This is a genomic window from Agreia sp. Leaf244, from assembly GCF_001422695.1.
Taxonomy (GTDB): domain Bacteria; phylum Actinomycetota; class Actinomycetes; order Actinomycetales; family Microbacteriaceae; genus Agreia.
Genome location: NZ_LMLX01000006.1, coordinates 55,113 through 111,628 on the forward strand (window position 1 = coordinate 55,113; position 56,516 = coordinate 111,628).

Annotated in this window: 56 protein-coding genes (2 of these 56 cut by a window edge); 38 read left to right on the forward strand and 18 right to left on the reverse strand. The window is 68.0% G+C overall.

Annotated elements, in window-relative coordinates; genetic code table 11:
• Positions 1 to 197 carry the 3' portion of a hypothetical protein gene (locus tag ASF06_RS17130; protein ID WP_055949918.1) on the forward strand. The gene continues 505 nt to the left of window position 1, outside the view, so only the last 197 of its 702 coding nucleotides appear in the window; the start codon falls outside the window, past its left edge; the stop codon is at positions 195 to 197.
• On the opposite strand, the gene ASF06_RS17135 is transcribed toward ASF06_RS17130, so the two are convergent.
• The 3 genes from ASF06_RS17135 to ASF06_RS19600 all read right to left on the reverse strand — a co-directional run bounded on the left by ASF06_RS17135 (position 194) and on the right by ASF06_RS19600 (position 1,708).
• Positions 194 to 1,192: an LLM class flavin-dependent oxidoreductase gene (locus tag ASF06_RS17135; RefSeq protein WP_055928318.1), complete on the reverse strand. Its 999-nt coding sequence runs from the start codon at positions 1,190 to 1,192 to the stop codon at positions 194 to 196. The genes ASF06_RS17130 and ASF06_RS17135 overlap by 4 nt on opposite strands.
• A gap of 70 nt (positions 1,193 to 1,262) precedes the next feature.
• Positions 1,263 to 1,517, reverse strand: coding sequence for a DUF4190 domain-containing protein (locus tag ASF06_RS17140; RefSeq protein WP_055949921.1), 255 nt, complete (start codon positions 1,515 to 1,517; stop codon positions 1,263 to 1,265).
• Positions 1,518 to 1,522: 5 nt separating this feature from the next.
• Positions 1,523 to 1,708, reverse strand: a complete 186-nt coding sequence (locus ASF06_RS19600) for a hypothetical protein (RefSeq protein WP_157439249.1) — start codon at positions 1,706 to 1,708, stop codon at positions 1,523 to 1,525.
• A 163-nt stretch (positions 1,709 to 1,871) separates the two neighbouring features.
• Here ASF06_RS19600 and ASF06_RS17145 point away from each other — a divergent pair, with 163 nt between their 5' ends.
• The 5 genes from ASF06_RS17145 to ASF06_RS17165 all read left to right on the forward strand — a co-directional run bounded on the left by ASF06_RS17145 (position 1,872) and on the right by ASF06_RS17165 (position 7,946).
• On the forward strand, positions 1,872 to 3,161 hold the full coding sequence (locus tag ASF06_RS17145) for a quaternary amine ABC transporter ATP-binding protein (RefSeq protein ID WP_055950100.1): 1,290 nt from the start codon (positions 1,872 to 1,874) through the stop codon (positions 3,159 to 3,161).
• On the forward strand, positions 3,158 to 4,102 hold the full coding sequence (locus tag ASF06_RS17150) for an ABC transporter permease (protein WP_082501041.1): 945 nt from the start codon (positions 3,158 to 3,160) through the stop codon (positions 4,100 to 4,102). The genes ASF06_RS17145 and ASF06_RS17150 overlap by 4 nt, the downstream gene beginning before the upstream one ends.
• Positions 4,103 to 4,171: 69 nt before the next feature.
• Positions 4,172 to 5,074 (forward strand): glycine betaine ABC transporter substrate-binding protein, encoded by a 903-nt coding sequence (locus ASF06_RS17155; protein ID WP_055949923.1) that lies wholly within the window; start codon positions 4,172 to 4,174, stop codon positions 5,072 to 5,074.
• 69 nt (positions 5,075 to 5,143) lie between these two features.
• On the forward strand, positions 5,144 to 6,166 hold the full coding sequence (gene ligD, locus ASF06_RS17160; protein ID WP_055949927.1) for a non-homologous end-joining DNA ligase: 1,023 nt from the start codon (positions 5,144 to 5,146) through the stop codon (positions 6,164 to 6,166).
• Positions 6,167 to 6,308: 142 nt separating this feature from the next.
• Positions 6,309 to 7,946, forward strand: coding sequence for a M20/M25/M40 family metallo-hydrolase (locus ASF06_RS17165; RefSeq protein WP_082501042.1), 1,638 nt, complete (start codon positions 6,309 to 6,311; stop codon positions 7,944 to 7,946).
• On the opposite strand, the gene ASF06_RS17170 is transcribed toward ASF06_RS17165, so the two are convergent.
• Positions 7,919 to 8,971, reverse strand: a complete 1,053-nt coding sequence (locus ASF06_RS17170; protein ID WP_055949933.1) for an ATP-dependent DNA ligase — start codon at positions 8,969 to 8,971, stop codon at positions 7,919 to 7,921. The genes ASF06_RS17165 and ASF06_RS17170 overlap by 28 nt on opposite strands.
• A gap of 98 nt (positions 8,972 to 9,069) precedes the next feature.
• Between ASF06_RS17170 and ASF06_RS17175 the strand changes: the two genes are divergently transcribed.
• The gene (locus ASF06_RS17175; protein ID WP_055949936.1) at positions 9,070 to 9,513 is read left to right on the forward strand and encodes a hypothetical protein; all 444 of its coding nucleotides are present in this window, start codon (positions 9,070 to 9,072) and stop codon (positions 9,511 to 9,513) included.
• Between the two features lies 1 nt (position 9,514).
• On the opposite strand, the gene ASF06_RS19605 is transcribed toward ASF06_RS17175, so the two are convergent.
• The gene (locus tag ASF06_RS19605) at positions 9,515 to 9,691 is read right to left on the reverse strand and encodes a hypothetical protein (protein ID WP_157439250.1); all 177 of its coding nucleotides are present in this window, start codon (positions 9,689 to 9,691) and stop codon (positions 9,515 to 9,517) included.
• 326 nt (positions 9,692 to 10,017) lie between these two features.
• Between ASF06_RS19605 and ASF06_RS17180 the strand changes: the two genes are divergently transcribed.
• The 5 genes from ASF06_RS17180 (at position 10,018) to ASF06_RS20145 (ending at position 16,104) form a co-directional block, all read left to right on the forward strand.
• Entirely contained in the window at positions 10,018 to 10,875 is an 858-nt protein-coding gene (locus ASF06_RS17180; protein ID WP_082501054.1) for a hypothetical protein, read from the forward strand.
• Between the two features lie 73 nt (positions 10,876 to 10,948).
• The gene (locus ASF06_RS17185) at positions 10,949 to 11,254 is read left to right on the forward strand and encodes a metalloregulator ArsR/SmtB family transcription factor (protein WP_055949941.1); all 306 of its coding nucleotides are present in this window, start codon (positions 10,949 to 10,951) and stop codon (positions 11,252 to 11,254) included.
• Complete coding sequence (locus ASF06_RS17190) at positions 11,251 to 12,864, forward strand: cellulase family glycosylhydrolase (protein WP_235501058.1); 1,614 nt, start codon at positions 11,251 to 11,253, stop codon at positions 12,862 to 12,864. The genes ASF06_RS17185 and ASF06_RS17190 overlap by 4 nt, the downstream gene beginning before the upstream one ends.
• A 100-nt stretch (positions 12,865 to 12,964) precedes the next feature.
• The gene (locus tag ASF06_RS19610; protein WP_055928355.1) at positions 12,965 to 13,171 is read left to right on the forward strand and encodes a hypothetical protein; all 207 of its coding nucleotides are present in this window, start codon (positions 12,965 to 12,967) and stop codon (positions 13,169 to 13,171) included.
• 53 nt (positions 13,172 to 13,224) lie between these two features.
• The gene (locus ASF06_RS20145) at positions 13,225 to 16,104 is read left to right on the forward strand and encodes a helix-turn-helix transcriptional regulator (protein ID WP_055949943.1); all 2,880 of its coding nucleotides are present in this window, start codon (positions 13,225 to 13,227) and stop codon (positions 16,102 to 16,104) included.
• 15 nt (positions 16,105 to 16,119) lie between these two features.
• Here ASF06_RS20145 and ASF06_RS17205 read toward each other — a convergent pair whose 3' ends face one another.
• The 4 genes from ASF06_RS17205 to pnuC form a co-directional block, all read right to left on the reverse strand.
• Positions 16,120 to 16,824 carry a DUF305 domain-containing protein gene (locus ASF06_RS17205; RefSeq protein ID WP_055949946.1) on the reverse strand — a complete coding sequence of 235 codons (705 nt, stop codon included), beginning with the start codon at positions 16,822 to 16,824 and terminating at the stop codon, positions 16,120 to 16,122.
• Positions 16,821 to 17,507 (reverse strand): DUF3105 domain-containing protein, encoded by a 687-nt coding sequence (locus ASF06_RS17210; RefSeq protein WP_055949948.1) that lies wholly within the window; start codon positions 17,505 to 17,507, stop codon positions 16,821 to 16,823. The genes ASF06_RS17205 and ASF06_RS17210 overlap by 4 nt, the downstream gene beginning before the upstream one ends.
• Before the next feature lie 78 nt (positions 17,508 to 17,585).
• Positions 17,586 to 18,725, reverse strand: a complete 1,140-nt coding sequence (locus ASF06_RS17215; protein WP_055949951.1) for an AAA family ATPase — start codon at positions 18,723 to 18,725, stop codon at positions 17,586 to 17,588.
• Entirely contained in the window at positions 18,722 to 19,396 is a 675-nt protein-coding gene (gene pnuC / locus ASF06_RS17220; RefSeq protein ID WP_082501045.1) for a nicotinamide riboside transporter PnuC, read from the reverse strand. Before pnuC ends, ASF06_RS17215 begins: the two co-directional genes overlap by 4 nt.
• Positions 19,397 to 19,562: 166 nt before the next feature.
• Here pnuC and ASF06_RS17225 point away from each other — a divergent pair, with 166 nt between their 5' ends.
• The gene (locus ASF06_RS17225) at positions 19,563 to 20,744 is read left to right on the forward strand and encodes a mechanosensitive ion channel family protein (RefSeq protein WP_055949954.1); all 1,182 of its coding nucleotides are present in this window, start codon (positions 19,563 to 19,565) and stop codon (positions 20,742 to 20,744) included.
• Positions 20,745 to 20,747: 3 nt separating this feature from the next.
• On the opposite strand, the gene ASF06_RS17230 is transcribed toward ASF06_RS17225, so the two are convergent.
• On the reverse strand, positions 20,748 to 21,359 hold the full coding sequence (locus ASF06_RS17230; RefSeq protein WP_055949957.1) for an HdeD family acid-resistance protein: 612 nt from the start codon (positions 21,357 to 21,359) through the stop codon (positions 20,748 to 20,750).
• 49 nt (positions 21,360 to 21,408) lie between these two features.
• Positions 21,409 to 22,584 carry an alcohol dehydrogenase catalytic domain-containing protein gene (locus ASF06_RS17235; protein ID WP_055949959.1) on the reverse strand — a complete coding sequence of 392 codons (1,176 nt, stop codon included), beginning with the start codon at positions 22,582 to 22,584 and terminating at the stop codon, positions 21,409 to 21,411.
• Positions 22,585 to 22,748: 164 nt separating this feature from the next.
• On the opposite strand from ASF06_RS17235, the gene ASF06_RS17240 reads away from it, so the two are divergent.
• Positions 22,749 to 23,690 carry a J domain-containing protein gene (locus tag ASF06_RS17240; RefSeq protein WP_055949962.1) on the forward strand — a complete coding sequence of 314 codons (942 nt, stop codon included), beginning with the start codon at positions 22,749 to 22,751 and terminating at the stop codon, positions 23,688 to 23,690.
• A gap of 41 nt (positions 23,691 to 23,731) precedes the next feature.
• On the opposite strand, the gene ASF06_RS17245 is transcribed toward ASF06_RS17240, so the two are convergent.
• Positions 23,732 to 24,103, reverse strand: coding sequence for an RNA-binding S4 domain-containing protein (locus ASF06_RS17245; RefSeq protein ID WP_055949964.1), 372 nt, complete (start codon positions 24,101 to 24,103; stop codon positions 23,732 to 23,734).
• A 74-nt stretch (positions 24,104 to 24,177) separates the two neighbouring features.
• On the opposite strand from ASF06_RS17245, the gene ASF06_RS17250 reads away from it, so the two are divergent.
• The gene (locus tag ASF06_RS17250; protein WP_055950104.1) at positions 24,178 to 24,801 is read left to right on the forward strand and encodes an alpha-ketoglutarate-dependent dioxygenase AlkB; all 624 of its coding nucleotides are present in this window, start codon (positions 24,178 to 24,180) and stop codon (positions 24,799 to 24,801) included.
• A gap of 7 nt (positions 24,802 to 24,808) precedes the next feature.
• Here the strand turns inward: ASF06_RS17250 and ASF06_RS17255 are convergent, their stop codons facing one another.
• A complete protein-coding gene (locus ASF06_RS17255) occupies positions 24,809 to 25,432 on the reverse strand; it encodes an FMN reductase (RefSeq protein WP_055950106.1) in 624 nt (207 codons plus the stop codon).
• A 122-nt stretch (positions 25,433 to 25,554) separates the two neighbouring features.
• Here ASF06_RS17255 and ASF06_RS17260 point away from each other — a divergent pair, with 122 nt between their 5' ends.
• The 5 genes from ASF06_RS17260 to ASF06_RS17280 all read left to right on the forward strand — a co-directional run bounded on the left by ASF06_RS17260 (position 25,555) and on the right by ASF06_RS17280 (position 28,755).
• Complete coding sequence (locus tag ASF06_RS17260; RefSeq protein ID WP_200920408.1) at positions 25,555 to 25,758, forward strand: DUF1653 domain-containing protein; 204 nt, start codon at positions 25,555 to 25,557, stop codon at positions 25,756 to 25,758.
• 56 nt (positions 25,759 to 25,814) lie between these two features.
• A complete protein-coding gene (locus ASF06_RS17265; protein ID WP_235501059.1) occupies positions 25,815 to 26,705 on the forward strand; it encodes an NUDIX domain-containing protein in 891 nt (296 codons plus the stop codon).
• A gap of 106 nt (positions 26,706 to 26,811) precedes the next feature.
• Complete coding sequence (locus ASF06_RS17270; protein ID WP_055949973.1) at positions 26,812 to 27,288, forward strand: FHA domain-containing protein; 477 nt, start codon at positions 26,812 to 26,814, stop codon at positions 27,286 to 27,288.
• Positions 27,289 to 27,990, forward strand: a complete 702-nt coding sequence (gene ftsR, locus ASF06_RS17275; protein WP_055949977.1) for a transcriptional regulator FtsR — start codon at positions 27,289 to 27,291, stop codon at positions 27,988 to 27,990.
• A gap of 279 nt (positions 27,991 to 28,269) precedes the next feature.
• Entirely contained in the window at positions 28,270 to 28,755 is a 486-nt protein-coding gene (locus tag ASF06_RS17280; RefSeq protein WP_055930645.1) for a MerR family transcriptional regulator, read from the forward strand.
• Between the two features lie 101 nt (positions 28,756 to 28,856).
• Here ASF06_RS17280 and ASF06_RS17285 read toward each other — a convergent pair whose 3' ends face one another.
• A complete protein-coding gene (locus tag ASF06_RS17285; protein WP_055930647.1) occupies positions 28,857 to 29,675 on the reverse strand; it encodes a ParA family protein in 819 nt (272 codons plus the stop codon).
• A gap of 76 nt (positions 29,676 to 29,751) precedes the next feature.
• On the opposite strand from ASF06_RS17285, the gene ASF06_RS17290 reads away from it, so the two are divergent.
• On the forward strand, positions 29,752 to 33,159 hold the full coding sequence (locus tag ASF06_RS17290; protein ID WP_055949981.1) for a pyruvate carboxylase: 3,408 nt from the start codon (positions 29,752 to 29,754) through the stop codon (positions 33,157 to 33,159).
• Entirely contained in the window at positions 33,156 to 33,647 is a 492-nt protein-coding gene (locus ASF06_RS17295; RefSeq protein ID WP_055949983.1) for a peptide deformylase, read from the forward strand. The genes ASF06_RS17290 and ASF06_RS17295 overlap by 4 nt, the downstream gene beginning before the upstream one ends.
• Positions 33,648 to 33,657: 10 nt before the next feature.
• On the opposite strand, the gene ASF06_RS17300 is transcribed toward ASF06_RS17295, so the two are convergent.
• Positions 33,658 to 35,484 (reverse strand): AMP-dependent synthetase/ligase, encoded by a 1,827-nt coding sequence (locus ASF06_RS17300; RefSeq protein ID WP_055949986.1) that lies wholly within the window; start codon positions 35,482 to 35,484, stop codon positions 33,658 to 33,660.
• Positions 35,485 to 35,667: 183 nt separating this feature from the next.
• Here ASF06_RS17300 and ASF06_RS17305 point away from each other — a divergent pair, with 183 nt between their 5' ends.
• The 3 genes from ASF06_RS17305 (at position 35,668) to ASF06_RS17315 (ending at position 38,778) form a co-directional block, all read left to right on the forward strand.
• Positions 35,668 to 36,615, forward strand: a complete 948-nt coding sequence (locus ASF06_RS17305) for an ROK family glucokinase (protein WP_055949988.1) — start codon at positions 35,668 to 35,670, stop codon at positions 36,613 to 36,615.
• Between the two features lie 26 nt (positions 36,616 to 36,641).
• Positions 36,642 to 37,331, forward strand: coding sequence for a lysophospholipid acyltransferase family protein (locus ASF06_RS17310; RefSeq protein ID WP_055928412.1), 690 nt, complete (start codon positions 36,642 to 36,644; stop codon positions 37,329 to 37,331).
• A 67-nt stretch (positions 37,332 to 37,398) separates the two neighbouring features.
• Positions 37,399 to 38,778: a class II 3-deoxy-7-phosphoheptulonate synthase gene (locus ASF06_RS17315; protein ID WP_055949993.1), complete on the forward strand. Its 1,380-nt coding sequence runs from the start codon at positions 37,399 to 37,401 to the stop codon at positions 38,776 to 38,778.
• 149 nt (positions 38,779 to 38,927) lie between these two features.
• Here the strand turns inward: ASF06_RS17315 and pknB are convergent, their stop codons facing one another.
• Both pknB and ASF06_RS20150 read right to left on the reverse strand, forming a co-directional pair.
• A complete protein-coding gene (gene pknB / locus ASF06_RS17320; protein WP_055949995.1) occupies positions 38,928 to 40,913 on the reverse strand; it encodes a Stk1 family PASTA domain-containing Ser/Thr kinase in 1,986 nt (661 codons plus the stop codon).
• Between the two features lie 80 nt (positions 40,914 to 40,993).
• Entirely contained in the window at positions 40,994 to 41,383 is a 390-nt protein-coding gene (locus ASF06_RS20150) for a LysM peptidoglycan-binding domain-containing protein (protein ID WP_157439251.1), read from the reverse strand.
• 164 nt (positions 41,384 to 41,547) lie between these two features.
• Between ASF06_RS20150 and ASF06_RS17330 the strand changes: the two genes are divergently transcribed.
• Entirely contained in the window at positions 41,548 to 41,889 is a 342-nt protein-coding gene (locus ASF06_RS17330) for an Rv2175c family DNA-binding protein (protein ID WP_055950000.1), read from the forward strand.
• Between the two features lie 21 nt (positions 41,890 to 41,910).
• On the opposite strand, the gene ASF06_RS17335 is transcribed toward ASF06_RS17330, so the two are convergent.
• Positions 41,911 to 43,002 carry a polyprenyl synthetase family protein gene (locus ASF06_RS17335; RefSeq protein WP_055950003.1) on the reverse strand — a complete coding sequence of 364 codons (1,092 nt, stop codon included), beginning with the start codon at positions 43,000 to 43,002 and terminating at the stop codon, positions 41,911 to 41,913.
• Between the two features lie 78 nt (positions 43,003 to 43,080).
• Here ASF06_RS17335 and ASF06_RS17340 point away from each other — a divergent pair, with 78 nt between their 5' ends.
• The 12 genes from ASF06_RS17340 to murC all read left to right on the forward strand — a co-directional run.
• Positions 43,081 to 43,464: a DUF3040 domain-containing protein gene (locus tag ASF06_RS17340; RefSeq protein ID WP_055950006.1), complete on the forward strand. Its 384-nt coding sequence runs from the start codon at positions 43,081 to 43,083 to the stop codon at positions 43,462 to 43,464.
• Positions 43,465 to 43,727: 263 nt separating this feature from the next.
• On the forward strand, positions 43,728 to 44,159 hold the full coding sequence (gene mraZ, locus ASF06_RS17345) for a division/cell wall cluster transcriptional repressor MraZ (RefSeq protein ID WP_055928434.1): 432 nt from the start codon (positions 43,728 to 43,730) through the stop codon (positions 44,157 to 44,159).
• 100 nt (positions 44,160 to 44,259) lie between these two features.
• On the forward strand, positions 44,260 to 45,216 hold the full coding sequence (gene rsmH / locus ASF06_RS17350) for a 16S rRNA (cytosine(1402)-N(4))-methyltransferase RsmH (protein WP_055950009.1): 957 nt from the start codon (positions 44,260 to 44,262) through the stop codon (positions 45,214 to 45,216).
• Entirely contained in the window at positions 45,213 to 45,791 is a 579-nt protein-coding gene (locus ASF06_RS17355; protein WP_055950011.1) for a hypothetical protein, read from the forward strand. Before rsmH ends, ASF06_RS17355 begins: the two co-directional genes overlap by 4 nt.
• Positions 45,792 to 45,832: 41 nt before the next feature.
• Complete coding sequence (locus tag ASF06_RS17360; RefSeq protein ID WP_082501046.1) at positions 45,833 to 47,620, forward strand: peptidoglycan D,D-transpeptidase FtsI family protein; 1,788 nt, start codon at positions 45,833 to 45,835, stop codon at positions 47,618 to 47,620.
• Positions 47,621 to 47,635: 15 nt separating this feature from the next.
• Entirely contained in the window at positions 47,636 to 49,180 is a 1,545-nt protein-coding gene (locus ASF06_RS17365) for a Mur ligase family protein (RefSeq protein WP_235501060.1), read from the forward strand.
• Between the two features lie 3 nt (positions 49,181 to 49,183).
• Positions 49,184 to 50,608, forward strand: coding sequence for a UDP-N-acetylmuramoyl-tripeptide--D-alanyl-D-alanine ligase (locus ASF06_RS17370; RefSeq protein WP_055950017.1), 1,425 nt, complete (start codon positions 49,184 to 49,186; stop codon positions 50,606 to 50,608).
• Positions 50,605 to 51,702, forward strand: a complete 1,098-nt coding sequence (mraY, locus tag ASF06_RS17375; RefSeq protein WP_055928448.1) for a phospho-N-acetylmuramoyl-pentapeptide-transferase — start codon at positions 50,605 to 50,607, stop codon at positions 51,700 to 51,702. The genes ASF06_RS17370 and mraY overlap by 4 nt, the downstream gene beginning before the upstream one ends.
• Positions 51,699 to 53,333 carry a UDP-N-acetylmuramoyl-L-alanine--D-glutamate ligase gene (murD, locus tag ASF06_RS17380; protein WP_082501047.1) on the forward strand — a complete coding sequence of 545 codons (1,635 nt, stop codon included), beginning with the start codon at positions 51,699 to 51,701 and terminating at the stop codon, positions 53,331 to 53,333. Before mraY ends, murD begins: the two co-directional genes overlap by 4 nt.
• A gap of 34 nt (positions 53,334 to 53,367) precedes the next feature.
• On the forward strand, positions 53,368 to 54,513 hold the full coding sequence (ftsW, locus tag ASF06_RS17385) for a putative lipid II flippase FtsW (RefSeq protein WP_235501061.1): 1,146 nt from the start codon (positions 53,368 to 53,370) through the stop codon (positions 54,511 to 54,513).
• Entirely contained in the window at positions 54,510 to 55,586 is a 1,077-nt protein-coding gene (locus ASF06_RS17390; RefSeq protein WP_055950019.1) for a UDP-N-acetylglucosamine--N-acetylmuramyl-(pentapeptide) pyrophosphoryl-undecaprenol N-acetylglucosamine transferase, read from the forward strand. The genes ftsW and ASF06_RS17390 overlap by 4 nt, the downstream gene beginning before the upstream one ends.
• A 64-nt stretch (positions 55,587 to 55,650) precedes the next feature.
• A protein-coding gene (gene murC, locus ASF06_RS17395; RefSeq protein ID WP_055950113.1) for a UDP-N-acetylmuramate--L-alanine ligase crosses the window boundary here: on the forward strand, positions 55,651 to 56,516 show its 5' portion. It continues 547 nt past the right edge of the window; 866 of the gene's 1,413 nt are visible here — the first part of the coding sequence; it begins with the start codon at positions 55,651 to 55,653; its stop codon lies off the right edge, out of view.

The following is a 56,516-nucleotide window of genomic DNA, read 5'->3' on the forward strand; positions in this document are numbered from 1 at the left end:
ACGCGGCAGAGGCCCTGCACTCGAACCCGGGCTATGCGAGCATCGTCGCCGGATTCTCGTCGTCGGCGCCGACCGCCCAGATCGAGCAGGCCATCTGGGCGTCGCCGTGGGCGACGAGCCACTACGCCAACGGCGCCCACTGGTCGTACGCGCCGGTGCCGATCATCGAGTCGCCGCCGGGAACCTGGACGGGCTAGACCGAGACCGATTCCATGGCCTCGGCGGTGAGCTCGACCGAACGGAGTCGCTCGGGCAGCTCGGGGGACTGGTGGGCCAGAATCAGCTCGTCGGCCTGCGCGTGGCGGGCGAAGTCCTCGAGGTAGTCGCGCACCTCCGTCGGGGTGCCGACCGCGGAATAGGTCATCATCGACGCGATCTGCCGTCCGTTGGGGGTGGTGAGGAACTCGTCGATCTGCGCATCGCTGTAGTCGGGAGTGGCCGGACCGCGCGAGATCATTCCGCGAACGCGGGCTCGCCGGGTCGTGGCGGCCTGCTCCACCGCATCGTCGTGGTCGTCGGATGCGACCACGTTCACGCCCGCGATGACATGGGGCTCCGCCAGCTGCGCCGAGGGCCGGAACCCGCCGCGGTATGCCGCCACGGCCTCGTGCAGCGCATCCGGTGCGAAATGCGACGCGAACGCGTAGGGCAGGCCGAGCTGCGCGGCGAGCTGGGCTCCGAACAGAGACGAGCCGAGGATGTAGAGGGGCACGATGCCGCCGGCCCGGGGCACGGCCTGCACGCCGGGAATGCGCGAGTCTCCGCTGAGGAAGCCCTGGAGCTCGACGACGTCCTGCGGGAAGGAGTCGGCCGACATCGGGTCGCGCCGAAGTGCTCGCATCGTGTTCTGGTCGCTTCCGGGAGCGCGGCCGAGGCCCAGGTCGATGCGACCCGGGAACAGGGTCTCGAGGGTGCCGAACTGCTCGGCGATGGTGAGCGGCGAGTGGTTGGGAAGCATCACGCCACCGGAGCCGAGGCGGATCGACGAGGTGTGCGCGGCCACGTAGCCGATCAGGACGCTCGTCGCCGACGAGGCGATGGTGGGCATGTTGTGATGCTCGGCGTACCAGACCCGTCGGTAACCGGATCTCTCGGCCGCCTGCGCGAGCGCGACGCTGCCTTCGAAGCTCTCGCGGGCCGTCTGGCCCGGGGCGATGGGAGCGAGGTCGAGGATGGACAGCGGAATCGACATGGAGTGACAGCTTTCGTATCGGAGTGCGGACGGCGGATGCGAAGAGCGCCGTTCACCCTCTCAACGACTCTCAGCTCCCGGACATTCCTCGACTGACGAACACGGCGACCGCGATGCCGATGACGATGAGGTAGCCGAGCAGGGTGAGGTATCCGAGTACGAGGCCGATGATCGCCATGACCCGACCCTGCTCGCCGGTTCTCCTGATCTGCGCGAGCGAGATATGGCCCAGAATGATCGGCACCACGGCCAGGCCGAGGATGCTCGTGACCAGGCTCACGATCGACAGAACGTTGGTGCGGGGGTTCTCCGTATAGGCATCCATGCGCGTCACGTTACCGCGATTGGTAACGAATCGGCATCGCCGCCGATCGCCTCCAGCGCGCCGATCGCGCCGGCCTTGGCTGACCGCGCCCCCCGTTCGAGGGACGTTTTCGGATCGACATGCGTCGGATAGCTGTTACCGTTGACCCCGGTCCATTGACCCATCACCCCAAGACGCGCGTCCGCAGGCATTGCCGCGGGTTCGTACGGTGAAGCCGTGACGAAGCGCTCTCATGATGGCTTCTGCCCGCGCTGTATTCCAGCGTCGAGAGCGGTCACGGCAACCCGTCTGCGAGCACAGAACACCTCTGGCGACCGCATTTAAGAGCCGCCGGATGTGACGGAGATTCTTCACGTGACATCGACTTTCCCGGCATTGAAGGCCGAAAACCTCTACAAGGCGTTCGGCCGCCGACCATCTGACATCGTCGACAGGCTTCGCGCCGGCAGCTCGAGGGCGGAGGTGTCCGCGCTCGGCACGGCCGCGGTGATCGACGCATCGTTCGACGTGCAGCCCGGCGAGATCTTCGTGGTCATGGGCCTCTCCGGCTCGGGCAAGTCGACGCTCATCCGCATGCTGAACGGGCTGCTCGACGCGACCAGCGGCAGCGTGACGATCGGCGGGTCCTCGATCACGGGCGTGCCGAAGGCCAGACTTCGCGAGATCCGCCGCCAGCGGGTCTCCATGGTCTTCCAGCACTTCGCGCTGCTTCCGCACCGCTCCGTGGTCGACAACATCGCCTACGGCCTCGAGATCCAGGGTGTCGGCAAAGCCGAACGGATGCGACGGGCCCGCGACATGGTCGCCACGGTCGGGCTCGACGGCTGGGCCGATTCGCTTCCCGGCGAGCTGTCGGGCGGAATGCAGCAGCGCGTCGGCCTCGCCCGCGCCCTCGCCGCCGACACCGATGTCCTGCTGATGGACGAGGCGTTCTCGGCCCTCGACCCGCTCATCCGCCGCGAGATGCAGGAGCAGCTCATCGAGCTGCAGCAGAAGCTCGGAAAGACGATCGTCTTCATCACCCACGATCTCAACGAGGCCATGTTCCTCGGAGACAGGATCGCCGTCATGCGCGACGGACGCATCGTGCAGATCGGAACCCCCGAGGAGATCCTCACCGACCCGGCGAACGACTACGTCGCCCAGTTCGTGCAGGATGTCGACCGCGCCCGCGTGCTCACCGCCGCCAGCGTCATGGAGCAGGCCCGTGCCGTGCTTCCGCTGTCGGCCGGCCCCCGGGCCGCGCTGCGCATCATGCGAGACCTGCAGACCTCCGCAGTCTTCGTGACCCGACGCGACCGCACCCTGGCCGGCGTCGTTCGCGACCGCGACGTGCTCCGTCAGGTGAAATCGAACCAGAACGACCTCGAGGGCATCCTCCGGCACGAGGCCACCATCGTTCCCTCCGACGCGCACCTCGTCGACCTCGTCGAGCCGTCGGTCGGCAGCGACCTGCCGATCGCGGTGGTCGGCGACGACGGTCGACTTCTCGGCGTCATACCCCGGGTCACGCTGCTCGCAGCGCTCGGCAACGTGTCGACGAACACGGCGGATGTCCCGGTCCAACTTCCGCCCACGACGCTCACGCTCGAGGTCATCGCAGAGACCCTCCGCGAGTCCACGACGGAAGGAGCCGTACGATGACCGACTTCCGTCTCGACCTCGGAACCTGGGTAGCCGGTTTCATCTCCTTCGTCACCGATACCTTCGGCGGCGTCTTCGACGTCATTCGAGCCGTCTTCCTGGCCGCCTATGACGTGGTCGACCTGCTGCTCGCGTCGCCGCCCTTCTGGGTGGTGATCGTCATCGCCGCGATTCTCGGCTATCTCGCCCGAGGATGGAAGTTCGCGCTCGGCACGGCAGTGGGCCTCCTTCTGATCGTGAGCGTCGACCAGTGGGAGAACGCCATGGACACCCTGGCGCTCGTGCTCGTCGCGAGCGTGCTGGCGGTCCTCGTGAGCATCCCGCTCGGGATCTGGGCGGCGACGTCGTCTGTCGCGTCGAAGATCATCCGCCCCGTGCTCGACTTCATGCAGACGATGCCCGCCTTCGTGTACCTCATTCCGGCGCTCATCCTCTTCCGCGTCGGCGTCGTTCCCGGAATCGTCGCCACGGTCATCTTCGCCCTGGCTCCCGGGGTCAGGCTGACCGAGCTCGGCATCCGGGGCGTCGACAAGGAGATCGTCGAGGCGGGACAGGCCTTCGGCGCGTCGCGCTGGCGGATCCTCCGGCAGATCCAGCTCCCGCTGGCGCGCCCCACGATCATGGCCGGTGTCAACCAGGTGATCATGCTGTCGCTCTCGATGGTCGTCATCGCCGGAATGGTCGGCGCCGGGGGACTCGGTGCCCAGGTCGTCGCCAGCCTGAACCGCATCGACGTGGCGCTCGGATTCGAGGCCGGCCTGTCGGTCGTGATCCTCGCGATCTACCTCGACCGACTGACCGCCGCCCTCGGCACGGGCGAGACCGTGCTGGGCCGGATGCTCGGCGCCCGCATCCTGCGCCGCCGCCCGTCGGCCGCCCCCGCGGCACCAGAGCGCCAAGTGGTGCCCGAGCCGGAACGCGCAGACCCCGCCCTCGTCTGACCGGCGGCGGCCCGCAGATCTTTTTCACCCGACGGGTGGCCCATCCGGTCGCCCAGAACAGGAACACCAATGAAGAACAGCACTCGCATCCTCTCCCTTCTCGCGCTCTCGACCGCGGGCGTGCTCGCGTTCGGCGGCTGCGCCGCCACCGAGGCGGAGGTCGTCGGAGACGGAAACACCGACCAGAAGAAGCTGAACCTCGCCGTGTTCAACGGCTGGGACGAGGGCATCGCCGCGTCTGAACTCTGGAAGGCGATCCTCGACGAGAAGGGATACGACGTCGAACTCGAGTACGCCGACGTCGCGCCCGTCTTCTCCGGCCTCTCGACCGGCGACTACGACCTCACGCTCGACGTCTGGCTGCCCGACACCCACGCGTCGTACCTCGACGAGTACGGCGACGATATCGTCGACATCGGCGCCTGGAACGAGGAGTCGAAGCTCACCATCGCCGTGAACGAGGACGCCCCCATCGACTCGCTCGCCGAGCTGGCCGACAATGCCGACCTGTTCGACAACCGCATCGTCGGCATCGAACCGGGCGCCGGACTCACGAAGGCGACGACCGAACGGGTCATTCCGGGCTACGGCCTCGAGGACATGGAGTACGTCACGTCGTCGACCGCGGCCATGCTGACCGAACTCACGAGCGCCACCGACGCGGGCGAGAACATCGTCGTGACCCTGTGGGAGCCGCACTGGGCCTACACCGATCTGCCCATCAAGAACCTCGAAGACCCCGAGGGAACGCTCGACTCCGTCGAGAGCCTGCACGCGTTCGCCAAGACCGACTTCGAGAAGGACTTCCCGCAGGCCGCCGAGTGGATCGGCGACTACGAGATGGACCTGGAGCAGCTGTACTCGCTCGAGAAGGCCATGTTCGTCGACTACGACGGCCAGGACTTCGGCCCCGTCGTCGAGAAGTGGATCTCCGAGAACCGCGACTACGTGGACTCGCTGACCGCCGAATAAAAGGTACGAGCACGTCGGGGCGGCGTCGGGGGAGTGACGCCGCCCCTCGAGCGCGGGTAGCCTGCCCCTATGGCGAGCGAAGCGGCACACATCACGGTTCCCGGACCCCACGGCGATCGAGAGGTGCGCATCTCTTCTCCGTCGCGTGTCCTGTGGCCCGAGGCGGGCATCACGAAGCTCGACCTCGCACGCTATCTCGTGGCGGTGGGCGAGCCGTTCATCGAGGCCAACGGCGACCGGCCGGTGTCGCTGCAGCGATTCTCCGGAGGGATCGACGGCGAGCAGTTCTTCTCGAAGAACCCGCCGAAGGGGACTCCCGACTACGTGCGCAGCGAGATGGTCGTCTACCCGAGCGGCCGCACGCATCCGCAGCTCGTGCTCGACGAACCGGCCGCCGCCGTCTGGGCCGCCCAGATGAACACCATCGTGTTCCACCCGTGGGCGTCGCGCGCGGAACGCAGCGACTATCCCGACCAGCTGCGCATCGACCTCGACCCGCAGCCCGGCACCGACTTCGACGACGCCAAGCCCGTCGCCGTCGAGTTGCGCGCGGTTCTCGCCGAGGCCGGGTTGGATGCCTTCATCAAGACCTCGGGAAACCGCGGGCTGCACGTCTTCGCACCCATACGGCCGGAGTGGGAGTTCCTCGAGGTCAGGCACGCGGTGATCGCCGCGGCCCGCGAACTCGAACGCCGGATGCCTGAGGCCGTCACCACGCACTGGTGGAAAGAAGAGCGCGGCGAACGCATCTTCGTCGACTACAACCAAGCCAACCGCGACCGCACGATGGCCGGTGCCTACAGTCCGCGAGCGCTCGCCCACGCTCCGGTGTCGTGCCCGATCGAGTGGAGCGAGCTCGATCGTGCCGACCCGGCGGAGTTCACGATCCTCACGGTTCCCGAGCGACTGTCGACCACGGGCGACCCCTGGGCGGCGATGGGTGAGAAGCCCGCGTCGATCGACGTTCTCCTCGAGTGGTGGGCGCGAGACGTCGAGAACGGCCTCGGCGAGCTTCCCTTCCCTCCGGACTACCCGAAGATGCCGGGGGAGCCGCCGCGGGTGCAGCCGAGTCGGGCGAAGAAGCCGTCCTGATTCGGTGGCGACGCGCATCCTGCGTGTTTCGTCGGTGTAAAGAATGAGTAACGGTCCAGTACCCCCTCTTGGGGGCACGTTGCTGTCTCCCTAGGCTGGCGCAACCGGCCCGCAGCCGCGGGCCACATCATCAGGGGGACCCTTGCAGAAGAAACAACGACGTTCACGTTCCGCCCTCGCCGCGATCGGCGCCACCGCTCTCGCGGGGGCCATGGTCTGGGGTGGCGCGACATCCGCATCGGCCGTGGACCAGGACGCATTCGCCGATTCCGTCACCGTCGACGCGATCATGGAGCGACTCGCCGACCTGCAGGCCATTGCGGACGCTCCGGGCAACGGTGGCAACAGGGCCGCCGGCAGTCCGGGATACGAAGCGAGTGGCCAGTACGTCGAGGCCGTGCTCGCCGAGGCGGGCTACACCACCTCGCGGCAGGTCTTCGAGGCCACGACCCAGTCGATCCAGTCGCAGTCGGTCACGGTGGGTGGCGAGGCCCTCACGCCGGAACAGGCCATTCCCATGGAGTACACGCCGGGCACCGCGCCGATCACCTTCGATGCGATCCTGCCCACCGTGAACACCGGCTGCACCGCCGACGACTGGGCCGGAGTCGACGCGACAGACCGCATCGCCGTCGTCAGCCGTGGCGTGTGCTCGTTCACCGAGAAGTCCCTGGCCGCCGCCGCCGCGGGCGCTCGCGCCCTCCTCGTCTACAACTCGGAGCCGGGCCCGCTGAGCGGCACCTTCGGCGAGGTCGTCGACGGTACCGTGCCGTCGTTCGGCATCGAGGCGGACCGAGGCGCCGCGCTCGTCGCCGCGATCGGCGCGGGCGCCGTCTCGATCTCTGTCGCTCTCGAGCAGACGACCGAGACGATCTCGACGTTCAACGTGATCGCAGAGACCGCGACAGGGCGTGCCGAGAACGTCGTGATGCTCGGCTCGCACCTCGACAGCGTGCCGGAGGGTCCGGGCATCAACGACAACGGAAGCGGCTCCGCGACCCTGCTCGAGGTGGCCGTGCAACTCGCCAAGCAGGGCGAGCTGAACAACAAGGTGCGCTTCGCCTGGTGGGGGGCCGAGGAGCTCGGTCTCGTCGGGTCCACGCACTACGTGGACGACTTGGCGGCGAACGACCCCGCCGCCCTCGATCGCATCGCCACCTACCTCAACTTCGACATGGTCGGCTCTCCGAACTACATCATCGGAACGTACGACGCCGACGAATCGAGCGTGGAGGCCGGTGCAGAGATCCCGCCGGGATCGATCGAGACCGAGGACGTGTTCGAGAACTACTTCACGTCGATCGGCCAGCCGTTCGTGGGCACCTCGTTCGACGGACGCAGCGACTACCAGGCCTTCATCGACAACGGCATCCCGGCCTCGGGCCTGTTCACCGGCGCCGACGATGTGAAGACCGAAGCGGAGGCGGCCCTGTTCGGCGGCATCGTCGGAGAGACCCACGACCAGAACTACCACCAGGCCGGCGACACCCTCGAGAACATCAACGAGGAGGCCCTCGGCATCATGTCGAAGGCCATCGCGTTCGCCACGGCGTCGCTCGCGAACGACACCGTGCTGATCAACGGGGTGGCCGCGCCGACTCCGGTCGAGGTGGCTCCGGCAGCGACGGCACCCGCCGCGCCTCAGCCTGCGCTCGCCGCCACGGGTTCGGCCGACGCGGTTCCGCTGCTCGCGGTCTCGTCGCTCACCCTGCTCGTCGGGGCCACGATGATCGGGCTCCGCGCCCGTCGTCGCTACTCGAGCACGGCCCCGAAGTCGTAGGCGACGGGGGTCTCGAGCTGGTCGAAGGTGCACGAGCGTGCGTCGCGGTCGGGGCGCCAGCGGTCGAACTGCACCGTGTGGCGGAACCGCGATCCTTCCATCTGGTCGTAGCGCACCTCGGCGACGACTGTCGGCTCGAGGCGCACGAATGACACGTCCTTGCCCGAGGAGAAGCGGCTTCGTTCTCCTTCGCCGGTGACGACGGCGCCGTCGGAGTCGCGCATCACGGCGGGCTCGAGCTCGGAGACGAGCTCGAGCCGTCGTGCTGCGGTGAACGCCGAGGCGCCGCCGACGCTGCGCAGCTCGCCCGAGTCGTCGTAGAGGCCGAGCAACAGGGAACCGACGCCCTCGCCGCTCGTGTGCACCCGGTAGCCGATGACGACCACGTCGGCTGATCGGTGGTGCTTCACCTTGAGCATCACGCGCTTGCCGGGGGAGTACGGCGCGGCCAGGGGCTTGGCGACCACTCCGTCGAGCCCGGCGCCTTCGAACTCCACGAGCCAGCGCCTGGCGGTGTCGGCATCCTGCGTCAGCCGGCTCAGGTGAAGGGGAGCGACAGCCGAGCCGAGCAGCTCGGCCAGTGAACTCCGCCGCTCGGAGAACGGCTGCTCCAGCAGAGAGCGACCGTCTCTCGCCAGCAGATCGAAGGCGATGAAGCTCGCCGGTGTCTCCTGCGACAGGGTCTGGATGCGACTGGCGGCCGGGTGGATCCGTTGCGAGAGCGCGTCCCAGTCCAGTCGCTCACCGCCCGGGGCGCCGCGCCGCAGCACGATCTCCCCGTCGATGACGCACGGCTCCTCGAGCTGTGAGAGGAAGGCATCCACCAGCTCGGGAAAGTACCGGGTGAGAGGCTTCGACCCGCGACTCGTGATCTCGAGCGACTCCCCGTCGTATGCGACGATTCCGCGGAAGCCGTCCCACTTGGGTTCGTAGCCGAGCCCGCCGGCGACGCTGTCCTGGTCGGGAAGCTCGGGAACGGACTTCGCCAGCATGGGTGCGGGGCCGGGTACGGAAGAAGATGACATGAGCCGATCCTGCTCCGTCGGCGTCGCGACGCCAACCCCCTTGTCTCAGACGACGGCAACCCCCTGACCGGATCTCCGCGTCTGTCTAGCATGGGGCCATGACGGAACACGATGGACCGGACGCGGCGCACCTGCGCCCCGAGCACCTGGACGACGCGACGGTCGAGGCATTGGGAAAGCTCTCGGAGGCGCTCGAGATCGTGGAGCAGGCCCGCGGCGAGCTGTATGCGTTTCATCGCTTGACAGGAATGGGCGACCTCGCCCTGGGTGAGGCTGTGGAGCTGCTCAGGGGCGCCGGGCACCACGACATCGCCTCCCGCATCGACTCCGAGCTGGTCGGCCGGAATGTCATCGAGGGCCGCTGGACATTCCAGATCGTCGAGGACTACGACGACGGCTACTACGCGGCGTTCCGCGACGCCGAGGCATCAGCGCGGTCGGAGCTGGCCGGCGGGCGCCGTCATCTCTTCGAGGCGGAGATGAAAGAGGATCGGCGCAGCCGGGGCAGGCGCCACCACGAGGCGCTGCCGCCGGGCGAATGAGCTAGTTCTCGAGGTCTTCCTCGTCGGCCAGCGCGAAGTCCTCGATCTCATCGCCCTCCGCGGTGACGGATGCGTCGGCCGTGCCCTCATCGAGGGTTCCCGTGCCGTCGGGGTACCCGGCCGCGTCGGGGTACTCGTCGTCTTTGCCGGGGCGTGCTGTGGAATCGTCGTGTGACATCGATGCTCTCCTTCGTCTGCATCATCAGGATGGCACGGCAGGCTCGTCGACGACAGGCCGACTTCGCCCGGCTGTGCACGGAGTGCACAGGGGTTTAACCGTGAAATCTCAGGAGTACTGCGCATACTTGCCGCTTCGCCCGCGCGCTGATATAGGCCCGGGCGAACCCGACACCGATTCGTCACGCCACGAGACCTCGCCCCGCTTACCCGGTTGCGTCACACGGTCTCGTCCCCTCCGGACAGACAGAGCACCACGGGGAAAGCGAGCGCCCTGGCACGGCCGCGCCCGCATTCGGCATGCCGGTCGAAGATCCATTGGACGACATGCACCACGCTTCAGACACCGCCTCCACTCCGACCGCAGCAACCCGATCCGCTGCCACCCGACGCGAGCTGGCGAACGTCCGCCGCAGAACCGCCCGTAAGCGATATCTCGCCGCTACTGCCATCGTGGCCGTCGCGGGAACGCTGGTCGGCACCGGGTTCGTCGTGCAGGCGAATTCGGCGGCCCAGGAGAGGGTTGCGGCGACGGCCCGACTCGCCAGCGGAACAGGCCTGGAACGCGATCAGCTGGGCGTCTACGAGGTCATCGCGAAGGCCCAGGCGAATGAGAAGGCGCAGAGCACCATCGACGACGCGAACCAGGTGATCGCGGCCGTGCAGAACAAGGTCGACACGACTCCGCTCTCGACGACGGTTGCCTCGCTCGCTGCGTACCAGTCCCTCGATCGGGACACCGTTCTGTCGCTGGTGAAGCAGGCCTCCGACGCGAAGGCCAGCGTGCAGGCCGCGGCGAGCGAAGCGGATCAGGCTGCGGCCGCTGCCGCGGCGGCCGCGGAGGCTGCCGCCGCCGAGGCCTTGGCGGCCGGCAACACCGTCGCCGGCGCGAAGGCGACGGCCCAGTCCCTCGGAGCCTCGAAGTACGGCTGGGGCGACGACCAGTTCTCGTGCCTGGTCTCGCTCTGGCAGAAGGAGTCGGGCTGGAACTACCAGGCCGAGAACGCATCGAGCGGGGCGGCCGGAATTCCTCAGGCGCTGCCGGGAAGCAAGATGGCCTCGGCCGGTTCCGACTGGGAGACGAACGCGACCACCCAGGTGACCTGGGGACTCGACTACATCAAGCGCGGCTACGGCACCCCCTGCGCCGCCTGGTCGCATTCCCAGTCGGTGAACTGGTACTGATTTCCGCGCATCGCAACCCGTAGGTTGCCTTAGACTGACGGCACCGCCGCCGCCCACGTCGAAGGAGCCCCGAATGGCGCACGATCTCGAACACCTACGGCAGGTCTGCTCGGCTCTCGGCGAAGCGACCCGGTGGCAGATCCTCGGTCGGGTCGCGGGTGCCGAGCTGTCGGCCTCCGCCCTCGCCGAAACTGTGCCCGTCAGCAGGCAGGCCATCGCCAAACACCTCGCAGCACTCGCCGCCGCCGGCCTGGTCTCGTCGAAGCGGGTGGGGCGTGAGCTGCGCTACTCGGCCCGTCCCGATGTGCTGAGCGAGGCATCCCGGCATCTCGGAGAGATCGCCGCGGCCTGGTCGCAGCGAACCCCGGACGCGCCGTGACGACGCCACCCCGAGCCGCGCGTTCGCGTCTCGCAGCGCTGGGCGGCGTTCTCGCACTGCTCGCGTTGCTCGCCGCGCCGTTCGGCTCCACCGCGACCGCGCTCGAACTGCCGTCGGGCACCGTCGTCGAGACGGCCGAGACAGGAGACGACGTGATCACGGCCCCGATGCGCACAGACGGCTCGAACATCATCGACAGCACCGGCGACGTCGTGGTGATCCGCGCCGTCGCCTGGTTCGGCATGGAGACCGCGAACTGCGCCCCGCACGGACTCTGGTCGATCTCCCTCGACGCCGGCATGGCGCAGATCGCCGCCATGGGCTTCAACACCGTCAGGCTTCCGTTCTCCACCGAGTGCCTCGCCGCGACGACGGCGTCGTCGATCAATGAACAGCTCAACCCCGATCTCGTGGGGCTCGCGCCGCTCGAGATCATGGACCGGGTTGTCGCGAGCGCGGCCGATCACGGTGTGGCGGTGATGCTCGACAGGCATCGGCCCGACTCCGGTGCACAGTCCGCGCTCTGGTACACGCCGCAGTACAGCGAGCAGCGTTGGATCGACGACTGGACTTCCCTGGCAGAACGCTATCGCCAAGTTCCGAGTGTGATCGCGGTCGACCTGCACAACGAGCCGCACGGTTCCGCCTGCTGGGGCTGCGGCGACCCTGCCACCGACTGGCAGGCTGCAGCCACCCGGGCGGGCAATGCCGTGCTCGCGGTCAATCCCGGCCTGCTCATCGTCGTCGAGGGCGTCGAGACGTCCTCCGACGGCTCGAGCACCTGGTGGGGCGGCGGGCTGGCCGACGTCGCCGGGGCGCCGGTGATTCTGGATGTCGGTGATCGCGTCGTGTACTCGCCGCACGATTATCCGGCGAGCGTCTTCCGGCAGACGTGGTTCGACGCCGCCGGCTATCCGGCGAATCTCGATCAAGTGTGGACGACGAACTGGGGGTACATCGCGCAGCGCGGCATCGCCCCCGTTCTCGTCGGCGAGTTCGGCACGAAGCTCGAGACCGAGTCCGACTCCGACTGGCTCGCCGGGCTGGTCGACTACATCGACTCGAACGACCTGAGTTTCTCGTACTGGTCGTTCAACCCGAACAGCGGAGACACGGGCGGGCTCGTGCACGACGACTGGGTGACGCCGCAGGCCTCCAAGCTCGCCGCGTTGGCCCCCCTCCTGCCGAATGCATCGGCGCTGCCCTCGAGCCCACCGACGCCGTCCACCCCGCCGTCACCCTCGACCGCACCGTCTCCCTCCACCACCCCAGCGCCCGCGCCCCCGAAGCCGCTGCCTGGATCGGGTTCCGACACCCTGACCGCCGATCTCACCGTGCAGAGCCAGTGGGCCGACGGCTACGTGGCCGAGGTGGTGCTCCGCTCGTCGACGACGGCGGGCGCATGGACGATCAGCTGGAGCGATCCGTCGGCGACAGGCATCGAGAACGCCTGGGGCATGTCGTGCGTCGTCGGCGACGGCCGCGTGACCTGCTCCGGCGTCGACTGGGCAGTGCCTGTCGGTGCCTCTTCCGATGTGCGCGTCGGAGTGCAGGTCACGGCCCATGGCGCCCCGGCCCTGCCCATCGCCGTCGACGTGCGGAGCTCGTAGGCCCGCGTTTCGAAGATAGGCAATTCGCCCGATGCCCGTGCCCCTCCTTTGAGAGGAATCTCGAGTCATAGAGAGATTCCGATCGACGAGGAGCAGCACCGTGAACATCAGCGACTATTCGTACTACCGCCTGTACCGCGAGGCCGAGGCTCGCATGGAGAGAGAGCTCGAGGCGCGGCGCATCTCGCTCGAGCGTGCCCAACCACGCGAGGCACGCCGACCCCTGCAGCGGATGGCGGCGTGGATCGCCGCGCGGTTCGAGCGGGCCCCGCGGCACATCGCACGCCGGGCAGGATCGCACTCCTGAGGCCTCCGGTCGATGCGGGCCCGGCGGGCGCGGCGGACTGGCACCATAGGACGGTGACCACCAGCGCAGCCCGGGCCGACATCGTCGGCAGGGAGATCGAACTCGAGGCGCTCGGGCGCGCGCTCGACGACGTGATCGCCGGGGCGTTCCGCATCGTCGTGCTGAGCGGCGAGGCAGGCATCGGAAAGTCACGCCTCGTCGACGAGTTCAGCGATGCCGCGCCGTCTGCTGTGCGTGTGGTTCGCGGTCAATGCGTCGACCTCGACCGCGATGCGCCGCCGTACGGTCCGATCGTCTCGGTGCTGCGCGGCCTGGTCGCCGAACTCGGCGTCGATGAGATCCGGCAGGCATCCGGCCCCGCCGTCGCCTCACTGTCACTGCTCCTTCCAGAGCTGGCTCCGTCAGACGAGCAGCCACCCGCCACGGCAGGCGGCGTCGCCCGCCTGTTCGATAGCGTCGCGACGCTCCTCGGCACGGTGTCCAGCAGGCATCCGGTCGTGGTGATCGTCGAGGACGTGCAGTGGGCCGATCCGGCCACTCTCGAACTTCTCCGCTTTCTCTCCCGGCTCGACCGCCACAGCCGTGTCCTGATGCTTTTGACCTTCCGCACCGAAGACGCCAGCGCCCGCTCCGCGCTGCGCGCCTGGCTGCCAGAGCTCGACCGCAGCAGGGCGGTCGAGCGCATCGAGTTGACGAGGCTCACCCGCCGGCAGGCCCGGGTGCTCGTGCGGCAGCTGTCGGTCGACAGGCGCACGTCGATCGACTTCGCGCTGCTGTACGAGCGCTCCGATGGCATTCCGTTCTTCATCGAGGAGCTGCTGTCGTGGCAGCAGACGCACGATGCCGATCGGCTGCCCGACACCCTTCGAGATATTCTGCTCGCCCGCTACGACGCCGTGGGCGACGAGACGCAGCAGGTACTCCGCCTTCTCGCCTCCGGCGGCGTCGGCGTCGAACACGAACTCCTTCTCGCCGTGTCGTCGATCGACGAGGAGCCGCTCGAGGCCGCTCTGCGCGACGCGGTGCGGGCGCACATCCTCGTGGTCGAGGTGACCTCCTATCGGTTCCGTCACGCCCTGGTCCGAGACGCCGTGCACGAGCAGTTGCTTCCGGGCGAGCGCATGCGGTATCACTCGAGGTACGCCGAAGAGCTCGGGTCGCGCGCGGCCTCGCACACCGACGCCTCCGAGATCGCGTACCACTGGATGGCCGCGCACGACCTTCCCCAGGCGTTCGCATCCGCTCTCGCGGCGATGGATGCCGCACGCGGGTCGTACGCGTTCGCGATCGCCGCGAGCATGGGGGAGCGGGCGATCGACCTGTGGCAGCACGTACCCGACGCAGAAACAGTAGCCGGTCGAACTCTTCCGCAGCTGATGGCTCAGACCGCCTACATCCTGCGCAACGCGGGCAGGAGCGATCGAGCGATCTCGCTCATCGACGAGGCGATCGCATCGTCGTCGACCGCAGACCCGTCGTTCTTCGCGCGGATGCTCCGCGACAAGGCGTCGTTCCTGGCGAACATCGGCCGTGAAGGGTCGATCGAGCATCTGCGGCGGGCCCTCGAGGTGCTCGAGGGGCAGCCCCGCAGCGTGCTCCGAGCCAACGTGCTCGGAGAGCTGGCCGCCCGTCTGATGCTCGCCGCACGATTCGCCGACGCGATCCCCGTCGCCGACTCGGCCTACGCGGAGGCCGAGTCGGTGGGATCGAAGGCGCGCATGTCGGTCGCGGCGAACATCCGGGGCATGTCTGCCCTCAGCGTCGGAGATATCGACAGCGGCCTCGCCGACCTCGAGCACGCCGGCGAGCTCGCCGAAGACGACGACTCGGCCATGATGCGGTTCTGCGTCAACTACTCCGACGCCCTCGCGATGCTCGGACGGTTCGACCGGGCGATCGAGGTCGCTCGCACGGGGGCTGCTCGGGCCACTGCGCGTGGGGTCGAGCGCACCAGCGGAATCATGTTCGCCTCGAACACCATCGGCCCGTTGATCTCGCTCGGTCGTGTGGCGGAGGCCGACGAGCTGCTCGACCGATCGCTCGAGCTCGACGCGCCGATCGGATTCAGCTCCGACATCCGTCTGCTGAAGCTGAGATCGCTCGTGCTGCACGGAGATGTCCTACTCGCCGAGACGCTCCTCGAGGAGTGGGCTCCCGGTCTCGAGCAGCAGTCCCGCATCGACGCACGCCTCGAACGCACGTGGGCGGCCATCGCCGGCGAGGTGCTGGTCGAGAGGGGGCGTTCGATGGAAGCGTGGCAGCGGTGTCGCGCGGTGCTCGACGATGGCCATCTCGACTTCGCGGCCCTCGACCTTCCCGTTCTCGCGGTCGCCGCGCAGGCGTTCACATCGGTCGAGGGCAGGCTCCCGGCCGACGATGTCGTGGTGATCCGTCGGCGCTTCGAGGATGTCCTGTCCCGAATGTCGGAGTGGCCGACCGCCCCGCAGTACGCGTCGGTCGTGCTGGCCGAGCTCGAGGATTCGACCGCAGCGTGGCGGCGGGCGGCGAACTCCGTCTCCTCCTCCCTCGTGCCGAGCCACCTCGAGCCCTACGCCCTGGCGCGTCTGGCCGAGGCCCTCGCCCGGCAGACTGACCAGCAGTCCGCTCTGCAGGTGGTCGTGGATGCTCGCCGTCGGGCCGACGAGACATCGAGCGGAATCGTGCTTCTGCGCCTCGACGCGCTCGAACGTCGACTGGGTCGGCCGGCATCCCGAGTGGAGGTGAAGGGCGAGGCCGATGCGGCCGCAGGGCTCACAGCGCGGGAACGCCAGGTGCTCGATCTGATCGCGGAGGGGCTCAGCAACAGGCAGATCTCCGAGCGACTCTTCATCAGCGCGAAGACCGCCAGCGTGCACGTCTCGAACATCCTGCGCAAGCTCGGCGCCGCGAGCCGAACCGAGGCCGTCTTCCTCGATCGCTCCCACGACGGCTGACCGTCGCTCTCCGCGTCAGGAGGAGCGCTGGGCCAGGAGGCTCTCCATGTAGTCGATCTCGCCCGACTGGGCGAAGACGATCGCGCGCGCCAGGGTCGTGACCAGTGGATGGGTGCTGCGATCGAGCACGGCGTCGGCCATGTCGACGCCGCCGCGATGGTGCGCGAGCATCAGGGTGAGGAAGAGCACCTCCGCGTCGGTGCCGCTGGCATTCCGGAGCCGCTCGAGATCGGCGTCGCTCGCCATGCCCGGCATCGCCACGGCGACGGCGGCGTCCGACGACCCCGTGGTGGGGGATCCATGCTCGTGTCCCTGGCCCGCGGAGCCGTCGAGCGTCGGCGCGGACATCCACTCCATCGTCGCTCCGGGGCGCGCCTGAGGCAGGCCCCAGTCGTTGAGCCACGCGTACATCTGACCCGACTGCTGCGCCTGGCTCGTCGCGATGTCGTACGCGAGGCTCCGGATCTCCGGGTCGTCCGTGCGGTCGCGCACGATGAGCGCCATCTCGACGGCCTGGTCGTGATGCACCTGCATGTCCCGGGCGAATCCTGCCTCGACGCTCGTCGTCGACGGGTCTGCAGATCGTGCCGCGAGCATCCAGCCCCCGGCGAGACCGACGGCGAGAACGAGAGCCCCCGCGATGACGCCGGCGACCACGAGCCGCCAGCGGCTCGCGCCGGAAGGCCGACCGGACTCGGTCTCGACGTCGGGGTCGGTCACGCCACGCGACCGGGCGCGTCGAGCCCACCGGTGCACGCGGCGCCGGGTTCGGGTGCATCGTTGGAGCGCCAGAAGCGGTCGAGGAACAGCCCCAGCCGCTCGTCGTCGGGATCGTCGAGGGCGACCTGAGCTCCCCAGGCGCTGGCCACGATCGGCGAATCGAGGCCGTCGACCGGCGAGACCACGATGTACGAGTCGGGAAGCTTCGAACGGAGCGCCTCGACCCCGGCCTCATCGAGCTGCGCCGGATCGTAGGCCAGCCATACGGCGCCGTGCTCGAGGGCGTGAACCGCGTTCTCATTGGGCACGGACTCCGTGTAGACGCCGCAGTTCAGCCAGACTCCGGCGTGATCGCCGCCCACGGGCGGGGTCTGCGGGTAGTCGACGGTCGTGGTCACGTGGTTGGCCGTGAGCTCCGGATAGGTCTGCAACCCTTCTATTGCGATGCTCGAGGGATCGGGCTTGGGCGTGGCAGACGTGACAACGAAACCGATGAGCAGCCCGATGACCGCGACGGCCGCGACGGAGCCGGTGACGATGCCGATCAGGCGGTTGCGCTTCTGCTTCGCCTGGGCTTGCCTGAAGGCGGCGAGCTTCGCGTCCCTGTCGGCGGCGCGTTGCTGTTTGACCGTGAGCTTGCCGGGTCGGTCTGTCGGTCGGGCGTCTTCGGGTGGCGGTGTCACGTCTCTCGATTCGGTCGGATCTCTCGGTTGTAGCTACAACTTCTCATGGACGGGCTGGAGAAAGACTGGGAATGGCTCTCACCGGCCCGCGCCGTCGGCGAGCCGGGTGACATCGGCCCACGCCGGCGACACGAAGGTCGTGTTCTTCTCGACGAGGGCGTCGATGACCTCGATGGCGTAGTCGAGCCGTGTCTCGTGGGGGCCGCGGAGCAGCACCCAGGGAAGGCCGCGGGTGGTGAGTCCGTCGACGATCCAGCCTGTCATCTCCGGGCGGATGTGCTCGCCGTCGCGCCAGCCGTCCTGGTCGAACGGCACGCCGACGTGGTCGGTGACGAGGTACAGGTCTCGCCGAGGCAGCCCGGTGGTCGCCGCCTCGTGCGCCGCCGTGCTGTGCGCGCCGACGTAGCGACGCTCCCACAGCGACGTGGCGAACGCGTCGGTGTCGGCGATCACGAGGGACGAGACGAGGGCGGCGGCCTGCTCCATGGCGGTCTGGGTGCGCGCGATGTGCGCGAAATGCTCTGGCAGCCAGACGAGGTCGTCGATCGCGGGCTCGGGCGAACCGGATGCGTGCGACTCGGCCAGAGCGCGCGCGTGCAGTTCGTAGGTGAACCGGCGGCCGTACTCGTCGACCTCGGCGATCGCCTCGTATCCGGGCCGAGCACGGTAGTGCGCCCGCAGGGCCTCCGAGAGTGTCGTGGTGCCGGTCGACTCGGCGCCGATCACGACGATGCGCGTCGCGAGGTCGAGCCGGGCCGGTTCGGCCAGCCGGTCCCATCGTTCGGCAAGCCCCTCCCGGGCGGCTGTTCCGCTCATGGGAATGCGGCGGCGCTCGAGGTCGTCGAGCACGTGCACGGCGTTCAGCCGCTCGGCCAGCTCGGCTCCATAGTTCTCCGAACTGAAGACCACGTCGATGGTTCGGATTCCGCCGCTGCGGAGCGCCGCCAGCGTGACCTCGTGGTGGGCGACCCAGGCGATCTCGCTGTCGTAGTGCACCGGCGCGTCGTCGAGGATCCCGAGCACGGTGACCGAGCCGAGCCCTGCCGTCGCGGTGGTCACCCAGGCGACGCGGCGCTCCAGTGGAATGGTCTCGAGCTGTGTCGCCATCACCAGCACGACCAGTCGATCGACCTCGCGCGCGGCCCGCTCGATGAGCGACACGTGTCCGGCGTGCAGGGGATAGAACTTGCCGATGATGAGGCCGGTGCGCCCGGTCATCGGATGCCGACCCGGCTTTCGTGGGTCGGCTGCGTCTCGCGTCGGCCGCGCGTGTGCCGCAGCTGGATCGTCCAGCGACGCAGGCCGTCGATGCAGAGGGCGAGAAAGCCCGTGTAGAGAACGGCGGTGAGCCAGAGTCCCTTCGTCGCGTAGAGCGGAATGGAGACGACATCGACCGCGATCCAGACCCACCACTGCTCGATGATCTTGCGCGCCTGACCCCACGTGGCGAGCAGCGAGCCGGCCAGCACGAAGGCGTCGGGGAGGGGAACGGTCGAGTCGGTGGCACTGTGCAGCAGAACGGCGGCGGCGGCAGTGAGCAGCGCGGCAGCGGCCAGTCCGCCGAGGAGCTCGCGCCTCGTGGCCCGGCGCACCTCCACGACCAGGTCGCGATTCGCCGTGCTGCGCCTCGACCACAGGACCCAGCCGTACACGGCCACCGCGGCGAAGATCACCTGGAGGACGGCGTCGGCGTACAGGCCCGCTCCGATGAAGAGGATGAGGAACGCCACGTTGTTCGCGATTCCCACGGGCCAGTTCCAGATGAACTGCCGCGTCACGGCCCAGACGCAGAGAGCGCCGGTCACGAAACCGATGATCTCGATCACGGACACGCTCTCGCCGAGCAGGGAGAAGGCGGTGGACTGGAGGAAGCCGAGGAGATCGAACACGGATCGATAGGGCCTTTCGAAAGGCGAAGGGGTGGCGAGAGGTCAAGCCTAACGATGCGGGGCATCGATTCGATTTGGCCTGCATGCCGAGAAGGGCGAGCATGGAGGCGGCCTCACCAGCCATGCTTCGAAAGAATCCGCCGCATCACCGACTCTGGGAGCGCGAATGCTTGCCGACATCGTCCAGTCCGAACTCGTCACGAGTGTGCTCGGCGCGCTCATCGCCGTCGCGGCGGCGGTGATCGTGGTGCTCGTCGTGGCGCTGGTCTTCCGCATCGCGGCGAAGCGCCGACACTGGGCGGGCCAGCTCATCGACACGGCCCGTAGACCGTTCCGTGCCGCGCTCGTCGTGTGCTTCGTCTGGGCGTCGCTGGGTATCACCGTGACGGATCCACAGGCCTCGTCGGCGATCGGGCTCGTGATGAGGATCCTGGCCATCGTCACCATCGCGTGGCTCGTCGGCGCGGTCATCGTCTTCCTCGAGAACCTCGGGCTCGCGCGCTATCGCATAGACACGCCCGACAACAGGGTCGCCCGACGCGTGCGCACGCAGGTGCTGATCCTGAAGCGACTGAGCATCGTGGTGGTTGTGGTGGTGGCGCTCGGGGCCGTCCTGCTGTCGTTCCCCGGAGCCCAGACCTTCGGGGCCAGCCTGCTCGCCTCCGCCGGACTGCTGTCGATCATCGCCGGTCTGGCGGTCCAGTCCAGCCTCTCGAACGTCTTCTCCGGAATGCAGCTCGCCTTCAGCGACGCCATCCGAGTCGACGATGTGGTCATCGTCGAAGAGGAATGGGGGAGGGTGGAGGAGATCACCCTGACCTACGTGGTCGTGCACATCTGGGACGACCGGCGCATGATCCTCCCGTCGACCTATTTCACCTCGCGGCCGTACCAGAACTGGACCCGTCGCAATTCAGAGCTGCTCGGATCGGTCGAGTTCGATCTCGACTGGCGCGTGACGCCCCAACACATGAGGGAGGAGCTCGACCGGGTACTGTCACGCACCCCGTTATGGGACAAGCGTGTGAGTGTGCTGCAGGTCACCGACGCTGTCGGCGGCTACGTGCGGATCCGCATCCTGGTCAGCGCGGTCGACGCGCCGGCCCTCTTCGACCTGCGCTGCTTCGTGCGGGAGGAGCTCGTGACCTGGCTCCACGAGCAGAGCCCCGTGTCGCTGCCCCGTGTGCGCGTTCAGGACACGGCGGCGGCCGACATGCGCCGGCCCTCTCTCGATCCCGAGCCCAACCCGGGAACGGGCGGCCTCTTCTCCGGAGACCCCGAGGCCGAGAACAGGAAAAGCCTGTTCACGGGGCGCATCGACGTCGTACGTCCCGCCGAACCGGAGTGACCGTCAGAGAGTCGTGGTCGACGCATCCGGCTGCCCGAGCAGCGATGTCGCGCCGCGACGCAGCTGGATGGCCGCCACGATGAACATGACACCGAAGATGATCGCGTAGATCCCCACGATCCAGATGAGGCTCAGCACGGTGGCGCCCGGCGTCACCAACGTGAGAATGCCGAGGAGGATGCCGAAGGCGAGCGTGAGCACACCGGAGACGATTCCGATGGTGCGGCTGCGGCCGTCGCTCAGCCCCGCGGCGGAGCCGATGCCCAGCGCTCCGTGCATCACGGCGTAGATCACGATCGTCCACAGCGCGAAGAGTCCGCCGATCACGCCCGCGAGCGCCGGGAACACCAGAGCGACGAAACCGGCGACGATCGAGACGACGCCCTGGAAGAGCAGCCATCCCCATCCGCTGCCGGGGGTGCGGATGCGCAGCGCATGGATGACCGCGGTGACGCCGTCGATGATCGCGTAGACGCCGAACACGATCACGATGCCCGTCAGGGCGGCGCCCGGCGCGGCGAGGGCGATGATCCCGAAGATGACGGCGAAGATTCCGCGCAGGAGCACGGCCCACCAGATCCCCTTGGCGACGGCTGCGAGTGGATTATTGGTCATGCTGCATACGGTAGACCTGATCGCCCTCCGCGCGGAAGAGACTTTCGTCCTAGGGAGTCAGCACGACCTTCACGCAGCCGTCCTCCTTCTTCTGGAACACCTCGTACATGGCCGGGGCCTCCTCGAGCGAGACGCGGTGGGTCGTCAGGTCGAGTACGCCGAGCGGATCGCTCGAGTCCTCGACGAGGGGCATCAGATCGTCGATCCACCTGCGCACGTTGCACTGGCCCATACGCATCGAGACCTGCTTGTCGAACATCGACTTCATGGGCATCACGTCGGCCTCGCCTCCGTAGACGCCGCTGAGCGACACCGTTCCGCCACGGCGAACCAGGTCGAGGGCCGTGTGCAGCGCCGCGAGCCGGTCGATTCCCGCCTTGTCCATCGCGGGCCGTGCCAGTGCGTCCGGGAGGATTCCGACGACGGCCTGGGCGAACCCGGCTCCGGGAGAGCCGTGGGCCTCCATGCCGACCGCGTCGACCACGGAGTCGGGCCCGCGCCCGTCGGTCTGGTCGCGGAGGGCGTCGACGATGTCGTCGTCGAGGTCCCAGACCTCTGCACCGTGCCGAGCCGCCATCTCTCGGCGCTCCGCCACCGGATCGACCGCGAGCACGCGATAGCCGAGGTGCACGCCGACCCGGGCCACGAACTGGCCGACGGGCCCCAGTCCGAGCACGCCCAGGGTGCCGCCATCCGGCACGTTCGCGTACTTCACGCCCTGCCAGGCCGTCGGCAGGATGTCGCTGAGGAAGAGATAGCGGTCGTCGGGGCCGTCGGAGGAGACGGGGATGGCGTTGTAGTCGGCGAACGGAACACGCAGCAGCTCGGCCTGGCCGCCGGGGACCTGGCCGTAGAGCTTGGTGTAACCGAACAGCGACGCGCCGGAGCCCTGCTCTCTCACCTGGGTCGTCTCGCACTGGGACTGCAGACCGCGTCGGCACATGTAGCAGTGGCCGCAGGCGATGTTGAACGTCACGACGACGCGATCGCCCACTGCCAGGTTGCGCACCTCGGAACCGATCTCCTCGACGATGCCCATCGGTTCGTGGCCCAGGATGTCGCCGCGATCGAGGAATGGCCCGAAGAGCTCGTAGAGGTGAAGGTCGGATCCGCAGATCGCCGTCGACGTGATGCGGATGATCGCATCCGTCGGGTCGACGATCACCGGGTCGGGGGTGGTCTCCACCTGAACGTTGCGCTTTCCCTGCCATGTCAGTGCTCTCATATCTCCATGGTGCGCGGTCGCGGCCGACTTCGCCCGATGGGTCGACAGGGGAGGAACAACGGTGTAGCAACCCGGATGCCGAGGGGCGAGACCTCAGGATCGGCCGGTATTGTCGTGCACGGGACCTGTGGGTCACACGTTGAGCAGGAAGGTTCACGCGCGGTATGTCTGACAGTCCGACATCGGCCACGCCGTACGAGGTTCTGGGAATCGCCCCGTCGGCGAGCAACGACGAACTGCGGCGCGCCTATCGACGGCGGCTCCGCGAGACGCATCCGGATACGGGCGGAACATCCGCCCGGTTCCACGCCGTGCAGGCGGCCTGGCTCGTGGTGGGCGACCCGGAATCCCGGTCGGCATACGACCGAGGATCGTCTTCGGCATCCAGCCGCGTCGGATCGGCCCGGCCCACGGGGTCGTCGTCGTGGGCTGCCCGCAGTGCGCCGCCGTCGACCGCATCGTCGTTGAAGGCGAGATCCTACGGGCATCCCGGTGGGCAGGCGCGGGAGCGGTTCCTCACCCTGATCCGCGAATGGGCCGGCCGCGGCGCCGCCTTGGAGGATCCGTACGACCCCGCCCTGGTGAGAAGCGCTCCCCGCGAGATCCGCTGGCTGCTGGGCAAAGCCCTGGCCGAGGAGCAGACGGCCCGCACCCTCTCCGACCTGGGTATGGGATTCACGGTCTGGAACGATGTGGCGAGCCCGACGGGCCACAAGATCGACCACATCGTGCTCGGGCCTGCAGGGCTGCTGGCCGTGCGGTCGGAGGACTGGGGCGATCCGGTGCGCCTGCATCGAGGAGAGCTGTCGGGCGAGGCGATCCCCGATGGCGAGCAGCCCGTACGCGACCTCGTGCGTTCGGCGCGCAAGCTCGGCAGGTCGCTCGGCGTGAGGTTCGACGGACAGGTCATCGTGCTGCCCGACGAAGCCCTCGTCGACGTCTCGTCGGAGTCCGTGGATCGCGGCCGCAATGCGGGCACCCTCGTCATCGCGCGCTCGCGGTTGTCCTCCGTGATGCGATCGGGCGTGTCCGAGGGCGATGCCCGGCGGCGAGGCGACGTCTTCGAGGTGCGAACCCGGCTGCAGCAGGGACTGCAGTTCGTCTGACGATGATGGCGGCGGCTGCTGATGCCGGCTGCCCTCAGCCGTTAGTGCCCGCGGAGCTTCTCGATGTCTCGCCGTTCGCGTTTGGTCGGACGGCCTGCGCCTCGGTCGCGGATGGGTACGAAGGGCACGTCTTCGCGGGCCGGCGGCGGGGGAGTGTTGTCGGTGAGGCTCTCCGCGGCGACGACGGCGCTCACCCGCTTGGCGAGGATCCGCCGCACCACCACGATGCGCTCCGCGTCGCTCGTGCGAACACGAACCTCGTCGCCGATCCGAACCGCCTGGGCGGCCTTCACCTTCTCGCCGTTCACGCGCACGTGGCCCGCCCGGCACGCCGCCGTGGCGAGCGAGCGCGTCTTCACGAGTCGCACAGCCCAGATCCAGCTGTCGATCCTGATCGATGAACCGGCTTCCATTGTTCGACTCTACGAGAGTGTCGAGGGAAAGAAGCCGACTAGAACATATGTTCGAATCCGGCTATCGTCGAAGCATGACTCTCGTATATCAGGCCTCGCTCTTCGATGAACAGGGTGCGGCTCCCATCGTCGGGCCCCTCGGTGGCCGTATGCGCCGCATTCCGCTCGAATCCGGTGCGTGGATCGACCTGTGCCCGGGCTGGGTCGCCAACTCCGACACGCTGTTCGAAGAGCTGGTCGGCGCCGTCGACTGGCAGGCGGACCGACGCGAGATGTACGACCGTGTGGTCGAGGTGCCGCGCCTCGTGAGCCGATTCGGGGCAGACGACGTGCTGCCCCACCCCGCCCTCGACGAAGCGATGCGGCGGCTCAACACGCACTACGCGCGCGTCGACGACGAGAGATTCGCCACGGCCGGCCTCTGCTTCTACCGCACGGGCGACGACAGCGTCGCCTGGCACGGAGACCGGGTCGGCCGCTCGGTGCAGCGCGACACGAGGGTCGCCATCCTCTCGGTCGGAGCAGAGCGCGTGCTCTCCGTGCGGCCGGTCGCGGGCGGCGAGGTCTCCCGATTTCCTGTGGGGCACGGCGACCTCATCGTGATGGGCGGCAGCTGCCAGCGCACCTACGAGCACGCCATCCTGAAGTCGGCCAAGGCGGTCGGGCCCCGCATCAGCGTGCAGTTCCGGCGGGCCTGAGCGGCGACTACGCCGAGACGGCGAGGTTCGCCAGCTGCTGTGCGAAGGGGATCACGGTCTCCTCGGCGGGGCGAGCGGCCGGGCGCCCCTCGACCAGCTCCGCCAGCTCGCCCGCCGCGCGCGTGATCCGCACGGCCAGGTCGCCGTGCGCGCCTCCTGTGCTGCCCCAGTCCTCGGACGCGGCGAACACCGAGGTCGGAACGATCATCGACTGCAGGTACGCGAAGAGCGGGCGCACCGAGTATTCGAGGGCGAGCGAGTGCCTGGCCGTGCCGCCCGTCGCAGCGAGGAGCACGGGCTTGCCGGCCAGGGTGCGCGGCTCGAGGATGTCGAAGAACGACTTGAACAGCCCGCTGTACGACGACGAGAAGATCGGGGTCACCGCGATCACGGCGTCGGCGTTGGCGAGGGTCTCGATCGCGGTCTTCAGAGCGCCGGCCGCGAAGCCGGTCAGCATCATGTTCGTGATGTCGTGGGCAAGGTCGCGCAGCTCGATGACGGTGAGCGTCGCCTCGGATCCCGCGTCCTCGAGCGACCGCGACGTCGCCTCGGCGAGCCGATCGGCGAGCAACCTGGTCGACGACGGCTGGCTGAGTCCGGCCGAAATGACTGCGATCGACTTGTCCATGATGATCTCCACTCCACATTTCAATGCGTTTGCATCTATATTCGATCGAACGTCACTGTCTTGATGAATATTCCCGCGCCGATTCCTCTGAGCCCCACGGTCGACCGATGAGGCAGAATCGGGTGATGGACACCTTGGAGCCCGGCCCGTATGTTCACTTCAAAGGCGGTCGCTACGACCTCGTGGGCGAGGCGAGGCACAGCGAGACCGAGGAGAGGCTGGCTGTCTACCGATCGGCCGACGGCTCCCTCTGGGTGAGGCCTCTCGAGATGTTCCTTGGCGAGGCGATCGTCGACGGCGTCGCGGTGCCCCGCTTCGCAAGGCTGTGACAGGGCTCGACCCGGCGGGCCCGCCTCGCCGTCCGCACGGCAGCGGAGACGCTTGGGTGACCGCGCCGGACGGCCGGAAGTTCTGGGGAACCTTCGGCGCCGGCGGCCTGCTGGTGCACGACGACCGCGGCGTTCTGCTGCAGCATCGGGTCGAGTGGAGCCATTTCGGCGGAACGTGGGGACTTCCCGGAGGCGCTCGCCACGAAACGGAGTCCGCGGTGCGCGGCGCACTCCGCGAGGCGGAGGAGGAGGCAGGTGTGCCCGCCGACGCGGTGGTGCTCGAGTTCACGAGCGTGCTCGACCTCGGGATCTGGAGCTACACGACGGTCGGCGTACGCGCGACGCGGCACTTCGAAGCACAGATCGGAGACGCAGAAAGCGTCGAGCTCCGCTGGATCCCCTTCGACGAGGTCGAATCGCTTCCCCTGCACCCCGGCTTCGCGGCCCGTTGGCCCGCTCTTCGGGCCGTGGTCGAGCATCCGATCGTGGTCCTCGTCGACGCGGCGAATGTCGTCGGCTCTCGTCCGAACGGGTGGTGGAAGGATCGTGCGGCCGCAGCGTCGGTTCTCCTCGATGAGCTCGCCACCGTGTCCGAGACAGGGATCGCCGGAGCGCTTCTCGATGCCGACGTCGACCGGTGCTGGCCCTCGATCGTCGTTGTGCTGGAGGGTCAGGCGCGAGGTGCCCGACCCCCACGGGAGCCCGACCTGTCCCGTGCCGCCGCCGACGGCATCCGGTCGCCCGGGCTCGAGATCGACCGAGCCGAGGGCGAGGGCGACGAGCTGATCGTCGACATCGCACGGGCGCACCGCGACTCCGGTGCCGCCGTGGTCGTCGTGACCGCGGATGCGGCGCTCCGCGACCGCGTCGAGGCGCTCGGGTGCGCGCCCAGGGGGCCCCGTTGGATACGGGGCATCATCGACGGCACGGCGGGAACGGCCGCCTGACGCCCGGCGAGCTGTGGATGCGCGCAGAGCACGATCCGTGCGGCGCAATCCCTGCTCGCGAGCCCACCCGCATCGGCTACGATTGAAGCTCTAGGAGGTCACGAACTTGGCTGATGACACGAACGCACACGAGTCCGCGAACCGCGCACGCAACGAGACAGACACCACCCTGCATTTCACCGCAGAATTCGCAGCCCAGCTTGCGGCTCTCGAGGGCGGCGTCACGGCAGAAGAACTCGAGGCGATCGCGGCACTACCGTCGGGCTCCGCACTGCTGATCGTTCGCCGGGGACCGAACAACGGCGCGCGGTTCCTCCTCGACTCCGACAACACCGTGGCCGGTCGTCACCCGGAGGCCGACATCTTCCTCGATGACGTCACCGTGTCACGACGCCACGCGTCCTTCACCCGACACGGCACCGCTTTCGAGGTGACCGATCTCGGTTCGCTCAACGGCACCTACTTCGACGGGGTGCGGGTCGACAGGGCCCTCCTCAGCGACGGTGCGGAGGTGCAGGTCGGCAAGTTCCGACTCACGTTCTACCCGTCGCGGCTCGACGTCGCCACCGCTGCCGGCGAGTAGATGGCGGCGACACCCGCATCGGCCCGCGGCCAGGCTTCGCCCCAGCTGTTGAGCATCGGCCAGGTCCTGGCCCGATTGACCCCCGAGTTCCCCGATCTCACCCCGTCGAAGCTCCGCTTCCTCGAGGAGCGCGGGCTCGTTCGGCCCGCTCGAACGGAGTCGGGGTACCGCAAGTTCTGCCAGCAGGACCTCGATCGACTCCGCCTCATCCTCACGATGCAGCGCGATCGCTACCTGCCCCTCGTCGTCATCAAGTCGTACCTCGACGACGTCGACGCCGGCCTCGGCCCCCTTCTGCCCGGATCGACGGCCGACCACGGGCCGTCGATGCTGCCCAGCGGCCGCAGACTCAGCCGCGACGAGCTCATCCGTGAGGCCGGTGCCACTCCGATGCTGCTGCAAGACGCCGTGTCGGCCTCTGTCATCGTGCCGGGCGAGACCTTCGGCGACGACACGCTGGCGGTGCTCAAGGCCTTGGTCGAACTGCAGAGATGCGGCATCGAGCCTCGGCATCTCCGGGGCTTCCGGGTCGCCGCAGAGCGCGAGCTCGGTCTGATCGAGAGTGCGCTCGTCCCCGTCTCCCGGCGCAACGACGCGTCGTCCCGTGCGCGTGCGGCCGAACTCGCGGTCGAGATCGCGGGTCAGCTCGAGATCGTGCGGGGGAGCCTCATCAGATCAGCGCTCGGGCGACTCGTTCCCTGACCACGTGGCGTCGTAGACTGGGGCACAAGACGACCCGTGCCGCCGATGATCCGTCGCCGCCACGATTCTGTGCGACACGCCGACCGCTTCGTGCGGATGTCATTGCCGCCGACCGGTCGCCTCGATAGCGTGGACTGAGTAGACATATCCGGCTTTTTCACAGCCGACAATTTTCTGGAAGAGGCGCGTTTCTTGAGCGAGAACATCGGGACCGGTGCCGGTCCAGGCACGAAGCGCAGCGACGACGCCCGCTTCGACGGGCTCCTCTTCACAGACGGCATGGCAGAGCTCGATGCCGACTCTGGCTACCGCGGGGCCGTTGCGGCCCGTGCAGCAGGCATCACCTACCGCCAGCTCGACTACTGGGCGCGCACCGGGCTCGTCGAGCCGACCGTGCGCGGCGCCGCCGGATCGGGGTCGCAGCGGCTCTACGGCTTCCGCGACATCCTCGTGCTCAAGCTCGTGAAGCGTCTCCTCGACACCGGCATCTCGCTCCAGCAGATCCGCACCGCGATCGAGCAGCTCCGCGAAGCGGGCATCAACGACCTGGCCCAGACCACGCTCATGAGCGACGGGGCGAGCGTCTACCTCTGCACCTCGAACGATGAGGTCATCGACCTGGTCAGCCGCGGCCAGGGCGTCTTCGGCATCGCCGTGGGCAAGGTTCTGCGCGAGGTCGAGACGACGCTGGTGTCGATCGACTCGACGGTTCCCGACCCCATGGACGAGCTCGCGGCGCGACGGGCCAACCGCAAGATCTCCTAGGCGGCGCGCGCTCGGTTCGACGGGCTGCGCTTCGACAGGCTCAGCGAACGACGGGCTCAGCGAACGGAGTCCGTTCACTGAGCCTGTCGAAGGGCCGGTCTCTAGCCGCGGACGCTCTTTGCGTCGGCGTACTCGCCGAGTCTGCCCGTGCGCATCACGCGCTCCAGCAGCAGGTCGAAGTTGCGCGCCATCTCTTGCGCACCCTCTCCGGGCCAGACGTGAAGCGGCTTCGCAGCGCCCTGCGCCTGCTGCAGCGAGGTGCGCTCGGGCAGCTGCGGGCTCAGAACGAGGGGGCCGAACATGTCGCGCAGCTCCTTGATGCGGAACTGGTGCTCGAGCGACTGCGAGCGCACGCGGTTGACGATGATTCCCAGGGGCTGCAGGCGCGGGCTGAGACCGCGACGGATCTCCTCGATCGCACGAAGCGCGCGGTCTGCGGCGGCGACGGAGAAGAGGCCGGGCTCGGTGACGACGCTGACGCGGTCGCTGGCGGCCCAGGCTGTGCGCGTCAGTGCGTTGAGCGAGGGGGCGCAGTCGATGAGAACGAGGTCATAGTCGGCCTCGACCGTGGCGAGCGCCTCCTCCAGCTTCCAGATGTCACGGATGCTGGGGTGCGGCCCGTCGAAATTGAGGGCGGACGGGCTGCCGATCAGCACATCGATCTTGCCGCCGCGGTCCTTGGTCCAGCCACTGGGAGCGATAGCCGCGCGAACGACTTTCTCTTTCGGGCTGGCCAGAACATCGGCCACGTTGAGGTGTCCGGCGACACGGATGTCCATACCGGTGGACACATCGGATTGAGGATCGAGATCGACGACGAGCGTTCGCAGGCCCTTGGCAAAAGCGGCCGAGGCGAGCCCGAGCGTCACCGTGGTCTTTCCCACTCCTCCCTTGAGGGAGCTGACGCTGAGTACATGCACGGACACCACGTTACCTTTACTAGGCTGAGACAACCTAACCGTGCGCTGTATGCGCACGTATTTGTGAAAGGCCCCCATGTTCTCCAAGATTCTCGTCGCCAACCGTGGGGAGATCGCCATCAGGGCATTCCGCGCGGCGTATGAACTCGGTGCGAAGACGGTCGCAGTCTTTCCCTACGAAGACCGAAACAGCATGCATCGGCTCAAAGCCGACGAGGCCTACCAGATCGGCGAGGTCGGCCATCCGGTGCGCGCCTACCTCGACGTGGGCGAGATCATCCGTGTCGCACTCGAGAGCGGCGCCGACGCGATCTACCCCGGCTACGGCTTCCTCTCCGAGAACCCCGAACTGGCCGAGGCGGCCCGCGAAGCGGGTATCACGTTCATCGGACCGGGTTCCCACGTGCTCGAGATGGCGGGCAACAAGGTCACGGCCAAGGAGCATGCGATCGCGGCAGGCGTGCCGGTTCTCCGCTCCACTCCCGCATCCCGCGATCTCGACGTGCTTCTCGCCGGCGCCGACGACGTGGGATTCCCCCTCTTCGCCAAGGCAGTAGCCGGCGGCGGCGGACGAGGCATGCGCCGGGTCGCGTCGCGTTCAGAGCTGCGCGAGGCGCTCGAGGCGGCGATGAGAGAGGCCGACAGCGCGTTCGGCGACTCCACCATGTTCCTCGAGCAGGCGGTCCTCCGTCCCCGGCACATCGAGGTGCAGATCCTTGCGGACTCGACGGGCGAGACCCTGCACCTGTTCGAGCGGGACTGCTCGGTGCAGCGTCGAAACCAGAAGGTCATCGAGATCGCGCCGGCACCCAACATCAGCGACGAGCTGCGCGAGGCGCTGCACCGCGACGCAATCGCGTTCGCACGGTCGATCGGCTACGTGAACGCCGGAACCGTCGAGTTCCTCGTCGACACGGTCGGAGAGCGTGCGGGCGAGCACGTCTTCATCGAGATGAACCCCCGCATCCAGGTCGAGCACACGGTCACAGAAGAGGTGACCGATGTCGACCTCGTGCAGTCGCAGATGCTGATCGCCGCCGGAGTCAGCCTCGCCGAGATGGGCCTGTCGCAGGACCGGATCGTTCTGCGCGGAGCAGCACTGCAGTGCCGCATCACCACGGAGGACCCCACGGCGGGCTTCCGGCCCGACACCGGCAAGATCACCACCTACCGGTCACCGGGAGGCGCCGGCATCCGGCTCGACGGCGGAACGATCAACCCGGGCGCGCAGATCAGCCCTCACTTCGACTCGATGCTCGCGAAGCTCACCTGCCGGGGCCGGGACTTCTCGGCCGCTGTCCGCCGATCGAAGCGGGCCCTCGCCGAGTTCCGCATCCGCGGAGTCGCGACGAACATCCCGTTCCTGCAGGCCGTGCTCGAAGATCCCAGCTTCGAAGCGGGCGACCTGAGCACCTCGTTCATCGACGAGCGACCCGAACTGCTCCGCGGCCACGTGTCGAAAGACCGCGGAACGAAGATCCTCAACTGGCTGGCCGACGTCACCGTCAACCAGCCGAACGGCGCTCGCCTGTCGAGCGTGAACCCGCTCGACAAGCTGCCCGCGATCGACCTCGACGCTCCCGCGCCGGCAGGGTCGAGGCAGCGTCTGCTCGAGCTGGGTCCCCAGGGATTCGCGAGTGCCCTGCGCCAGCAGACGGCCCTCGCCGTGACCGAGACCACGTTCCGCGACGCGCACCAGTCTCTGCTGGCCACCCGCGTGCGCACCCGCGACCTGCTCGCGGTCGCACCCTACGTGGCACGCATGACGCCGGAGCTGCTGTCGGTCGAGGCCTGGGGAGGGGCGACCTACGACGTGGCGCTGCGCTTCCTCGGTGAGGACCCGTGGGAGCGGCTCGCGTCGCTGCGCGAGGCCGTTCCGAACATCAACCTCCAGATGCTGCTGCGCGGTCGCAACACGGTGGGCTACACGCCCTACCCGACCGAGGTGACCGACGCGTTCGTGCGTGAGGCGGCCAAGACCGGCGTCGACATCTTCCGCATCTTCGACGCGCTCAACGATGTCGATCAGATGCGCCCCGCCATCGAGTCGGTGCTCGAGACGGGGCACGCACTGGCCGAGGTCGCCGTCTGCTACACGGGCGACCTGCTCGACCCGGCCGAGAACCTCTACACGCTCGACTACTACCTGAGGCTGGCGGAGCAGATCGTCGCCTCGGGGGCCCACGTGCTCGCGATCAAGGACATGGCCGGCCTGCTCCGTCCCGCCGCGGCCGAGAGGCTGGTCACAGCCTTCCGCGAGAACTTCGACCTGCCCGTGCACGTGCACACGCACGACACCCCGGGTGGCCAGCTCGCGACCCTGTTGGCCGCGAGCCGCGCGGGGGCCGACGCGGTCGACGTGGCGAGCGCACCGATGGCCGGCACGACCAGCCAGCCGTCGGCATCCAGTCTCGTCGCCGCGCTCGCGCACACCGACCGCGACACCGGCATCTCCCTGCAGTCCGTGCTCGACCTCGAGCCGTACTGGGAGGCCGTGCGCACGGTCTACCGCCCGTTCGAGTCGGGCCTGGCGGGCCCCACGGGCCGCGTCTACAGCCACGAGATCCCCGGAGGCCAGCTCTCCAACCTGCGCCAGCAGGCCATCGCCCTGGGCCTCGCGAACGACTTCGAGCGCATCGAGGATCTCTACGCCGCGGCGAACAAGATCCTCGGACGGGTGCCCAAGGTGACGCCGTCGTCGAAGGTCGTGGGCGACCTCGCTCTCCACCTCGCTGCGGTGAAGGCCGATCCGAAGGACTTCGAGGAGAATCCTCAGAACTACGACATCCCCGACTCGGTGATCGGGTTCATGGCCGGCGAACTCGGCGAGCTGCCGGGCGGATGGCCGGAGCCGTTCCGCACCAAGGTGCTGGCCGGCCGTCACGTCGACATCGGGGTCACCCCGCTCGACGAGGCCGACGTCGACACCCTCTCGGGCGACGACAGCGCGGCCATCAGGTCGACGCTGAACAGGCTGCTGTTCGCCGGTCCGACGAAGACCTTCGAGCAGGTGCGCGAACAGTACGGCGACCTGTCCGTGGTCGACACGGTCGACTACCTCTACGGTCTGCGCCAGGGCGTCGAGAACGTGGTCGAGATCGACAAGGGCGTGAAGCTCTACGTCGGGCTCGAAGCCATCGGCACGGCCGACGACAAGGGGATGCGCACGGTCATGACGATCCTGAACGGCCAGTTGCGCCCGGTGTTCGTACGCGATCGCAGCATCACCGTCGACACGAAGTCGGCGGAGAAGGCCGATGCCTCGAAGCCCGGTCAGATCGCCGCGCCCTTCTCGGGGGTCGTCACCCTCAAGGTGAGCGAGGGCTCGATCGTCGCGGCGGGGGAGTCGGTCGCCACGATCGAGGCCATGAAGATGGAGGCGGCCATCACGTCGCCGATCGCCGGAAGGGTGGGGCGCGTCGCCATCCCCTCGACCCAGCAGGTCGAAGCAGGAGACCTGCTCGTCGTGGTGGCCGCCCAGTGAGCGTCAGAGAGATCCGCCTGTTCGGCGACCCCGTGCTGAAGACCGTGTCCGAGCCCGTCGGCGTCATCGACGATCGCATCCGCGGACTCGTCGAGGACCTGCTCGACAGCGTCAGACTGCCCGGACGGGCGGGAGTGGCCGCGTCGCAGATCGGCGTCAACCTGCGCGCCTTCAGCTACAACGTCGACGGTCGCATCGGCTACATCCTCAACCCCGTGATCGTCGAGCTGTCGGGCGAGCCGGAGCTCGTCGACGAGGGATGCCTCTCGGTTCCCGGACTCTGGTTCCCCACCATGCGCTATCCGTTCGCACGGGCGACGGGCATCGACCTCGACGGCACCGAGATCGAAGTCTCGGGAACGGGCGTCATGGCGCAGGCGCTGCAGCACGAGACCGACCACCTCGACGGCCTGCTCTACCTCGATCGCCTCGACAAGCCCGCTCGGCGCGAGGCCATGAAGCAGGTGCGCGAGTCCGACTGGTTCTGACTCCGTCGTCTCAGAGGATGAGCGACTGGCCCTCCGTGGCCGGAGCCGCCTGGTAGATGCGCTCCACGTCGGGGGCGAAGTCCTTCATGATCACGTGCCGCTTGATCGTGAGCTTGGGCGTCAAGTGGCCGGAGTCCTCGGTTAGATCGTTGCTCAGCACCACGAACTTGCGGATGGACTCGGCCCTCGAGACCGTGCTGTTGGCCTCGTCGACCGCCCGCTGAATCTCCGCCAGTACGGCGGGGTTCTGGGCTGCCTCGGCGAGCGTGAGCTGTGCGGGCTGCCCATTGTTGGCCAGCCAGACGGGCAGCATCTCGGGGTCGAGGGTGATCAGTGCGGAGATGAAGGGCTTCTGGTCGCCGACGACGATGACCTGGCCGACGAGGGGATTCGCCCTGATCGGGTCCTCGAGAATGGCCGGGGCGACGTTCTTGCCCGCCGCGGTGACGATGATCTCCTTCTTGCGGCCCGTGATCGTGAGGAAGCCGTCGGAGTCGAATGCCCCGATGTCGCCGGTCCTGAACCAGGAGCCGTCCATCGCCTCCCGGGTGGCTGCCTCGTTGTTCCAGTAGCCGGCGAACACGTTGATGCCCGTGACCTGGATCTCGCCGTCGTCCGCGATGCGCACGCCGACGCCGGGCAGGGCCGGCCCCACGGTGCCGATCTTGAACTTCGACACGAGGTTGACCGTGGCGGGCGCGGTGGTCTCCGTGAGTCCGTAGCCTTCGAGGATCTTGATGCCGAGGCTCCTGTAGAAGTGCCCGAGGCGGTGGCCGAGCGGGGCGGATCCCGAGACGGCGTACTGCACGCGGCCGCCCATCGCGTGCCGGATCTTCGACAGCACGAGGCGGTCGAAGAGCGCGAACCGCAGTCGCAGGCCGAGGGGCACCTTTCCAGCGTCCAGGGCGACGGAGTGCTCGATGGCGGCGGCGGCCGCCTTGCGGAAGATCGCACCCTTTCCGCCTGTCTCCGCCTTCTGCTCCGAGGAGTTGTAGACCTTCTCGAACACACGGGGCACCGCGAGCAGGAACGTCGGACGGAAGCTGCCGAGGGAGACCAGCAGCTTCTTCGTGTCGGGCTGGTGGCCCACCTTGACGCCGGCGTGCACGCAGAGCACGGAGATGAACCGGGCGAAGATGTGCGCGGTCGTGATGAACAGCAGGGTGGATGCGCCGGGCTCGAGCATCTCCTTCATCGCGACTCCGGCGTTGCGGCTCAGCTCGACGAAGTTGGAGTGCGTGAGCATGCAGCCCTTCGGCCGCCCCGTGGTCCCCGACGTGTAGATGAGCGTGGCCAGGTCGCTTCCGACGGCGCGTGAGCGAGCCGCCTCGAGAGTCTCGTCACTGACGGCGGCTCCCGCCGCGACGATCTTGTCGAGGTCGCCGAGATCGATCTGCCACACCTGTTCGATCGCAGGGAGGTCGGGGTGCACCTCGTCGAACTTCGCGAAATGGTCGGCGGTCTCGAGGATGACGGCGACGGCGCCGGAATCGCTGAGGTTCCACTGCACCTGGCTGGGCGAGGAGGTCTCGTAGATGGGAACGAGGATGGCGCCCGCGAACCAGGTCGCGAAGTCGACCACCGTCCACTCGTAGCGCGTCTTGCACATGAAGCCGATCTTGTCGCCCGGCTCGATGCCCAGGGCGATGAGACCCTTCGCGGTCGCGCGCACGCGGTGCAGGAACTCCGCGGCGGTGATCTCGCTCCAGGCCTCGTCGCCGTCGGGAAGCGCGAACAGGGGCGCATCGGGGGTGGCAGCGGCCCGCGCGAGCAACAGATCGGTGACGTTCGCGTCGGGGTCAGCCTTCACAACGGCGGGTACAGAGAATTCTTCCACGTCAACTCCTTTGTCAACAGGTCAATGTGCTCGTCGGCGGGTGGGCCGATGATCCGGCCAAATGGTGCTCGATGGCGACGGATAACTACACTCTACTTGGCGCATTCGATCCTTTGTCGGAAGGCGCATCGCAAGCGACGTCCTTGCCTCACCCGGCCGGCGACGTGGAAGGACACGGGTTTCATGCACGCCATCGGCATCGACATCGGCGGAACCAAGATCGCCGGAGCGCTGGTCGACGACCTCGGGCAGATCGTGCGATTCGACCGACGGCCCACCCAGGCCGTCGACATCCAGAACATTGAGGACTCTGTCGTCGCGATGATCACGGAACTCGCCGAGGGCTACGACGTCGCCGCCGTCGGTGTGGCCGCTGCAGGATTCATCGATGCCGCGCAGTCGACCGTGTACTACGCGCCGAACATCAGCTATCGCAACGAGCCCTTCCGCGAGAAGCTCGAGCGCCGCGTGCCCTACCGCGTCATCATCGAGAACGACGCCAATGCGGCGGGCTGGGCCGAGTTCCGCTACGGGGCGGGTCGGCTCGTCAGCGACATGTGTATGCTCACGATCGGCACCGGAGTCGGGGGAGCCATCGTGTCGGCCGACCGCATGTTCCGGGGCGGCTTCGGCGCCGCGGCCGAGCTCGGGCACATGAGGGTCGTTCCCGACGGTCTTCCCTGCGGCTGCGGGGCACGGGGCTGCATCGAGCAGTACGGCTCCGGTCGGGCGCTGCTGCGCTATTCCAACGAGTTGGCGGATGCCGGCGGCATAGGCATCGGGCTGGCGGCCGCGCGGGCTCGCGTCGGCGTGCTCACCGGTCACGAGGTGAGCGATCTCATCCAGGCCGGAGATCCGGGCGCCCTGGCTGCACTGCGCGAGCTCGGCCACTGGATCGGACAGGCGAGCGCCAGCCTCGCCGCGGTCCTCGATCCCCAGCTCTTCGTGATCGGCGGGGGAGTCGCCCAGGCTGGCGACCTGCTGCTCGACCCCATCCGGCAGTCGTTCCTCGACAACCTGCCGGCCCGCGGATATCACCCCGAGCCCGAGTTCAGGATCGCCGAACTCGTCAACGACGCCGGGGTCGTCGGCGCCGCCGACCTCGCGCGCCTGTACGCAGCGCAGATCTGACCCGGGCGAGCAGGAGAAGGCACACGATGTTCTACTGGATCATGAAGAACCTGATCGCCGGGCCGATCGTGCTCACGATCTTCCGCCCCTGGATTCGCGGTCTCGAGAACGTGCCCCGCTCGGGCGGCGCCATCCTCGCGAGCAACCACCTGTCGTTCATCGACTCCGTGATTCTTCCGCTGGTGCTCTCGCGGCGCGTGTCGTTCCTGGCCAAGAGCGACTACTTCACCGGCAAGGGAATCAAGGGATGGCTGGTGCGGGGCTTCTTCCTCGCCACGGGCCAGCTGCCGATCGATCGATCGGGCGGCAAGGCGTCGGAGGCCTCGCTGAACACCGGCCTCGGCGTGCTCGGCCGCGGCGACCTGCTGGGCATCTACCCCGAGGGCACCCGCAGCCCCGACGCCAAGATGTACCGGGGTCGCACCGGTGTCGCGCGCATGGTCCTCGAAGCCGGCGTGCCGGTGATCCCCGTGGCGATGATCGACACCCACAAGGTGATGGCCATCGGCACGAAGGTGCCTAAGATCAGGCGAGTTGGTGTCATCATTGGCGAGCCGCTAGATTTCTCTAGGTTCGAGGGATTGGAATCCGACCGATTCATCCTCCGAAGCGTCACCGATGAGATCATGTACGAACTGCAGCGGCTCTCGGGCCAGGAATACGCAGACGTCTACGCGACTTCGGTAAAGGAGAAACGGGCGAGCGTCGCCCGTTGACGCGACCGGCCCACAAGGGTATTCGGTTCGCGATCGCCGAACACAGAAAAAGATACGGAACCCGCACGTGGTAGATCCAACCGAACTGGTCGTTCAAGCAGATGACTCTGTGATCGCCGGCTTGGACTATTGGCGCGAGCTTCCGGTGAAGCAGCAACCGACGTGGCCCGACAGCGTGGCCGTGGAGGCTGCGTCATCGGAGATCGCCGGACTGCCGCCCCTCGTGTTCGCTGGCGAGGTCGACAACCTGCGCGACCGGCTCGCCGTCGCGGCACGAGGAGAGGCGTTCCTGCTCCAGGGAGGCGACTGCGCCGAGACCTTCTCCGGTGCGACCGCGGAGCAGATCCGCAACCGGGTCAAGACCGTGCTGCAGATGGCCGTCGTGCTCACGTACGGTGCCTCCATGCCCGTCATCAAGATGGGGCGCATGGCCGGGCAGTTCGCCAAGCCGAGGTCGAGCGACACCGAGACGCGCGGCTCCGTCACCCTGCCCGCATACCGCGGCGACATCGTCAACGGCTACGACTTCACGCCCGAATCGCGCGAGGCCGACCCTCGCCGCCTCGTGCAGGGCTACCACACGGCCGCGTCGACGCTCAACCTCATCCGTGCCTTCACGCAGGGCGGCTTCGCCGACCTCCGGCAGGTGCACGACTGGAACAAGGGCTTCACGTCGAACCCGGCGAACGTCAGGTACGAACACCTGGCTCGGGAGATCGACCGCGCCGTCAAGTTCATGATCGCGTGCGGCGCGGACTTCGAGGCGCTGAAGCGCACCGAGTTCTTCGTGAGCCACGAGGCGCTGCTCTTCGACTACGAGCGGCCCATGACGCGCATCGACTCACGAACGGGCACCCCGTACAACACGTCGAGCCACTTCCTGTGGATCGGCGAGCGCACCCGCGACCTCGACGGCGCCCACGTCGACTTCCTCAGCCGCGTGCGCAACCCTATCGGGGTGAAGCTCGGTCCGACGACGACGGGCGACGACATGCTCCGTCTCATCGACAAGCTCGACCCGAACCGCGAGCCCGGACGCCTCACCTTCATCACGCGCATGGGAGCGGGCAAGATCCGCGACGCCCTGCCGCCCCTGCTCGAAACGATCAAGTCGGCCGACGCGGTGCCCCTGTGGGTCACCGATCCCATGCACGGCAACGGCCTGACGACTCCCACCGGATACAAGACGCGTCGCTTCGACGACGTCGTCGACGAGGTCAAGGGCTTCTTCGAGGCTCACCGTGCCGCGGGCACCCACCCGGGCGGCATCCACGTGGAGCTCACGGGTGACGACGTCACGGAGTGCCTGGGCGGCTCGGAGCACATCGACGAGGCCGATCTGGCGACCCGCTACGAGTCGCTGTGCGATCCGCGCCTCAACCACATGCAGTCGCTCGAACTGGCATTCCTGGTGGCCGAGGAGCTCGGAGAAGTGCGCCGGGCCTGACACGCGCCGCTCGTCTGACGAGAGAGCCCCGACCGCCTCGTGCGTTCGGGGCTTTTTCGATGCGCGGGGTCGGCAGTGCTCGGGGTCGGCAGTGCTCGGGGTCGGCAGTGCTCGGCCTCAGAAGTGCTCGGCCCCAGAGGTGCATGGGCTCAGAAGCTGACGCTGACCGTGACCTTGGATCCGCGCGGCACGCTCGTTCCCGCGACCGGGTTGGTGGCCGTCACCGTCACGAGTCCGGGTACGATGTCGGCGCCGGCGGGGTAGCTGAGGTCGAATCCGGCCGCTTCGAGGATGGGTTTGGCCTCGGACCACGACAGCTTGACGACATCCGGCACGGTGACCGGTTCGGGGCCCCGCGAGACCTGCAACGACATCGTGTCACCTGGCCGCACAGTGTCGGCCGGGGCGATCGCCTGGATCACCAGGCCCTCCTCGACAGAATCGCTGTAGACCTCTTCGCCCGCCGCAGCCGACAGGCCGACGGCCTGCAGAGTGGCGGTCGCCTCGTCGACGCTCTGGCCCGAGACGTCGGGAATGGCGCCCGCGGAGACGAGGAACGAGACGGGCTGCGCCTCGCCGTACAGCACGCCTTCAGTCGACCCGTCGACGGCGAGGCTCGCGCCATCGGCGCCGTAGGCGTCGAGCACGGTTCCCGCGGCGGTATCGCTCGAGAACACCTGAGACGTGCTGCCGAGGGTGAATTTGGCCTGTTCGAGGGCCTGCTGCGCCGTCGCCTGGTCGGCTCCGATCAGCTGCGGGAGCGCCAGTTGCGCGGGGCCGGTCGACACGAACAGAGTGACGTTCGAATCGCGCGCGACGTGCGCCCCGGAAGTGGGGTCGGTTCCGACGACCGTTCCGACGGGCACCGTGACGCTCGACTGATCGGCCCGAGTGACCACGACGCCGAGCTCTTCGAGTGCCGCCTGCGCGGCATCCGGAGCCTGCCCGGCGACCTCGGGGATCGTGAGCTGGGCGCCCGGTCCGATGCCGAAGTACCAGCCGGTGCCTCCCGCGAGGGCCACAAGGAGGACGATGATGCCTGCAATCCAGAATCCGCGTCGGCGACGCACCGCGGCCGAGGCCTTCAGTCGATCGGATGGTGCGGAGGGTGCGACGCTGCGGGTCGCCGCGGGCGGCGCCGTCTGGGGAAGGGGTGCTCGCGTGGGGGCGGTCAACGCCGAGGTGAGCCCCGTGCTGCGGAAGGCCTGGGTCTGGGCGGACGCGACCTCGGGGCTGAGCGCGGCGGGCATGACCACGGTGCGCTGCACGCCCGTGGTCGCCGCCTGGGTGGCCGACATGGTCTGCTCGGTGAGTCGAAGCTGTTCGAGCATGGCGCGGCCGTCGGTCGGCCGGTCGACGGGGTTCTTGGCCGTGGCCCAGAGCACGAGCTCGTCGAGGTCGCGAGGAACGGACGGGTTGACGGCACTCGGTCTCGGCACCTGGTCGTTGGCGTGCTGGAATGCGATCTGCATGGGCTGATCGCCGACGAACGGCTGCGCCCCCGTGAGCATCTCGTACATCATGATGCCGGCCGCGTAGATGTCGCTGCGGGCGTCGGCCGTGCCACGCGTGAGGAGTTCGGGGGAGAGGTACGCGATGGTGCCGAGCAGTGCCTGACCCGTGGCCGTGTTGGCCGACGTCGCCCTCGATAGCCCGAAGTCGCCGATCTTGATGCGGCCGTCGTCGGCAAGGAGCACGTTCTCGGGCTTCAGGTCGCGGTGCACGATACCGGCCTTGTGAGCTGCGGCGAGGCCGCCGAGAACCGCGTCCATGATGTCGAGGGTCTGCTCGGTGGTGAGCGTTCCATAGTCTTTGAGCAGATCGCGCAGCGTCATGCCCGGCAGGTACTCCATGACGAGATAGGCCATGTCGGAGTCCTGGCCCTGGTCGAACACGTTGACGACGTTGGGGTGGGCCAGTCGTGCCGCCGAGCGCGCCTCCTGGACGAAGCGCTCCTTGAAGTTGGATTCGTCGGCGAGGTGTCCGTGCATGATCTTGATTGCCACACGGCGTTCGAGCCGCAGGTCGGTCGCCAGGTAGACCGTGGCCATGCCGCCCCGGGCGATACGCGCCCGCACCTGGTACCGACCGTCGATGAGACGTCCGATCATAGGGTCAGAGGGCGCGGTGGTCACGAGTGAAGTTTAGAGAGCGTCGGCTGCGGAAGCCGGGATAGACACCGCGAACATGCAGACCCGTCTGTTCGATCGTGCGATCACTCCGACGGGGCGCGCCGACGATCGGCCTTCTCCGCGGTCGGCCATTCGAGATCGTCGGGAATCGGGTCGAGTCGGATCAGCTGCCCGGGGAAGATCGGCGTCTTCCAGCTCAGGCCGTTCTGGGCAAGCACGTGCGCCGTGGGAAGCCCGTGGCGGATGGCGATCTCGCTCACCGTGTCGCCCAGTTCCACCCGGTAGGTGGGATCGTCGGCCCTGTCTGCGGGAGCTCCGTCTGCGGGAGCCCTGTCGCGCCGGCGGCTCGACGCCGCGGCGAGTTTGGATGCCAGCAGTCCACCGAGCACGAAGGGCACGGCTATGAGGGCGAGGAGTGAACGAGGTCTGCCCGATCGCGCAGGACGGCCGCCGCGGCTCGGTGACCTGGTCATAGCGGCCGTGCACCTCGCAATTCTCGATCAATCCTCGCGTCAAGATTTCCACGGATGACGGCGGCCGTCAACGGTCTGAAGCAGCGCCACTGCGCGCGTCGGATAACGATGCGATATCGACAGCGGGGTGCCGCGTCCGGCCCCGGTCATGGCAGGCTGGGAACGTGAGTGAAAACGCCCCCGTAAGAACCTGGTTGACCATCCCCGACGTGGCCGAATTGTTCGGCTCCACTCCCGGTCGAGTTCGCAAGCAGATCGAGGAGCATTCGCTGCTCGCCATCCGCCGCGACAAGGTGCTCGTCGTGCCCGATGTCTTTTTGCGCGACGGCGAACCGTTGCCGGAGCTCAAGGGAACCATCATCGTGCTCCTCGACTCGGGGTTCACTCCCGACGAATCGATGCAGTGGCTGCTCGAGGAGGAGGAGTCGCTCGGAGTCGCGCCGATCGACGCGCTCCTCGCCGGCCGCAAGGCCGAGGTGCGCCGGGTGGCGCAGGCGCTCGCCTGATCGCGACGCCGGTCGGGCTGCTCAGGCCGACCGGTCGGTGAGCAGGCGCGCCAGTTCCTCGAGTTCGACCACGGCCCGCGGCTCCAGTTCCGCGGAACGAAGGGCCCGGATGGCGTCGCCCGTGTACGACTCGATCGATCGCTCAGCGCTCTCGAGCGCGCCGCTGGACTCGATCTGCCGCTGAAGGTCGGCGATGGCGTGGTCGTCGAGCCCTGGGTCGCCGAGCGCACGGTCGAAGGCGGCTCGCTGGCTCTCCGGCATGCCCCGGCGCGCCAGGGCCACCAGCACGGTGCGCTTTCCCTCGCGCAGATCGTCTCCGGTGGGCTTTCCCGTGACCGCCGCATCGCCGAAAACGCCGAGCACGTCGTCTCGCAGCTGGAAGGCGAGCCCGAGCGGCAGGCCGAAGCGGCGGAGCGAATCGACCTGGTCGGCTGACGCTCCTGCCACCAGAGCTCCGAGGGCAAGCGGTGCCTCGACGCTGTACTTCGCCGATTTGAAGGTCATCACCCGCTCAGCTCGTCGGAGGGTCTCCGACTCGGGGACGGTCGGCCAGGCGTTCTCCTCGAGGATGTCGAGATACTGGCCGACGGTGACCTCGGTGCGCATGCGGTTGAATTCGCCCCGAGTCGACCGGGCGCGCTGCCTGTCGTCGAGCAGGTCGAGTGCCGAGTCGACGAGTTCGTCGCTCCAGCCCAGCAGCAGATCTCCGTGGAGTATCGCCCCTGCGCGGCCGAAGGTGTGCGCCTGGCCGGCGAAGCCGCCCTCCGAATGCAGAGAGGCGAACCGGATGTGCGAGGCGGGCATACCCCGACGGGTGTCTGAATTGTCGATGATGTCGTCGTGAACGAGGGCCGCAGCATGGAACACCTCGAGCGCCGCGGAGAGCGTGAGCACGGCCCGCTCCTCATTCGGTTCGGAGCCCGTCGAGGTCGCCTGCCACCCTGCGATGCAGAACCGGGCCCTGAAGCGCTTGCCGCCGCTGAGAAGATACCGGGAGAAATTCGCGAACACGGCCGCATCGTCTGCGATAGCAGCGAGAATAGGATCACGAGACGCGAGAAATTCGGCGATTTCGGTGTCGACCTGGCTGACCAGGTGCGGGGTTTGTGTCACGCGCCTAGCCTAGCCAGATGCAGCGCACTACAATCGCTTCAAGTACGACGCGTGTGACCGAGCCTGAGGTGAATTAGGATGCCGCTTTCCGAGCAGGAGCAGAAGCTTCTAGATGAGATGGAGCGCAGTCTCTATCACAACGATGCCGATTTCGTGTCGGCGGTCAATGCCGGCAGGGGCAAGCTGAATTACGGCGCCCTCGTTCTCGGCATCCTCCTCGCTGTCGTCGGGCTCGTCGTCGTGATCGTCGGCGTGATCACCCACCTCCTGATCGTCGGTCTGCTCGGCTTCGTCGCCATGTTCGCCGGCGTCCTTCTGGCACTCCGTCCCTCCAAGACGGCGGTCGGCCGACCGGTGTCCGGGCCGCGAACCGCATCATCGCCGAGCGGCGCCGCATCCAAGGCCAACCTCATGGACCGACTCAACGAGCGCTGGGACAAGCGCCAGGATCGCGAGGAGTAGGCCGAGCGCCCACCCTCCTCCACCCACCTCCACTTCAGGGGCCGACCTTCGGGTCGGCCCCTTTTTTGGCGTCTCCGGCGCGGTTTTTACCCCTTTCGGCAAAAACTCCTCCATTTCCCTCCACCAAAAAAATCCGCGCAACTTCGCCTGTCGGGGAATAAAAGAGTCGGCATAACGCGCCAGAACCATTGTTTGGTGGTGCGAAGTGGAGTAACGTGGAGGAACACCCAACACCAGGCCGGCTTCGAGGGGGAGAAAGGACGATGTTCCTTGGCACGTACGCTCCCAAACTCGACGACAAAGGTCGCATCATCCTTCCGGCGAAGTTCCGCGACGAACTCGAGGGCGGCGTCGTGCTGACCCGCGGGCAGGAGCACTGCGTCTACGTCTTCAGCTCTGCCGAGTTCGAAGAACTGCACAACAAGATCCGCCAGGCACCCGTGACGAGCAAGCAGGCCCGCGACTACATGCGCGTCTTCCTCTCCGGGGCCGACGCATCGGTCCCCGACAAGCAGAACCGCGTCAGCATTCCGGCGCACCTGCGCAGCTACGCGGGCCTCGAGCGCGAGCTCGTCGTCATCGGCGCCGGCTCACGGGCCGAGATCTGGGACGCCGAAGCCTGGAACACCTACCTGGCCGCCCAGGAGGCCGCGTTCTCCGAGACCGACGAGGAGGTGATTCCCGGCCTCTTCTAGTCGTTCCGCGTGACTCCCACCCGTTCCTCGCCCTGGCACACTTCCCCGGTGCCAGGTCGGAATGGATGGGGATCAGGCAGAACGAACGGGTCGATACACCATGGACGACGTCACACGAATCCACACCCCCGTCATGCTCGAGCGTTGCATCAGCGTGCTCGGGCCTGCTCTTGAACGGCCGGGAGCCGTTCTCGTCGACACGACCCTGGGGCTCGGCGGACACGCCGAGGCCTTCCTCACCCGCTTTCCGGAACTGACTCTGGTCGGGCTCGACCGCGACCTCCAGGCCCTCGCCCTCGCCGAGGGGCGTCTGAAGCCGTTCGGGGATCGCGTTCACCTCGTGCACTGCGTGTACGACGAGATCGGTGAGGCTCTGCAAAGCCTCGACATCCCGTCGGTCGACGGCGTGCTGTTCGACCTCGGTGTCTCGAGCATGCAGCTCGATCGCGCCGAGCGCGGATTCGCCTACTCGAAAGACGCGCCGCTCGACATGCGCATGGATCAGGACGCGCCCGTGACCGCCGAGATGATCCTCGCCGAGTACTCCGAGTCCGACCTCAGGCGCATCTTCCGCGACTACGGCGAAGAGAAACTGGCCGACCGATACGCCCGTCGCATCGTGCAGAGGCGCGCCGAGCAGCCCCTCGTCCGTTCCGCCGATCTCGTCGACCTCCTGCAGCAGGCGACGCCCGCCGCTCTCTCTCGCGCCGGACATCCGGCCAAGCGGGTGTTCCAGGCGCTCCGCATCGAGGTGAACCAGGAACTGAGCGTGCTCGAACGCGCGATCCCCGCAGCCATCGACGCGCTTCGCGTCGGGGGTCGCATCGTCGTGATGTCGTACCAGTCGCTCGAAGACCGCATCGTCAAACGCGCCCTCCAGGCACTGACCGTGTCGACGGCTCCTCCCGGACTGCCCGTCGAACTGCCCCAGCACAAACCCGAGCTCTCCCTGCTCGTTCGCGGCGCCGAACTGGCGACCGACGAGGAGAAGGCCGAGAATCCCCGCGCCACCCCTGTCCGTTTCCGAGCCGCAGAGCGCATCAGGAGTGCATCATGACCAACCTGGCCACCGTCCCCATCGAGCGGCTCGGTGCGCCGGCGCCCGCGGGGGAGCCACGGCGCCGGTGGCTCTCGCCTGCACCCGAGCGCGTGGCACGACCGCGCCAACGGCCTCGAATCGTCTATGCGGCCGTCGCCATCGGCGGTATCGCCATCATCGCGCTCGCCCAGCTCCTGCTGAGCATCGGCCTGTCGGACGGCGCGTACCAGATCTCCTCCCTGCAGTCGGAGCAGAAGGATCTGGCCAGAACGAACCAGGCCCTCACAGAGCAGCTCACCGCCTTCTCGTCGCCGCAGAACCTCGTGCAGAACGCTCAGGCGCTCGGTATGGTCTCCAACGGCAACACGGTCTACCTCCGACTCTCCGACGGCGCTGTTCTGGGGTCGCCCACACCGGCATCCGCCGCGAATGCGCCGATCTCGGCCAACCAGGCTCTTGTTCCCAACTCGCTTCTGCAGCCCGAGCAGGTCGTCGCCGCACCGGTTCCCGATGCGTCGAGCGCGCCTCAGGCCGCCGCGCCCGACCCGACAGTACCGTGGCAGGGTGCGCTTCCCTCTCCTCAGACGCACTGACCGACAGGTGACCCGCTCACCAGCCGAATGAAAGGCCGCATGTGACCTCGACGACCACCAGAACAACCCGAGGGCGCGTCGCCATCGCGGTGCTCCTCATCGTGGCCGTGGTCTCTGTGTTCGTCGTCCGGCTCGTCGACATCCAGGTCGTGCAGGCGGAGGGGCTGAACGCGGCATCGCTCGCCAGCCGCTCCGACAGCGCTGTCACTCTGGGCACGCGGGGCGACATCCTCGACGCGAACGGCGTCGTGCTGGCCACCAGCATCCTCCGCTACGCCATCGAGGCCGACCCGTCCGCTGTCGACGAGTTCGAACGGCCCGCGGCCGACGGCTCCGGTGAGGTGACCGTCACGGCCGACCAGGCGATCGGTGAGCTGGCCACGGCGATGGGGCTCGATCCTGCCGCCATCACGGCCATCCTCTCCGCGGATCCCTCGTCGCGCTACGCGCTCATCTCGAAGTCCGTCGACGTGGCCACCTACAACGCCATCCGGGCCCTCGACATCCCGTGGCTGTACTACAAGGCAGACCAGTCCCGCTCCTACCCCGACGGCAGCGTCGCCGGCAACCTGGTCGGCTTCGTCGGCGAAGACGGGACCGCCCTCGCCGGCACGGAGCTGACGCAGGACAAGTGCCTCGCAGGATCCGACGGCACCGAGGTGACGGAGACCGGAGAGGACGGGGTGGCGATCCCCGGATCGACGGTGACCGTCACGGACGCCGTCGACGGCGGAGACGTTCAGCTCACGATCAACAGCGACCTCCAGTACTTCGCCCAGGAGGCGCTGGCCCAGCGGGTGACCGAGGTCGGCGCCGAGTCCGGCACCGTCGTCGTCACCGAGGCGAAGACCGGCAAGATCCTCACCGCCGCGGAATACCCCACGGTCGACCCCAACAACATCGACGCGACCGACCCCGAGTATCGCGGCGCCAAGGTGTTCAGCGACCCGTTCGAGCCAGGGTCGACCTTCAAGTCGATCACCGCCGCATCCCTCATCGATGCGGGAGCCGCGACGCCCGACAGCCAGGTGCTCGCGCCATACGAGTACACATCCGGCGACGCCGTCATCCACGATTCGTTCTACCACGCACCGATGCCCTGGACCCTCACCGGGGTCATCGAGCAGTCGTCCAACACCGGCATCTCGATGCTGAGCAACAACATGTCCGTCGATCAGCGATGGGACTACATGAACAAGTTCCACCTGGGGCAGAAGACGGAGGTGGGGTTCGTCGGAGAGGATAGCGGCGACATCCTGCCCGGCGATGTGAGCGGACCGACGCAGCTCGACGACCAGACCATCTACAACACCACCTTCGGCCAGGGCCTCACGGTGACCGCGGTGCAGATGGCCAGCGCATACCAGGCGATCGCGAACAACGGCGTGCGAATGCCCGTGCAGCTCTTCGAGGGATGCCGACACGCAGACGGAACGGTCACCGACGCTCCGGCGGCATCGACCGGAGAGCAGGTCATCTCCGCCCAGGCGGCCCAGGACACCGTGCACATGATGGAGTCCGTCGCGACGACGGGCTACGCCGCCGATGCGATCAAGATCCCCGGCTACCGGGTCTCCGCCAAGACCGGAACGGCCGAGATGAGCGACGGTTCCGGAGCCTACGGCGGCGCGTATCTGACCTCCATGGCGGGCATGGCGCCGTCGGACGACCCGCAGTACGTCGTTTCGGTCACCATCAGGAAGCCCGTTACCATTACATCTGGACTGGCGGCAGCGCCGGTCTTCCAGAAGGTGCTGTCACAGGTGCTGAAGACCTATCGGGTGCAGCCGTCCACGGTTCCCGCGCCCGAGCTGCCCACCACTTACTGAATGAAGGAGTCATCTGTGCCGGATCGGGTTTCGCAGGGATTGCGCCCGGAACACCCGATCGCACGATCGCTCTCCCAGCTCGTGGTCGACTTCGGCCTCGAGCAGCGGGGGGAGTTCTCGCCCGACTCCGTCACCGGCATCAGCCTGACGTCGAACGACATCGTCCCCGGCGATCTCTACGTGGGCCTTCCCGGCCGGAACGTGCACGGCGCGTCCTTTGCCAGAGCCGCAGCCGAGGGGGGAGCCGTCGCTGTGCTCACCGACCCCGAGGGGGCGGTGCTCGCTGAAGACAGCGGTCTGCCGGTGATCGTCACACCGCAGCCGCGCGAAGCTCTCGGAGCGGTCTCCGCGTGGATCTATCGCACGCTCGACGATCCGCCCACCCTGTTCGGGGTCACGGGCACGAACGGCAAGACGAGTGTCACCTACATCCTCGACGCGATCCTGAGTCAACTCGGCATCGTCGCCGGATTCAGCACCACGGCCGAACGGGGCATCGGCGACCTCCGCATCACCAGCACGCTGACGACCCCCGAGGCGACCGAGGTTCACGCCCTGCTCGCCCGCATGCGCGAGGCGGAGGTGCGCTCCGTTATCATCGAGGTCTCCGCCCAGGCGCTGACCCGCCACCGCATCGACGGCATCGTCTTCGACGTGGTGGGCTTCACGAACCTCACCCACGACCACCTCGACGACTACGGCAGCATGCACGACTACTTCGAGGCCAAACGCGAACTGTTCGAGCCCGATCGCGCCCGCAGGGGAGTCGTGCTGGTCGACGGCGAGTGGGGGGCGCGCCTCGCCGAGGAGTCGCGGATTCCCGTGGCCACCATCTCGACGAGGCCGGGAATCGAGGCCGATTGGCAGGTCGAGATCCTCGAGGAGACCGTCGACGTCACGAGATTCACCATCGAGGGCCCCGATCACCGATCCCTCACGACGAGCATCCCGATCCTGGGCCGCTTCATGGCCGAGAACGCCGCCCTGGCGATCGTGATGCTCGTCGAGTCGGGCTACGACCTCGAGGCGATCGCGCACGTACTCGAGCGAGACGGCGGGATCGACGCGTTCGTGCCCGGTCGCGCCGAGCGGGTGTCGGCCGACACCGGCCCACGGGTGTACATCGACTACGGCCACAGCCCGGATGCTTTCCAGAGCACGCTCGAGGCGCTCCGGCGGGTGACGGATGGCCGGGTGATCATGGTGTTCGGCGCCGACGGCGACAGAGACACGACGAAACGGGTCGACATGGCCTCGATCGCCGCGCGCCTCGCCGATGTGGTGGTCATCACCGACTACAACCCGCGCACCGAAGACCCGGCCTCGATCAGGGCCGTGCTCCTCGATGCCGCGCGTGCGGCCCGAGACGACGTCGAACTCTACGAGGTTCCCGATCCTCGACTCGCGTTCCGCAAGGCTCTCTCGGTTGCCGGCGAGCACGATGTGATTCTTCACGCCGGACCGGGCCACGAGGACTACCAGGAAGTCGGGGGCGAGAAGATCCCCTACTCCGCGCGCGACGAGGCACGGCTCGCCCTGCAGGAATACGGATGGCTCTGACTCATGCTCCAACTCACACTTGACGACATCGCCGGCATCATCGGCGGCAGACTCGTCCTTCCCGACACGGTCGTGGCGGCGGGAACATCGCCGCAGACGGTCGTCGCCGGAACGGTCGACACCGACTCGCGCGAGATCCGCGACGGCGGCATCTTCGTCGCGAAGCCCGGGGAGTTCAGCGACGGGTTCCTCTTCATCGACAAGGCGGTCTCGGCCGGCGCCGCGCTGGTGATCGCCGAACGGCCGTCAGACGCGTCCGTCGCCCAGATCATCGTCGACGACGCCGTGCTCGCCCTAGGCGCCCTCGCGACCGAGGTCGTTCGGCGGGTCCGCGAGCACGGGCTGCTCCGCATCGTCGGCATCACGGGCTCGAACGGCAAGACGACCACGAAGAACCTCCTCCGCTCGATCCTCGAGACCGAGGGCGAGACGGTGGCGCCGCGCGACTCGTTCAACAACGAGGTGGGCGCGCCGCTCACCATGCTGAAGCTGACGCCGTCGAGCCGGTACCTCGTCGCCGAGATGGGCGCATCCGGCCCGGGCGAGATCACGCGCCTCATCCGCATGGCCAAGCCCGACGTCGGCGTCGTCCTGACCGTCGGACTGGCGCACGCCGGCGAATTCGGCGGCATCGCCACCACGCTGGCCACGAAGACCGAGATGGTGTCCGACCTCGAGGCCACCGACGTCGCCGTGCTGAACATCGACGACCCCCGGGTCGCGGGGATGGCCGACAAGACCGCCGCACGCGTCGTCTGGTTCGGCCTCGACCAGCGCGCGGCCGTGCGCGCCCACGACGTCGTCGCCCACGCATCCGGCACCGACTTCGTTCTGACACTGGCGTCCGGCGACAGCCGCCCGGTGCGGTTCCGTGTGCTCGGCGAGCACCACGTGATGAACGCGCTGGCCGCGGCCGCCGCGGCGGAGAGCCTCGGCGTCGGCATCGATCGCATCGTCGACGCTCTGCAGACCGTGACCAGGGCCGAACGGTGGCGCATGGAGGTGCTCGGGGGCCGTGACGACGTCACGATCATCAACGACGCCTACAACGCGAGCCCCGACTCGATGGTCGCCGGCCTCAAGACGCTGGCCCAGATCGCGACGCCGTCGTCGCGCAAGGTCGCGGTGCTCGGGGAGATGAGCGAGCTCGGCGAGTTCTCGCTCGAGGAGCACGACCGCATCGGCCGCATGATCGTGCGGCTCGGCATCGAGAAGCTGGTCGTCGTGGGGGAGGGGGCAAGGGCCCTGCACCTCGCCGCGACCCACGAGGGGTCCTGGGACGGCGAATCCCTGTTCGTCGAGACCGCCGACGAGGCCTACGACGTGCTCGCACCCGATCTGCGTGCGGGCGACATCGTGTTCGTCAAGTCGTCGAACTCCGCGGGCCTCCGGTTCCTCGGCGATCGTCTGGGGGAGCTGTTCGCATGATCACCCTTCTCGCCGCAGGCTCCCTCTCGATGGTCTTCACGCTCTTCATGACGCCCGTCTTCATCCGACTCTTCAAGCGCCTGGCCTGGGGCCAGTTCATCAACATGGACGGCCCCGAGTCTCACCACGTGAAGCGGGGAACGCCCACGATGGGCGGAATCGTCATCGTCCTCGCCACACTGTTCGGATACTTCGTGGCGTTGCTCTTCACGCACCGGGGCATCTCGATCTCGGCGCTGCTCGTCCTGTTCCTCATGGTCGGACTCGGCATCGTCGGGTTCATCGACGACTTCATCAAGACCCATCGCAAACGCAGCCTGGGCCTCGGCCCCATCGCCAAGCTCGTCGGACAGATCGTCGTCGGAGTCGTGTTCGCGCTGCTAGCGCTGAACTTCCGCGACGAAAACGGACTGACGCCGGCGTCGACGGCGATCTCGATCGTGCGTGACACCCACATCAACTTCACGATGCTGGTCGTGCCCGCCATCGTGGTGATCGCGTTCGTCGTCTGGGTCTGCGTGATCGTCATGGGCACGTCCAACGGGGTCAACCTCACCGACGGTCTCGACGGCCTCGCGCCCGGGTCGAGCATCCTCGCGATCGGCGCCTTCGTCTTCATCGGCTTCTGGCAGGACAGCCAGAACTGCTTCAACCCGCAGCTCGACCCCGACGTGCTCGGCAAGTGCTACGAGGTGCGAGACCCGATGGACCTGGCGATCGTCGCCGCCGCCATCGTCGGCGCCCTGATCGGCTTCCTGTGGTGGAACACCAACCCGGCGAAGATCTTCCTCGGCGACACCGGGTCGCTCGCGCTCGGCGGAGCCCTTGCGGCCCTCGCCATCCTGAGCCGCACCGAGCTGCTGTTGATCGTTATCGGCGGAATCTTCGTCATCGTCGCCGGGCAGGTCGTCATCCAGCTCACCTACTTCAAGCTCACCCGGGGCAAGCGCATCTGGCTTGCGAGCCCGCTGCACCACCACTTCGAGGTCAAGGGATGGGCCGAGGTCACGATCGTCGTGAGATTCTGGATCATCGCCGGACTCCTCGTGGCCGCCGGCGTGGGGTCGTTCTACCTCGAATGGATCTCCCGATGACCGAGCCCGCCTACGGCAGGGCGCTCGGACTCACCAGCTGGAACGACGACTGGTCGGGCCTCCGGGTCGGCGTTCTCGGGCTCGGGATCACCGGTTTCTCCGTAGCCGACACGCTGGCGGAGCTCGGCTCGCGCGTTCTCGTCGTCGCAGAGAAGGTCGACGACCGCTACAGGCTCATGCTCGACGTCATCGGCGCCGAGCTGGTGCAGGCGAGCCCACTGGCCTCGGTTCCGCAGGAGCTCGAGACCCTCGATCCCGAACTCCTGGTCGTGTCTCCGGGATTCCACCCGGATCATCCGGTCATCACCTGGGCGATCGAGAAGGGCATCCCCGTCTGGGGCGACGTCGAACTCGCCTGGCGGCTGCGCGACAAGGTCGGCACATCCGGTGCGGGCAGTGCGCCCGCAGAGTGGATCGCCGTCACCGGAACCAACGGAAAGACGACCACCGTGCAGCTGACGGCCGCCATGCTGGCGGCCGGAGGGCTGAGGGCGGCGCCCTGCGGCAACATCGGCGTCCCGGTGCTCGACGCGGTCCGCGACCCGCAGGGATTCGATGTCTTCGTCGTCGAGCTGTCGAGCTACCAGCTGCACTCCACGTCGAGCATGTCTCCGTGGGCGGCCGTCTGCCTCAACGTCGCGGAGGACCATCTCGACTGGCACGGCTCGATGGACGCGTACGTCGCGGCGAAGGCTCGCGTCTACACGAACACCCGCGCCGCCTGCGTCTACAACCGGGCCGACTCGCTCACCCTGAAGATGGTCGAAGACGCGGAGGTCGTCGAGGGTGCCCGAGCCATCGGGTTCGACCTCGGAGTGCCCGGGCCCAGCGACCTCGGAATCGTCGACGGAATCCTCGTCGACCGTGCATTCCACGACGACAGGCTCAGCTCCGCGCTCGAGATCACGACGGTGTCCCGCCTGGCCGGGCTCGGCCTCGGCGCCCCCCACACCGTTGCCGACGTGCTGGCGGCCACCGCCCTCGCCCGCAGCGTGGGAGTCTCGATCCCGGACATCAGGACCGCGCTCGAGACATTCCGCCTCGACCGCCACCGCATCGAGGTGGTCGGGATGCGCGACAAGATCACCTGGATAGACGACTCGAAGGCGACCAACCCGCACGCCGCGGCCGCGTCGCTCTCCGCCTATCCGTCGGTGGTCTGGATCGCCGGGGGACTGCTGAAGGGCGTCGACATCGAGCCGCTGGTCCGCGCCCGCGCCGCACAGCTGCGCGGAGTCGTTCTCCTCGGCGAGGACCGCACGGCACTGCGAGAGGCATTCGAGCGACACGCGCCCCACCTTCCGGTGCGAGAGGTGACCGGCACGGAGACTAGAAGTGTCATGTCGGTCGCTGTCGAACTGGCTGCCGCCCTCGCGGTGCCCGGTGACGTGGTGCTTCTGGCACCGGCCGCCGCGTCGATGGATCAATTCACCGACTACTCCGACCGTGGCGACCGCTTTGCACGCGCCGTGCGACATTACCTGGGAGGCGATCCGGCTGACGACGACACGACCGACAGTGCGGACCCGACCGGTGCGGCCCCAGACGCTGACGCCGCAGACGCTGCCGCCGCAGACGGCGGGCAGCCGGATGCCGGGCGCGAGCACGGCGACTCGGCCCCCGACGACTGACCGCACCCGCGGGGGCAGAAGCGCCCGCATCTCATTGGGTCGCGCGTTCCAACCAGAATCGCGAAGCTACTTCCTCCTTCTCGGCACGACGCTCTTCCTCCTGCTCTTCGGCCTGGTCATGGTTCTCTCGTCGAGCTCGATCTCGTCGTACGCGGGATCGCAGGGCTCCTTCGGCGTCTTCTGGCGCCAGGCCGTCTTCGCCATCGTCGGCGTGCCGCTGATGCTGGTCATCTCGCAGCTGCCCGTGCGCTTCTGGCGGCGCTGGGCCTGGCTTCCCCTGGTCACCGGAATCGCGCTGCAGCTCCTGGTGCTCACGACGCCCCTGGGCATCGAGGTGGGCGGCAACCGCAACTGGATCGGAATCGGCGGCTTCAACGCGCAGCCGTCCGAGCTGATCAAGGTGGGGCTCGTCGCCTGGCTCGGCGTGATCCTCGCGAAGAAGGAGCCGTACCTCGGTCGTTGGGGCCACGTGCTGATCCCTGCGCTTCCTGTCGCGGGCCTCGGCATCTTCGTCGTAATGCTGGGCGGCGACCTCGGAACCGTGATGATCATGACCGCCCTCGTCTTCGGGGCCCTGTTCTTCGCCGGCGTCAGGCTGCGCATGCTGGTGATCCCCGTCATCATCGGCCTCGTTCTCACGGTCATCATCGCCCTGTCGAGCTCGTCTCGGCTCTCCCGCATCGAGAACTTCCTCGGCATCGGGTCGGGCGACCAGTCTGGTTTGTCGTACCAGAACCAGCACGCCGACTGGGCCATGGCCGCCGGCGGGGTGTTCGGAGTGGGCCTCGGCAACAGCAAGGCCAAGTGGCTCTGGCTGCCCGCTGCCGACAACGACTTCATCTTCGCGATCATCGGCGAGGAGCTCGGCCTCGTCGGCGCCATCGTGGTGCTGGCTCTCTTCGTGGTGCTGGCGGTCTCGTTCCTTCGGATCGTGAGGTCCTCCACCGATCTCTTCTCGCGGGTCGTCACGGGATCGGCGATGGTCTGGATCATCGGGCAGGCCTTCGTCAACATCGCCGTGGTGCTGCAGGTCATCCCCGTCCTCGGCGTGCCCCTGCCGCTCATCTCCTCGGGAGGCTCGGCCCTCGTGACCACCCTCGTCGGCATCGGGCTCGTCCTCTCCATCGCGCGGCAGCGCGACCTGATGGCCGACGCGCCCGCCGAGAAGGCGACCCGATGACCACCTACCTTCTTGCGGGAGGGGGCACGGCGGGTCACGTGAACCCCCTGCTCGCCACCGCCGACGAGGTGAGGCGTCGCGAGCCCGAGGCGACGATCATCGTCGTCGGCACGGCCGAAGGCCTCGAGGCGAGGCTGGTGCCGCTCCGCGGTTACGAGCTCGTCACCATTCCGCGGCTTCCGTTCCCTCGCAGGCCGAGCGGGGCTGCCCTGACCTTCTTCCCCCGCCTCCTCGGCGTCGTCGAGCAGCTTCGCTCACTCATCGTGGAGCGGTCGGTCGACGTGGTCGTGGGATTCGGCGGCTATGCGGCCGCACCCGCCTATCTCGCGGCCCGACGCGCACACGTTCCCGTCGTCATCCACGAGGCCAATGCCCGACCCGGCCTGGCGAACAAGCTCGGTGCGCGGTTCACGCCCTATGTCGGCGTGGTCTTCGCCGGCACGCCCCTGCCGCATGCCACGCTCACCGGGCTGCCGCTCCGGCGTGAGATCTCCCGGCTCGACACGGCCGCGATGTCCGCCACCGCGCGCGACACCTTCGGTCTGGCGCGCGACGTGCCTGTGCTCCTCGTCACCGGAGGATCGCTCGGCGCGCAGAGGCTCAACCACACGATCCGGGATGCCTACGGCTCGGTCCTCGACGCAGGGTGGCAGATCCTGCACATCTGGGGAGACAAGCCCGACCTGGTCGATCCGGGTGTCGACGGGTACAGGGTCGTGCGGTACTCCGACCGCATGGACCTCGCCTTCGCCGCCGCCGACCTGGTCGTGGCAAGGGCGGGGGCTGCCACAGTGTCGGAGCTGGCCGTGCTCGGCCTGCCCAGTGTTCTCGTGCCCTATCCCGTAGGAAACGGCGAGCAGAAGGTCAACGCGCACGATCTCGTCGAGGCGTATGCGGCGATCCTGGTCGACGACGCGCGGTTCACGCCGCAGTTCGTCGACGGCGAACTGCTCAGCCTGCTCGCCGACCGGGCGCGGATCACGGGGATGGCCGATGCCGCCCGCAACGTCGGCATAGCCGACGGCGACGCGCGGCTGGTCGAGCTGATCCGTCGCGCGCTGGCGAGAGCGTAACCTTGTCATCTGAACCGGCTGCACGCCGTGTCCGGTTCCGTTCGAAGAGATGAGCCCCAGCACCGTGATCAAGCCAGACCTCAGCCAGCAGATACCCGCCGAACTCGGATCGGTGCACTTCGTGGGAATCGGCGGGTCGGGCATGAGCGGCATCGCGCGACTGATGATCGAGGCGGGCCTCCGGGTCTCGGGTTCCGACGCGAAGGAGTCGAAGGGCACTCGCGCTCTCCGCGATCTCGGCGCCACGATCAACATCGGGCACGCCGCCGAGAACCTGGGCGATGCAGACACGCTCGTGGTCACGAGCGCCCTCTGGCCCGACAACCCGGAGTATCTCCTCGCCAAGGAGCGGGGCATTCCGGTGCTGCACCGCTCCCAGGCCCTCGCCTGGCTCGCGGGCCGTCACCGCCTCGTCGCCGTCGCCGGAGCCCACGGAAAGACCACGTCGACGGGAATGATCGTGACCGGCCTGATCGAGCTCGGCCAGCAGCCCAGCTTCGTCAACGGGGGAGTCATATCCGCGCTCGGCACCAGCTCCGCGAGCGGAACAGGCGACATCTTCGTGCTCGAGGCCGACGAGTCCGACGGCTCCTTCCTGCTGTACGACAAGGCCGTCGCGCTCATCACCAACGTCGATCCCGACCACCTCGACCACTACGGTTCCGTTCAGGCGGTCGAGGACGCGTTCGTGCGGTTCGCCGACGAGGCATCCGAGCTCGTCGTGATCTCGGCCGACGACGCCGGCGCGGTCCGCGTCTCGGAACGACTCGACGCCCGTCGGGTGCTCACCTTCGGTGAGAGCGACGGCGCCGACGTGAGGCTCCACTCGGTCGAGACGGGCGACGTGGTCGCCTTCCGCATCAGCTATCTCGGCGAGGACTACGCGGGCACGCTGCTCGTGCCGGGGCGGCACAACGCGCTGAATGCCGC

Bases quoted from the DNA above. Each gene is read 5' to 3' on its own strand.
- ASF06_RS17135 (WP_055928318.1), bottom strand. From the start codon at position 1,192: ATGTCGATTCCGCTGTCCATCCTCGACCTCGCTCCCATCGCCCCGGGC.
- ASF06_RS17140 (WP_055949921.1), bottom strand. From the start codon at position 1,517: ATGGATGCCTATACGGAGAACCCCCGCACCAACGTTCTGTCGATCGTG.
- ASF06_RS19600 (WP_157439249.1), bottom strand. From the start codon at position 1,708: ATGCCTGCGGACGCGCGTCTTGGGGTGATGGGTCAATGGACCGGGGTC.
- ASF06_RS17150 (WP_082501041.1), top strand. From the start codon at position 3,158: ATGACCGACTTCCGTCTCGACCTCGGAACCTGGGTAGCCGGTTTCATC.
- ASF06_RS17155 (WP_055949923.1), top strand. From the start codon at position 4,172: ATGAAGAACAGCACTCGCATCCTCTCCCTTCTCGCGCTCTCGACCGCG.
- ligD (WP_055949927.1), top strand. From the start codon at position 5,144: ATGGCGAGCGAAGCGGCACACATCACGGTTCCCGGACCCCACGGCGAT.
- ASF06_RS17170 (WP_055949933.1), bottom strand. From the start codon at position 8,971: ATGTCATCTTCTTCCGTACCCGGCCCCGCACCCATGCTGGCGAAGTCC.
- ASF06_RS17175 (WP_055949936.1), top strand. From the start codon at position 9,070: ATGACGGAACACGATGGACCGGACGCGGCGCACCTGCGCCCCGAGCAC.
- ASF06_RS19605 (WP_157439250.1), bottom strand. From the start codon at position 9,691: ATGTCACACGACGATTCCACAGCACGCCCCGGCAAAGACGACGAGTAC.
- ASF06_RS17180 (WP_082501054.1), top strand. From the start codon at position 10,018: ATGCACCACGCTTCAGACACCGCCTCCACTCCGACCGCAGCAACCCGA.
- ASF06_RS17185 (WP_055949941.1), top strand. From the start codon at position 10,949: ATGGCGCACGATCTCGAACACCTACGGCAGGTCTGCTCGGCTCTCGGC.
- ASF06_RS17215 (WP_055949951.1), bottom strand. From the start codon at position 18,725: ATGACCGGGCGCACCGGCCTCATCATCGGCAAGTTCTATCCCCTGCAC.
- ASF06_RS17225 (WP_055949954.1), top strand. From the start codon at position 19,563: ATGCTTGCCGACATCGTCCAGTCCGAACTCGTCACGAGTGTGCTCGGC.
- ASF06_RS17230 (WP_055949957.1), bottom strand. From the start codon at position 21,359: ATGACCAATAATCCACTCGCAGCCGTCGCCAAGGGGATCTGGTGGGCC.
- ASF06_RS17235 (WP_055949959.1), bottom strand. From the start codon at position 22,584: ATGAGAGCACTGACATGGCAGGGAAAGCGCAACGTTCAGGTGGAGACC.
- ASF06_RS17240 (WP_055949962.1), top strand. From the start codon at position 22,749: ATGTCTGACAGTCCGACATCGGCCACGCCGTACGAGGTTCTGGGAATC.
- ASF06_RS17245 (WP_055949964.1), bottom strand. From the start codon at position 24,103: ATGGAAGCCGGTTCATCGATCAGGATCGACAGCTGGATCTGGGCTGTG.
- ASF06_RS17250 (WP_055950104.1), top strand. From the start codon at position 24,178: ATGACTCTCGTATATCAGGCCTCGCTCTTCGATGAACAGGGTGCGGCT.
- ASF06_RS17260 (WP_200920408.1), top strand. From the start codon at position 25,555: ATGGACACCTTGGAGCCCGGCCCGTATGTTCACTTCAAAGGCGGTCGC.
- ftsR (WP_055949977.1), top strand. From the start codon at position 27,289: ATGGCGGCGACACCCGCATCGGCCCGCGGCCAGGCTTCGCCCCAGCTG.
- ASF06_RS17280 (WP_055930645.1), top strand. From the start codon at position 28,270: ATGGCAGAGCTCGATGCCGACTCTGGCTACCGCGGGGCCGTTGCGGCC.
- ASF06_RS17290 (WP_055949981.1), top strand. From the start codon at position 29,752: ATGTTCTCCAAGATTCTCGTCGCCAACCGTGGGGAGATCGCCATCAGG.
- ASF06_RS17305 (WP_055949988.1), top strand. From the start codon at position 35,668: ATGCACGCCATCGGCATCGACATCGGCGGAACCAAGATCGCCGGAGCG.
- ASF06_RS17310 (WP_055928412.1), top strand. From the start codon at position 36,642: ATGTTCTACTGGATCATGAAGAACCTGATCGCCGGGCCGATCGTGCTC.
- ASF06_RS20150 (WP_157439251.1), bottom strand. From the start codon at position 41,383: ATGACCAGGTCACCGAGCCGCGGCGGCCGTCCTGCGCGATCGGGCAGA.
- ASF06_RS17340 (WP_055950006.1), top strand. From the start codon at position 43,081: ATGCCGCTTTCCGAGCAGGAGCAGAAGCTTCTAGATGAGATGGAGCGC.
- mraZ (WP_055928434.1), top strand. From the start codon at position 43,728: ATGTTCCTTGGCACGTACGCTCCCAAACTCGACGACAAAGGTCGCATC.
- rsmH (WP_055950009.1), top strand. From the start codon at position 44,260: ATGGACGACGTCACACGAATCCACACCCCCGTCATGCTCGAGCGTTGC.
- ASF06_RS17355 (WP_055950011.1), top strand. From the start codon at position 45,213: ATGACCAACCTGGCCACCGTCCCCATCGAGCGGCTCGGTGCGCCGGCG.
- ASF06_RS17370 (WP_055950017.1), top strand. From the start codon at position 49,184: ATGCTCCAACTCACACTTGACGACATCGCCGGCATCATCGGCGGCAGA.
- mraY (WP_055928448.1), top strand. From the start codon at position 50,605: ATGATCACCCTTCTCGCCGCAGGCTCCCTCTCGATGGTCTTCACGCTC.
- murD (WP_082501047.1), top strand. From the start codon at position 51,699: ATGACCGAGCCCGCCTACGGCAGGGCGCTCGGACTCACCAGCTGGAAC.
- ASF06_RS17390 (WP_055950019.1), top strand. From the start codon at position 54,510: ATGACCACCTACCTTCTTGCGGGAGGGGGCACGGCGGGTCACGTGAAC.